The sequence below is a fragment of the Paenibacillus sp. FSL W8-0194 genome, assembly GCF_037969745.1.
Lineage (GTDB): Bacteria > Bacillota > Bacilli > Paenibacillales > Paenibacillaceae > Paenibacillus_AQ > Paenibacillus_AQ cookii.
Window position 1 is genome coordinate 5,122,501 of the sequence record NZ_CP150205.1, and the last position, 56,902, is coordinate 5,179,402.

56 protein-coding genes, 2 rRNA genes and 1 riboswitch (2 of these 59 running past the window's edge) are annotated in these 56,902 nt (G+C 54.9%); of the genes, 10 read left to right on the top strand and 48 right to left on the bottom strand.

The window, feature by feature from the left end; translation table 11 throughout:
• The 3 genes from MKY58_RS23640 to MKY58_RS23650 form a co-directional block, all read right to left on the bottom strand.
• Positions 1 to 294: ribosomal RNA gene (locus MKY58_RS23640) — 23S ribosomal RNA — on the bottom strand (it extends 2,635 nt beyond the left edge of the window).
• Between the two features lie 403 nt (positions 295 to 697).
• Positions 698 to 2,251, bottom strand: a 16S ribosomal RNA gene (locus tag MKY58_RS23645).
• Together the 16S and 23S rRNA genes form the textbook arrangement of a ribosomal RNA operon.
• A 467-nt stretch (positions 2,252 to 2,718) precedes the next feature.
• The gene (locus MKY58_RS23650) at positions 2,719 to 3,597 is read right to left on the bottom strand and encodes a nucleotidyltransferase-like protein (protein WP_339322353.1); all 879 of its coding nucleotides are present in this window, start codon (positions 3,595 to 3,597) and stop codon (positions 2,719 to 2,721) included.
• 122 nt (positions 3,598 to 3,719) lie between these two features.
• Here MKY58_RS23650 and MKY58_RS23655 point away from each other — a divergent pair, with 122 nt between their 5' ends.
• Positions 3,720 to 4,124 (top strand): DUF2614 family zinc ribbon-containing protein, encoded by a 405-nt coding sequence (locus tag MKY58_RS23655; protein WP_212951820.1) that lies wholly within the window; start codon positions 3,720 to 3,722, stop codon positions 4,122 to 4,124.
• Positions 4,125 to 4,302: 178 nt separating this feature from the next.
• On the opposite strand, the gene MKY58_RS23660 is transcribed toward MKY58_RS23655, so the two are convergent.
• From MKY58_RS23660 to MKY58_RS23735, 16 genes are all read right to left on the bottom strand, one after another.
• Complete coding sequence (locus tag MKY58_RS23660; protein ID WP_339322354.1) at positions 4,303 to 6,015, bottom strand: glycosyl hydrolase family 18 protein; 1,713 nt, start codon at positions 6,013 to 6,015, stop codon at positions 4,303 to 4,305.
• Positions 6,016 to 6,140: 125 nt separating this feature from the next.
• The gene (locus MKY58_RS23665; RefSeq protein WP_036712873.1) at positions 6,141 to 6,566 is read right to left on the bottom strand and encodes a Fur family transcriptional regulator; all 426 of its coding nucleotides are present in this window, start codon (positions 6,564 to 6,566) and stop codon (positions 6,141 to 6,143) included.
• Positions 6,567 to 6,741: 175 nt separating this feature from the next.
• Positions 6,742 to 8,010, bottom strand: coding sequence for a DUF4097 family beta strand repeat-containing protein (locus tag MKY58_RS23670; RefSeq protein WP_339322355.1), 1,269 nt, complete (start codon positions 8,008 to 8,010; stop codon positions 6,742 to 6,744).
• 25 nt (positions 8,011 to 8,035) lie between these two features.
• Complete coding sequence (locus MKY58_RS23675) at positions 8,036 to 8,683, bottom strand: hypothetical protein (protein WP_339322356.1); 648 nt, start codon at positions 8,681 to 8,683, stop codon at positions 8,036 to 8,038.
• 183 nt (positions 8,684 to 8,866) lie between these two features.
• Positions 8,867 to 9,580 carry an MgtC/SapB family protein gene (locus MKY58_RS23680; protein ID WP_339322357.1) on the bottom strand — a complete coding sequence of 238 codons (714 nt, stop codon included), beginning with the start codon at positions 9,578 to 9,580 and terminating at the stop codon, positions 8,867 to 8,869.
• Between the two features lie 59 nt (positions 9,581 to 9,639).
• Positions 9,640 to 10,110 (bottom strand): GNAT family N-acetyltransferase, encoded by a 471-nt coding sequence (locus MKY58_RS23685; RefSeq protein WP_339322358.1) that lies wholly within the window; start codon positions 10,108 to 10,110, stop codon positions 9,640 to 9,642.
• 121 nt (positions 10,111 to 10,231) lie between these two features.
• On the bottom strand, positions 10,232 to 11,671 hold the full coding sequence (gatB, locus tag MKY58_RS23690) for an Asp-tRNA(Asn)/Glu-tRNA(Gln) amidotransferase subunit GatB (protein WP_339322359.1): 1,440 nt from the start codon (positions 11,669 to 11,671) through the stop codon (positions 10,232 to 10,234).
• 30 nt (positions 11,672 to 11,701) lie between these two features.
• On the bottom strand, positions 11,702 to 13,159 hold the full coding sequence (gatA, locus tag MKY58_RS23695; protein ID WP_212951833.1) for an Asp-tRNA(Asn)/Glu-tRNA(Gln) amidotransferase subunit GatA: 1,458 nt from the start codon (positions 13,157 to 13,159) through the stop codon (positions 11,702 to 11,704).
• 32 nt (positions 13,160 to 13,191) lie between these two features.
• Complete coding sequence (gene gatC / locus MKY58_RS23700) at positions 13,192 to 13,479, bottom strand: Asp-tRNA(Asn)/Glu-tRNA(Gln) amidotransferase subunit GatC (RefSeq protein WP_036712868.1); 288 nt, start codon at positions 13,477 to 13,479, stop codon at positions 13,192 to 13,194.
• A gap of 195 nt (positions 13,480 to 13,674) precedes the next feature.
• Positions 13,675 to 14,103: a DUF5360 family protein gene (locus tag MKY58_RS23705; protein ID WP_339322360.1), complete on the bottom strand. Its 429-nt coding sequence runs from the start codon at positions 14,101 to 14,103 to the stop codon at positions 13,675 to 13,677.
• Between the two features lie 4 nt (positions 14,104 to 14,107).
• Positions 14,108 to 14,536, bottom strand: coding sequence for a multidrug efflux SMR transporter (locus MKY58_RS23710; protein ID WP_339322361.1), 429 nt, complete (start codon positions 14,534 to 14,536; stop codon positions 14,108 to 14,110).
• A gap of 7 nt (positions 14,537 to 14,543) precedes the next feature.
• Complete coding sequence (locus MKY58_RS23715; RefSeq protein WP_339322362.1) at positions 14,544 to 15,140, bottom strand: TetR/AcrR family transcriptional regulator; 597 nt, start codon at positions 15,138 to 15,140, stop codon at positions 14,544 to 14,546.
• Positions 15,141 to 15,408: 268 nt separating this feature from the next.
• Entirely contained in the window at positions 15,409 to 15,789 is a 381-nt protein-coding gene (locus tag MKY58_RS23720; RefSeq protein ID WP_036712867.1) for a hypothetical protein, read from the bottom strand.
• A 437-nt stretch (positions 15,790 to 16,226) separates the two neighbouring features.
• A complete protein-coding gene (locus MKY58_RS23725) occupies positions 16,227 to 16,853 on the bottom strand; it encodes an MBL fold metallo-hydrolase (protein ID WP_036712865.1) in 627 nt (208 codons plus the stop codon).
• 8 nt (positions 16,854 to 16,861) lie between these two features.
• Entirely contained in the window at positions 16,862 to 17,428 is a 567-nt protein-coding gene (locus MKY58_RS23730; RefSeq protein ID WP_339322363.1) for a thioredoxin family protein, read from the bottom strand.
• Positions 17,429 to 18,043, bottom strand: coding sequence for a DedA family protein (locus MKY58_RS23735; RefSeq protein WP_339322364.1), 615 nt, complete (start codon positions 18,041 to 18,043; stop codon positions 17,429 to 17,431).
• Positions 18,044 to 18,197: 154 nt separating this feature from the next.
• Between MKY58_RS23735 and MKY58_RS23740 the strand changes: the two genes are divergently transcribed.
• A complete protein-coding gene (locus MKY58_RS23740; RefSeq protein ID WP_036712861.1) occupies positions 18,198 to 18,509 on the top strand; it encodes a hypothetical protein in 312 nt (103 codons plus the stop codon).
• 81 nt (positions 18,510 to 18,590) lie between these two features.
• Here the strand turns inward: MKY58_RS23740 and MKY58_RS23745 are convergent, their stop codons facing one another.
• From MKY58_RS23745 to yyaC, 5 genes are all read right to left on the bottom strand, one after another.
• Entirely contained in the window at positions 18,591 to 20,753 is a 2,163-nt protein-coding gene (locus MKY58_RS23745; protein WP_339322365.1) for an O-antigen ligase family protein, read from the bottom strand.
• 48 nt (positions 20,754 to 20,801) lie between these two features.
• Positions 20,802 to 21,980 carry an SAM-dependent methyltransferase gene (locus tag MKY58_RS23750; RefSeq protein ID WP_339322366.1) on the bottom strand — a complete coding sequence of 393 codons (1,179 nt, stop codon included), beginning with the start codon at positions 21,978 to 21,980 and terminating at the stop codon, positions 20,802 to 20,804.
• 11 nt (positions 21,981 to 21,991) lie between these two features.
• Positions 21,992 to 22,669 carry a DUF6483 family protein gene (locus tag MKY58_RS23755; protein WP_339322367.1) on the bottom strand — a complete coding sequence of 226 codons (678 nt, stop codon included), beginning with the start codon at positions 22,667 to 22,669 and terminating at the stop codon, positions 21,992 to 21,994.
• A gap of 327 nt (positions 22,670 to 22,996) precedes the next feature.
• Complete coding sequence (locus MKY58_RS23760) at positions 22,997 to 23,782, bottom strand: alpha/beta hydrolase (protein ID WP_339322368.1); 786 nt, start codon at positions 23,780 to 23,782, stop codon at positions 22,997 to 22,999.
• Positions 23,783 to 23,875: 93 nt separating this feature from the next.
• A complete protein-coding gene (gene yyaC / locus MKY58_RS23765; protein ID WP_339322369.1) occupies positions 23,876 to 24,457 on the bottom strand; it encodes a spore protease YyaC in 582 nt (193 codons plus the stop codon).
• A 238-nt stretch (positions 24,458 to 24,695) separates the two neighbouring features.
• On the opposite strand from yyaC, the gene MKY58_RS23770 reads away from it, so the two are divergent.
• The gene (locus MKY58_RS23770) at positions 24,696 to 24,920 is read left to right on the top strand and encodes a DUF1128 domain-containing protein (protein WP_339322370.1); all 225 of its coding nucleotides are present in this window, start codon (positions 24,696 to 24,698) and stop codon (positions 24,918 to 24,920) included.
• A 95-nt stretch (positions 24,921 to 25,015) separates the two neighbouring features.
• Here MKY58_RS23770 and MKY58_RS23775 read toward each other — a convergent pair whose 3' ends face one another.
• Both MKY58_RS23775 and MKY58_RS23780 read right to left on the bottom strand, forming a co-directional pair.
• On the bottom strand, positions 25,016 to 25,738 hold the full coding sequence (locus MKY58_RS23775) for a pirin family protein (protein ID WP_339322371.1): 723 nt from the start codon (positions 25,736 to 25,738) through the stop codon (positions 25,016 to 25,018).
• A 218-nt stretch (positions 25,739 to 25,956) separates the two neighbouring features.
• Positions 25,957 to 26,961, bottom strand: coding sequence for an asparaginase (locus MKY58_RS23780; RefSeq protein WP_339322372.1), 1,005 nt, complete (start codon positions 26,959 to 26,961; stop codon positions 25,957 to 25,959).
• A 214-nt stretch (positions 26,962 to 27,175) separates the two neighbouring features.
• Here MKY58_RS23780 and MKY58_RS23785 point away from each other — a divergent pair, with 214 nt between their 5' ends.
• Entirely contained in the window at positions 27,176 to 27,577 is a 402-nt protein-coding gene (locus MKY58_RS23785; RefSeq protein WP_339322373.1) for a YtxH domain-containing protein, read from the top strand.
• Positions 27,578 to 27,687: 110 nt separating this feature from the next.
• The gene (locus MKY58_RS23790; RefSeq protein ID WP_339325237.1) at positions 27,688 to 28,017 is read left to right on the top strand and encodes a DUF5665 domain-containing protein; all 330 of its coding nucleotides are present in this window, start codon (positions 27,688 to 27,690) and stop codon (positions 28,015 to 28,017) included.
• A 107-nt stretch (positions 28,018 to 28,124) separates the two neighbouring features.
• Here MKY58_RS23790 and MKY58_RS23795 read toward each other — a convergent pair whose 3' ends face one another.
• From MKY58_RS23795 to MKY58_RS23850, 12 genes are all read right to left on the bottom strand, one after another.
• The gene (locus MKY58_RS23795) at positions 28,125 to 29,105 is read right to left on the bottom strand and encodes a magnesium transporter CorA family protein (protein WP_339322374.1); all 981 of its coding nucleotides are present in this window, start codon (positions 29,103 to 29,105) and stop codon (positions 28,125 to 28,127) included.
• Positions 29,106 to 29,259: 154 nt separating this feature from the next.
• Positions 29,260 to 30,030, bottom strand: a complete 771-nt coding sequence (locus MKY58_RS23800; RefSeq protein ID WP_339322375.1) for a sigma-70 family RNA polymerase sigma factor — start codon at positions 30,028 to 30,030, stop codon at positions 29,260 to 29,262.
• The gene (gene rsbW, locus MKY58_RS23805; RefSeq protein WP_036712833.1) at positions 30,027 to 30,476 is read right to left on the bottom strand and encodes an anti-sigma B factor RsbW; all 450 of its coding nucleotides are present in this window, start codon (positions 30,474 to 30,476) and stop codon (positions 30,027 to 30,029) included. The genes MKY58_RS23800 and rsbW overlap by 4 nt, the downstream gene beginning before the upstream one ends.
• Positions 30,477 to 30,495: 19 nt before the next feature.
• Entirely contained in the window at positions 30,496 to 30,834 is a 339-nt protein-coding gene (locus MKY58_RS23810; protein ID WP_339322376.1) for an STAS domain-containing protein, read from the bottom strand.
• Between the two features lie 118 nt (positions 30,835 to 30,952).
• Positions 30,953 to 32,596: a response regulator gene (locus tag MKY58_RS23815; protein WP_339322377.1), complete on the bottom strand. Its 1,644-nt coding sequence runs from the start codon at positions 32,594 to 32,596 to the stop codon at positions 30,953 to 30,955.
• A gap of 18 nt (positions 32,597 to 32,614) precedes the next feature.
• Complete coding sequence (locus MKY58_RS23820; protein WP_339322378.1) at positions 32,615 to 33,484, bottom strand: protein-glutamate O-methyltransferase CheR; 870 nt, start codon at positions 33,482 to 33,484, stop codon at positions 32,615 to 32,617.
• A gap of 53 nt (positions 33,485 to 33,537) precedes the next feature.
• Positions 33,538 to 37,203, bottom strand: coding sequence for a response regulator (locus MKY58_RS23825; RefSeq protein WP_339322379.1), 3,666 nt, complete (start codon positions 37,201 to 37,203; stop codon positions 33,538 to 33,540).
• A complete protein-coding gene (locus MKY58_RS23830; protein ID WP_339322380.1) occupies positions 37,200 to 38,384 on the bottom strand; it encodes a fused response regulator/phosphatase in 1,185 nt (394 codons plus the stop codon). Before MKY58_RS23830 ends, MKY58_RS23825 begins: the two co-directional genes overlap by 4 nt.
• Before the next feature lie 215 nt (positions 38,385 to 38,599).
• The gene (locus tag MKY58_RS23835; RefSeq protein WP_339322381.1) at positions 38,600 to 38,944 is read right to left on the bottom strand and encodes a general stress protein; all 345 of its coding nucleotides are present in this window, start codon (positions 38,942 to 38,944) and stop codon (positions 38,600 to 38,602) included.
• A 122-nt stretch (positions 38,945 to 39,066) separates the two neighbouring features.
• Positions 39,067 to 39,576: a DUF948 domain-containing protein gene (locus MKY58_RS23840; RefSeq protein ID WP_339322382.1), complete on the bottom strand. Its 510-nt coding sequence runs from the start codon at positions 39,574 to 39,576 to the stop codon at positions 39,067 to 39,069.
• Between the two features lie 223 nt (positions 39,577 to 39,799).
• Positions 39,800 to 40,372 carry a hypothetical protein gene (locus MKY58_RS23845; protein ID WP_339322383.1) on the bottom strand — a complete coding sequence of 191 codons (573 nt, stop codon included), beginning with the start codon at positions 40,370 to 40,372 and terminating at the stop codon, positions 39,800 to 39,802.
• Positions 40,373 to 40,485: 113 nt separating this feature from the next.
• Positions 40,486 to 41,139: an SGNH/GDSL hydrolase family protein gene (locus MKY58_RS23850; RefSeq protein WP_339325238.1), complete on the bottom strand. Its 654-nt coding sequence runs from the start codon at positions 41,137 to 41,139 to the stop codon at positions 40,486 to 40,488.
• 172 nt (positions 41,140 to 41,311) lie between these two features.
• On the opposite strand from MKY58_RS23850, the gene MKY58_RS23855 reads away from it, so the two are divergent.
• Positions 41,312 to 41,698 carry a hypothetical protein gene (locus MKY58_RS23855; RefSeq protein WP_339322384.1) on the top strand — a complete coding sequence of 129 codons (387 nt, stop codon included), beginning with the start codon at positions 41,312 to 41,314 and terminating at the stop codon, positions 41,696 to 41,698.
• A 97-nt stretch (positions 41,699 to 41,795) separates the two neighbouring features.
• On the opposite strand, the gene MKY58_RS23860 is transcribed toward MKY58_RS23855, so the two are convergent.
• Both MKY58_RS23860 and MKY58_RS23865 read right to left on the bottom strand, forming a co-directional pair.
• Positions 41,796 to 42,650, bottom strand: a complete 855-nt coding sequence (locus MKY58_RS23860) for an SH3 domain-containing C40 family peptidase (RefSeq protein ID WP_339322385.1) — start codon at positions 42,648 to 42,650, stop codon at positions 41,796 to 41,798.
• Between the two features lie 189 nt (positions 42,651 to 42,839).
• Positions 42,840 to 43,751, bottom strand: a complete 912-nt coding sequence (locus MKY58_RS23865; RefSeq protein WP_339322386.1) for a cation diffusion facilitator family transporter — start codon at positions 43,749 to 43,751, stop codon at positions 42,840 to 42,842.
• Positions 43,752 to 43,931: 180 nt separating this feature from the next.
• Between MKY58_RS23865 and MKY58_RS23870 the strand changes: the two genes are divergently transcribed.
• Positions 43,932 to 44,117, top strand: coding sequence for a hypothetical protein (locus tag MKY58_RS23870; protein WP_036712824.1), 186 nt, complete (start codon positions 43,932 to 43,934; stop codon positions 44,115 to 44,117).
• Between the two features lie 193 nt (positions 44,118 to 44,310).
• On the opposite strand, the gene MKY58_RS23875 is transcribed toward MKY58_RS23870, so the two are convergent.
• Entirely contained in the window at positions 44,311 to 45,936 is a 1,626-nt protein-coding gene (locus MKY58_RS23875) for an ATP-binding cassette domain-containing protein (protein ID WP_339322387.1), read from the bottom strand.
• Positions 45,937 to 46,023: 87 nt separating this feature from the next.
• Positions 46,024 to 46,986: an MBL fold metallo-hydrolase gene (locus MKY58_RS23880; protein WP_339322388.1), complete on the bottom strand. Its 963-nt coding sequence runs from the start codon at positions 46,984 to 46,986 to the stop codon at positions 46,024 to 46,026.
• A gap of 217 nt (positions 46,987 to 47,203) precedes the next feature.
• On the opposite strand from MKY58_RS23880, the gene MKY58_RS23885 reads away from it, so the two are divergent.
• Both MKY58_RS23885 and MKY58_RS23890 read left to right on the top strand, forming a co-directional pair.
• Positions 47,204 to 48,340, top strand: coding sequence for a virulence factor (locus tag MKY58_RS23885; protein ID WP_339322389.1), 1,137 nt, complete (start codon positions 47,204 to 47,206; stop codon positions 48,338 to 48,340).
• 110 nt (positions 48,341 to 48,450) lie between these two features.
• A riboswitch (Lysine riboswitch) is annotated at positions 48,451 to 48,660 on the top strand.
• 132 nt (positions 48,661 to 48,792) lie between these two features.
• The gene (locus MKY58_RS23890; RefSeq protein WP_339322390.1) at positions 48,793 to 50,256 is read left to right on the top strand and encodes an amino acid permease; all 1,464 of its coding nucleotides are present in this window, start codon (positions 48,793 to 48,795) and stop codon (positions 50,254 to 50,256) included.
• 67 nt (positions 50,257 to 50,323) lie between these two features.
• Here MKY58_RS23890 and MKY58_RS23895 read toward each other — a convergent pair whose 3' ends face one another.
• A complete protein-coding gene (locus MKY58_RS23895) occupies positions 50,324 to 51,469 on the bottom strand; it encodes a transglutaminase domain-containing protein (RefSeq protein ID WP_339322391.1) in 1,146 nt (381 codons plus the stop codon).
• 148 nt (positions 51,470 to 51,617) lie between these two features.
• Positions 51,618 to 52,253, bottom strand: a complete 636-nt coding sequence (locus MKY58_RS23900) for a bifunctional 4-hydroxy-2-oxoglutarate aldolase/2-dehydro-3-deoxy-phosphogluconate aldolase (protein ID WP_339322392.1) — start codon at positions 52,251 to 52,253, stop codon at positions 51,618 to 51,620.
• Positions 52,254 to 52,493: 240 nt separating this feature from the next.
• Here MKY58_RS23900 and MKY58_RS23905 point away from each other — a divergent pair, with 240 nt between their 5' ends.
• Positions 52,494 to 52,691, top strand: coding sequence for a membrane protein (locus MKY58_RS23905; protein WP_036712877.1), 198 nt, complete (start codon positions 52,494 to 52,496; stop codon positions 52,689 to 52,691).
• A 206-nt stretch (positions 52,692 to 52,897) separates the two neighbouring features.
• On the opposite strand, the gene MKY58_RS23910 is transcribed toward MKY58_RS23905, so the two are convergent.
• The 4 genes from MKY58_RS23910 to MKY58_RS23925 all read right to left on the bottom strand — a co-directional run.
• Positions 52,898 to 53,134, bottom strand: coding sequence for a glutaredoxin family protein (locus MKY58_RS23910; RefSeq protein WP_339322393.1), 237 nt, complete (start codon positions 53,132 to 53,134; stop codon positions 52,898 to 52,900).
• Between the two features lie 65 nt (positions 53,135 to 53,199).
• On the bottom strand, positions 53,200 to 54,141 hold the full coding sequence (trxB, locus tag MKY58_RS23915; protein WP_339322394.1) for a thioredoxin-disulfide reductase: 942 nt from the start codon (positions 54,139 to 54,141) through the stop codon (positions 53,200 to 53,202).
• 240 nt (positions 54,142 to 54,381) lie between these two features.
• Positions 54,382 to 56,349 (bottom strand): heavy metal translocating P-type ATPase, encoded by a 1,968-nt coding sequence (locus tag MKY58_RS23920; RefSeq protein WP_339322395.1) that lies wholly within the window; start codon positions 56,347 to 56,349, stop codon positions 54,382 to 54,384.
• A 305-nt stretch (positions 56,350 to 56,654) separates the two neighbouring features.
• Positions 56,655 to 56,902 carry the final stretch of a hypothetical protein gene (locus MKY58_RS23925; protein ID WP_339322396.1) on the bottom strand. The gene runs 955 nt beyond the window's last position, so only the last 248 of its 1,203 coding nucleotides appear in the window; the start codon falls outside the window, past its right edge; the stop codon is at positions 56,655 to 56,657.

The window sequence follows — 56,902 nt, forward strand, 5'->3', positions numbered from 1 at the left end:
GGCCAGCAAGCTGACCGGTTTAGGCTAATCCGCGTTCGCTCGCCGCTACTGACGGAATCACTATTGTTTTCTCTTCCTCAGGGTACTTAGATGTTTCAGTTCCCCTGGTATGCCTCTTCATAACCTATGTATTCAGTTATGAGTGACTGACTATTACATCAGCCGGGTTTCCCCATTCGGACATCCCCGGATCAAAGCTTGCTTACAGCTCCCCGAGGCAGTATCGTTGTTCGCCACGTCCTTCATCGGCTCCTAGCGCCTAGGCATCCTCCGTGTGCTCTTAGTAGCTTAACCATTCGACTCCTGTTTTCCTCGCCTCGCTCCGTTGTTTTGTGCTTCGCACAAAGCCAAAGTCGCTCTTCGATTCAAACACTCGTCTGCTACTCTTTTACTAACTTGTTTTGACACAAGTTCAGCTAAAAGGATATTTCTAAAACGCAAATTCGTTTCGTTATCTAGTTTTCAAGGATCAATAATCAATTTTTCGGTTCATCACGGATGTGTGAATGAAAATTTGATTCAAAACCCGGTTTTTTCAACCAGACTTATATCATACCATCCTCAGCACTTCTTGTCACCAAGCAAGTTCTGGAAATCGTATGTGAGAGTTTGAACTCTCAAAACTGACCAACGAGTGAGATTGTTTTGCCTTACGGCATATTTGAATGTTTCCGTTGCAGGAAACGATTCTCCATAGAAAGGAGGTGATCCAGCCGCACCTTCCGATACGGCTACCTTGTTACGACTTCACCCCAATCATCTACCCCACCTTCGGCGGCTGGCTCCTTGCGGTTACCCCACCGACTTCGGGTGTTGTAAACTCTCGTGGTGTGACGGGCGGTGTGTACAAGACCCGGGAACGTATTCACCGCGGCATGCTGATCCGCGATTACTAGCAATTCCGACTTCATGCAGGCGGGTTGCAGCCTGCAATCCGAACTGAGACCAGCTTTGATAGGATTGGCTCCATCTCGCGACTTCGCTTCCCGTTGTACTGGCCATTGTAGTACGTGTGTAGCCCAGGTCATAAGGGGCATGATGATTTGACGTCATCCCCGCCTTCCTCCGGTTTGTCACCGGCAGTCATTCTAGAGTGCCCACCTTAAAGTGCTGGCAACTAAAATCAAGGGTTGCGCTCGTTGCGGGACTTAACCCAACATCTCACGACACGAGCTGACGACAACCATGCACCACCTGTCTCCTCTGTCCCGAAGGCCGCCTCTATCTCTAGAGGATTCAGAGGGATGTCAAGACCTGGTAAGGTTCTTCGCGTTGCTTCGAATTAAACCACATACTCCACTGCTTGTGCGGGTCCCCGTCAATTCCTTTGAGTTTCAGTCTTGCGACCGTACTCCCCAGGCGGAATGCTTAATGTGTTAACTTCGGCACCAAGGGTATCGAAACCCCTAACACCTAGCATTCATCGTTTACGGCGTGGACTACCAGGGTATCTAATCCTGTTTGCTCCCCACGCTTTCGCGCCTCAGCGTCAGTTACAGCCCAGAAAGTCGCCTTCGCCACTGGTGTTCCTCCACATCTCTACGCATTTCACCGCTACACGTGGAATTCCACTTTCCTCTTCTGCACTCAAGTCACCCAGTTTCCAGTGCGAACTAGAGTTGAGCCCTAGCCTTAAACACCAGACTTAAGTGACCGCCTGCGCGCGCTTTACGCCCAATAATTCCGGACAACGCTTGCCCCCTACGTATTACCGCGGCTGCTGGCACGTAGTTAGCCGGGGCTTTCTTCTCAGGTACCGTCACTCGGATAGCAGTTACTCTACCCGACGTTCTTCCCTGGCAACAGAGCTTTACGATCCGAAAACCTTCATCACTCACGCGGCGTTGCTCCGTCAGGCTTTCGCCCATTGCGGAAGATTCCCTACTGCTGCCTCCCGTAGGAGTCTGGGCCGTGTCTCAGTCCCAGTGTGGCCGTTCACCCTCTCAGGTCGGCTACGCATCGTCGCCTTGGTGAGCCGTTACCTCACCAACTAGCTAATGCGCCGCAGGCCCATCCGTAAGTGACAGATTGCTCCGTCTTTCATTATCGCTCCATGCGAAGCGATAAATTATCCGGTATTAGCTACCGTTTCCGGTAGTTATCCCGGTCTTACGGGCAGGTTGCCTACGTGTTACTCACCCGTCCGCCGCTAACCATCAGAGGAGCAAGCTCCTCATCAAGTCCGCTCGACTTGCATGTATTAGGCACGCCGCCAGCGTTCGTCCTGAGCCAGGATCAAACTCTCCAAGAAAGTTTGTGACTCATTTTGAATCTGACGAGAATTTAATTCTCATTTGTGCTCCGCAAACCATCCAGCCATAGGCTTGGACCGATTTGCTTCGCGATCGGCTTTGCAAGCAAAGCCTGTATCTCACTCGTTGTTCAGTTTTCAAAGATCAAACATTTCGTTTTCGTTCACCACCGCATCTCAGCGGCGACTTTTATAATATATCATGTTGCCCATCATTTCGTCAAGCACTTTTTTCGATCTTTTTTTCAGCTCGTTTTTGAGCTTGTCGAATCCTCGTTTGTTGTAAACCCGAGGTTTCATGGGGCGAGTTATAATTTAACACATAAAACATTGAGGAGTCAACCTCTAAATATAAAAAAAAGCTAAGCAGCTAAGTTCCCTTTATAAGTCCCCCCAAAACGGAACGCTCCATGCATAAATAAAGAGGGAGCATTTACCCCCTCGAACCTTGCGCAATACAGATGACGCTATTCCGCGGAATAGCGGATTGCCGGGCTGCTGTATCCCGAGGCGTCGGACCACACGACCGATTCCTTTGCCAGCGAACGGTTGACCAGCTTGCGCATGACAAGCGGCAGTTCGTTTTTGACGATGTCCAAATCCGGGTGATGAATCAGTTCCTCGATGCTCCAGGGCTTGCACCGGCTTTTCAAAATCTGCAGCAGAAGCACGGTGCACTCCGCCATTTTCGACATGACGGAAAACTCGCAGGCAAGCAGCACCAGCTCCACGCGCTGCCGGATCGTTTCCTTGCTCTGGGTCAATTCCTCGTACAGCTTGTGGATCGCCGTATTCAGTTCCTTCACTTGCTCCCAAACGGCCCGATCAGGCAGCACCCCGCGTTCGATCAGTTCGATCCTTGCCCAATGCCTTAACGAATCCAACACGGATTGATAGGCGTCGACCTCATATCCGGCTTGCAAATACCGCTTGGCTTCAACGTATATGCTTAGGAAGCGGGAGAATTCATACAGCATTTTGCGATCCCGCAGCGGCTGTTCAAACTCCGTATATTCCCTGCGGAGCCGGGCCAGTTTCCCGTCCACGTCCCTCACCAGCTCCCCTTCCATAAAGCAGCGGATCAAGTCCCCTTTTTCGCCCGCAATAAGCCAGCGCTGAAGGGACTCGGACGAAACATGCAGCGTCTGGCACGGCAGTTCCCCTACAAGCGTATGCTCTACGGCCAATTCCGCCTCCTGTCCTTCATGGACGACGAGGACGATATAGTCGAAGTCATGAAGCAAAGACCCGTCGAATTTTTGCGCTTCCTGACGATATATGATAGTACCGATGGCATCGGCATCAAAAGACTCTCCATAAAAAAAAGACAAATTGGACAAATCCATGTCTCCCTCCATGCATTCCTTGGCGAAAACCAGCCAATTCAGTTATAATATACTTCTACATGATCCACGTCAGTTCCTTCTTTTTTGCATACAACTAAAATGATGATAGGAGCCAATGATCCATGATCTTCAAAACCGCAAAAATCGTTGCTTTCCGTACCTGGGGACTGCTGCTGACGATCATCGGCATGATGCTGATGGTGCTGGGCACGGCAGGGATCGTCTTCTGGGGGCAAGCCGGAAAAATCGTGGCGGCGATTGGTCTCGTCATCGGCCTGATCGCCATGATGGGCAGCCTGGGGATTTATTTTTGGGCCGGGATGCTCTCCACGAGCGTAAAGACGATCGAATGCCCGGAATGTCACAAACCGACGAAAATGCTCGGAAAAACGGACCGCTGCATGTTCTGCCGAACCATCATGACGACCGACATCAATCTGGCAGACATTACGGACGACGAGCTGGAAGAAATGCAAAAGCGCCAGGAAACGCAAGCCGGCCCCTCATCGGCCGTCCATCACCACTAGACGCCGTCTTTGGGCAAAATTTATGAGCGGCAAACAAAAAACCGGCCATCCTTCATGGATGACCGGTTTTTTTACGTTCGGACTACGCCATTTCGTATTTTAAAAAAAGTAATCATTCATAAGATGCCTGCGTTAAACCATCAGTCGATATCTATAACAAATATGAGTGCGATTCGCATTAGGATGAAATATCCTTCAACGTATTCCATGCTTCTTCGGTGCCGAAGCTTCGGGTCCACGCGGCGACTCCGGCAAGCTTCAGTTCCTTGGCCAGCTTCACTCTTGCGCCGAGCGACGTTTTATCTTCAATCCATATCTTTTTCAAAACGCCGTCTTCCGTATATTCGACATAGTTCTGCTGCACGTCCTCAAGGTATTTGGGTTTCAGCTTCTTTTCCGCAAGGATTTCCTTTACGGTTTTCATGCCTACCGCCTTCGACGAGACTTTGGTTTTGCCGTCTTTGGCTTCTTCCGACCAAATCCGGGTATACAGCGGCACGGCCAAAACCAATTTTTCGGGCGGCACCTCATCCTCCTCAAGGATTTTGCGTACGGCCGATTCGGTCCACGGCAAGGACGACACCGAACCCGCTTTCGGGCTTGAAGCCCAATGTTCGTCATAGGCCATCAAAATGATAAAATCTGCGGATTCCCCCAGCGAACGCCTGTCCAAAAAGCGGGACCACATTTCGCTTCCCGATTTCGGGGTGACGTCCACCGATAAAATCAATCCCTCCGCACGAGCCAAAGGTTTCAGCTCGCGGACGAACTGGGATACGTTTTCCCCGTCTTCGGTTTTGACGTTTTCGAAGTCCAAATTGATCCCGTCCAAATGATACGTCTTGGCAAACTCGAGGATTTGACTGATAGCGTTCAACCTTGTTTCATAGGTTGCCATCGCGCTCGCAGTGATCTCGGGATCGAAGCTGTTGCTCAGAAGCCCCCACACTTCCATCCCGCGGGCATGGGCTTTTTGTACGTAGGCAATGTCCGCGTTGCTGCGGACGTTCCCTTCCCCGTCGATGATGCTGAACCACGTCGGGCTGACGACGTTGACGCCGGTCATCTGATCGATGACGGCCGGGTCCGGCTTTTTCTGATAAACGGCCTCCCAGGCCAGATTGACCTTTTTGCCCGCCCAGTTGCGTTCGGCTTGCGTAGGCTGCTCCTGAACGGCTTCCACCGTTTTCTTTTCGCCGAGCGTCACCTTGGATTTCGGCACGTAACCGGCATACCCGTTATCCATCTGCACGAAATACCACGATTCCTCGCTCCCCCAAACCCGCAGAGTCGTTCCCCCTGCCATGTCCGCCAGGATCGGCTCATGTTTGGACGGCCCCTTGCGAAGCGCCGTTTTGGAACCGGCATCGCCGGCGATTTTGCCCATTTGCACCGTATCCCCGGCTCTCATCAGCAGCACGGCGCCCGTATTCGGATCCTCGTGAACGGTAATTCCGTACAGCTCTTTCAGCGGATGGATCGGCGCATACAACAGGCCATTCTCTTCCTCCGGCGCGAACCGGAGCTGGACCTGCTTGTTATTCAGCCGCGCTTCCTTCTCCCCTGCCTGCAAATGCATCACCTTGGCCGGGGTCGTCAAAATCAGCGACTGCGTTCCTTTTTCGTAACGAATGTTAGGGTCTATGCTCTCCTGCAGCACCGAAAGCGGCAGCTTCAGCTGCTCCCCGGCACCTTCGGCAGGCTGATCGAGCAGCTTGCCTTCAACGAATATGGGCTTGTCCATCCCTCTCCAGTCCGGCTTTTCATGCAGCGGATTCGGGAGAACCTCCGTCACCGTCAAATAGGCTCCTGCCGCAATCAGGCACAGTCCGAGAAAAACGGCAAGCCGCCTCTTAGCCGTGGGACGGCGTTTGCGTCTACTTCTACTCAAAGGCTGATCCTCCATCATCGTATAAGTATCGTTATGCCAAAAAGGCTTGAAAGCTAAAAAAACGTGAGGACCCATGGCAGGAATCCGCACGTTTTGTCGAAAGCAGAAAGCTTGAAACGGATGCTTTACTTATTTTTGCAGCTGCTGCAAATACCGTACAGCTCCATGCGCAACCCTTGAATCTGGAAGCCTGTGCTTTTCTCAGCAGTCTGCTCCACGTCCTCGAGGGACGGGTAGCTGAAGTCTTCGATTTTCCCGCATTTCTGGCAAATCACGTGAAAGTGATCCGAAACGTTCGCATCAAAACGGCTTGAATTATCTCCATAAGTCAGCTCATGAACCATACCGGCTTCGATCAGCATCTTCAAATTATTATAAACGGTAGCTACGCTCATGCTCGGAAATTTAGGCTCCAGGGCACGATAAATTTCATCCGCCGTTGGATGGCTCATGGACTCCATGAGGTAAGCCAATATCGCATGACGCTGGGGCGTAATCCGAACACCATTCGTTTTCAATTGTTCCAATGCATGCTCGACTCGCGTTGACATTCTTACCCACCGCCTTAAGATTAAACAAAATTCTGATATTCTCGAATGCAATGAAAAAGGTTGTTCACCCAACATTCTAAAATATGCCCTATAACATTATTGTACGTTCATCGTTTCAACTTTGTCAACGAAAGGGCCCGCCCTGAAAGAACTTGGAATAAATGTATGCTCCGGCTCAATATTTATTCACGTTCAAATCGCTGTTGCCTTCGATACGAACCTGATGTTCCCCCAGACCTATTGTGCCCGTAATGTTCTTTTTATCCACCGTAAACGCCGGAAACTGATTGTAGATATCGCCATAACTGATGCTCCCGTCGATTTCGTAGCTTCCCGATTCGGGCAGGGTGACGGTAAGTTCCCCTACCGCGCTGTAAATGTCCCAGTCGCCTTCAACGACGCTGGAACGGGCCTTAATGCCACCGTTAAGCGACTCCGCCTTCAGATCGGAGCGGACTTCGTCCACGTCGATGTTCCCGTTTTTCGTCTGAACGTCGATCGGGCCCAGCGATTTTCGGACGGACAAATTGCCTACCTGGGTCGAAAGCGTTACGGCATCGGAAACGTCCACCGCCTGCATGCTGCCCTGATTCGTGCTCAAGTCGACGGAACCCATGACGTGATACGCGATGCCTTTTCCGTTCAGCGTGCTTCCCTTGACGTTCCCGGTGACGCGGTTTAACCGGAGATCTCCGTTTGCCGTCTCCATCGATATTTGCTTGATCGCGTCCACGTGCTGCACAAGGATGCTGCCGTTCATCGTCCGGAGCGACAGATCAAAACGCCGGTCCTGCGGCAGCGTAATCGTCAGATTCATCCGCGGCTGTCTTTTTCCGGACTGGCCATAGCCTTTCCCTTTGGTCTGGATGGTAATGGTGTTGCCGCCGCCGACCTCAAGCGCCGATTCCCTAGCGATGGCTTCTGCCTCCGGTCCCGTAATCTGGTCGACCCAAATCTCCGCCTGCACCCCGATGTCCGTCACCGGTCCGCGCTGCACGACGATATCGCCGTTGATGTTTTCCACCTTGATGTTTTGCGTCGTTAACGTCACGGGGACGGCAAGCAGGTCTTTTCCGACGCTGCTCCCCTCCTGTTCGCTGTAATCCACGCCGGCCGCGGCCAGATTCAGGCTCACCTTGTTCCAGAGGTGCAAATAGTGTTTTTGTTCCGTCACGATAAACACCGAGGCTGACAGCACGACGGCGATCAGCACCCCGCGCAGGTCCAGCTGAAACCGCCGGCCCGTTCCTTGGGAACGGCGCGATATCAGCAGCAATGCGATATATTCCAGCCCCCACAGCACCAGCGTGAGCGGCCACCATTTCAAAAGCAGCAGCAAACGCTCGGTGCCTTGGAGCGCATCGCCAAGAAGCAGCACGCCGGTTGCGATCAGCAGCAGGACGGCCGTGAATCTTCCCACGCGCATTCGCCGTATCCGGTTCATGTTTTCTTCCCCCGTTCGCTGGCGCCTAAACGTCGCCCTTTTCCCTCTCCCGGCTTTTTGAGCCGCGTTGTTTCCGCAAAAGCCAAATTTCCCGGCCTCCTGCCCACAAGCCAGCGATGATCAGCACCGCCGCCACCGTGATTTTGCCGTAATCCTCCATATAATACCGGAGCCACCGCGGCTTTTGATAAAAAAGAAACATCAGCGCGCCGCCCGCGACGAGCATGATGCCGAAAAGCGAGCTTCGCTCCACGGCGAACGGATTCCGGTAAGGCGAAACCTGGCGTTCTTCCTGCCCATGCGTCCCCACCCTGTAATAGATGACGTAATCGGCCGATTGCAGGACGTCGTACACATTGTAAAAATAAGTCACCGGGATCACGAGCGCCAGCAAAATGAGCAGCGGGACGTTGATCTGCATGCCGATGGACGAAAAATATAACAACGCCGAAGCGTCCAACAGGAGCGTAAAAATAAAGGCGATGCCTTTGCGGTACAATCCAAGGTAAATATGGCCGAGCCCCGGACAAACGGCCGCGAGGAATCCTGCCGTAAACTTGCGTTTTCGGGAAAACAGGCGGCGGGTCCGGACTGCAGCCTTCTTTTCGCCGCGCATGCGGTTTCTTTTTGCCGTTTCTTCCTTCGATCCGCCGGAATGTTCGACGCTGTGCATCCTCCCGCTCCTTTCACCGTAAAATTCATCGCTGACACGCCGGTTCAGGCCAAAAAAAGCCCACCCTCTATACTATATAGATGATACTACCCTATATAACCGGGACAATAACAGGTAAATAATTGGATGAAGTCCCTGAAAAACCAAAAAAACTCCCTGGTTAAGGGAGTTTTTCGGTGCAGTTCAATCGATGGAAACCATGGATACCCCTTCAAGCCTGCGAATGCGGGAAGCGAGCTCCAAAGGATCGAATACCCTTTTGCTGAGCACGTTCAAAGCGATTTCGACCGTGGTCGAAGGCGGCTGAAGCTCGCCGTACGGCACGGTGCTCCGCTCGTTGACGACCGCTTTTTTGACGGTGATTTCCTCTTCCTCCAGCAGGCCGGATATCGCTTCGAGCAGCCCCGGCGCCGAAATCGCGCACACCGATATCAAATGAAGTTTGCTGCTGCGGATGTAACGCTGCTCCAATTTGTTGAAAACCACCAACGTCAGCAAAATGAGTAGCGTAGCCGCAATAGAGGCAAAATAAAAACCTGCGCCCACGGCGAGCCCGACGGCGGCGATCACCCATACCGACGCGGCTGTGGTTAGGCCCGTAATCGATTTGCCGGTAAACAAAATGGTCCCGGCGCCCAAAAACCCGATCCCCGTAATGACGGCCGAAGCCAATCTCGCGGGGTCGATCCGGATGTTGACCTCATGCACGAATTCGGAAAAACCATAAATGGACAACATTATGATCAGCGTCGAACCCATACATACGAGGATGTGGGTCCGGAGGCCAGCCGCATGGTTGGAGCGTTCCCTCTCCAAGCCGACAAGCCCGCCTAACAGCATAGACAGAAGCAACCGCAGCAATATATGAACGTTATCTATATACCATGGATCCGCCAAGAGCCTATCTCTCCCTATCTCACTCTAATAATGCAAATCCGCGGCCATAAGGCCTTGAATTAAACCGATACGTCTGCCCGCTTGTGAAAGGTCGTCAGTTCCACGCCCGGGGCTACCTCGAACGTCTCGAAAGGAATAAAGCCGTATTTGAGGTATAACGCCACCGCGGGTTCATTTTTGGCGCCGGTGGAGACGATAAACAGCGGAACGTCCGGATGAAGGTCAAAAACATGCCGGATCAGGCTGCCCGCGATGCCTTTGCGGAAATGAGCGGGATGAACCATCATCCGCATCAAGGTCAGCGACCCCGGGGTTTCCTGTTTCGTCGCCACCGCCCCGAGCAGCTCCCCGTCCTCGTCCAAGCAACCGTAAAACGTTTCGCCGCAGGTACGCAGCGTTTCATGCGTGTCGAGCAGCGGAGGAATGTCGTAGAAGCCGATTTTTTCGGCCTCCAGCCGGTAGGCAATATGCTGCAGCCTCCAAATTTGGTCCAGCATGTCGGCATCCTGCAAGGAAAGCTTCGTTATCACGGGAATCCCCCTTTTTTCAGGCTATACGCCGCAAGTCAAAAAAAGACCAACTTATCAGGCAAAAACATCCACCTAATAAAAAAGGGCCTGTCCGGCGGACAAGCCCCAAGACCCGTTCCTCTTACTGATTAAGCACTTCTTCCAGCAACTTGTTGACGATCGCCGGATTGGCTTTGCCGCGGCTCTCCTTCATGACCTGGCCGACGAGGAAGCCGATCGCTTTTTGCTTGCCCGCCTTGTAATCCTCGACGGATTGCGGGTTCGCGGCCACGACCTGCTCGACGATGGACTTGATCGCGCCTTCGTCGCTGATCTGTACGAGCCCTTTTTCCTCGACGATTTGCTGCGGAAGCTTGCCGCTTTCGAGCATTTCCTTGAAGACAGTTTTGGCGATTTTCGTGCTGATCGTCCCTTTTTCGATTAAGCCGATCATCTCGCCCAACCCTTGGCCCGTGATTTTCACCTCGGAGAATTCCAGGTTGTTGCTGTTGAGATAGCCGAGCAATTCGCCCATAATCCAGTTGGAAACCGATTTGGCATCTTTCGTATATTTCAAGCTGTCTTCGAACAGATCCGCGATCGGCTTCGAGGAGGTGATGACCTCGGCATCGTAGCTAGGCAGACCGTATTCGGAGGTGTAGCGCGCTTTGCGGGCGTCCGGAAGCTCCGGAATCGACGCGCGGATGCGGTTTTTCCATTCTTCGTCGATGTATACCTTCACCAGATCAGGGTCCGGGAAATAACGGTAATCATGCGCTTCTTCCTTGCCGCGCATCGTGAAGGTTTTGCCCTGCGCTTCGTCCCAGCGGCGGGTTTCCTGCACGACGGTTCCGCCTTCGTCCAAAATTTCGGCCTGGCGGTATTCCTCGTACTCCAGCCCTCTTTGCACGCCGCGGAAGGAGTTCATGTTTTTCAGCTCGGCACGGGTGCCGAATTCCTTCTGCCCATGGGGGCGGATACTGATGTTGGCGTCGCAGCGCATCGAGCCCTCTTCCATTTTGACGTCGGACACTTCGCAGTACTGCATGATGGCGCGCAGTTTTTCCAAATAAGCGCGTGCTTCTTCCGGCGAAGAAATTTCCGGTTCCGACACAATTTCCACAAGCGGCGTGCCGACACGGTTAAAGTCCACCAGCGATGCATACCCTCCGTCGATATGTGTCAGCTTGCCCGCGTCTTCCTCCAAATGAAGGCGGGTGATGCCGATCCGCTTCGTTTGTCCGTTCACTTCGATGTCGATCCAGCCGTTTTGCCCGATCGGCTGATCGTATTGGGAAATTTGGTAGGCCTTCGGCGAATCCGGGTAAAAATAGTTTTTCCGGTCGAATTTGCTGACATCGGCAATTTCGCAGTTGAGCGCCATCGCCGCTTTCATCGCGTATTCCACGGCCTGCTTGTTGAGCACCGGCAGCACGCCGGGATGGCCCAGGCAGATCGGGCATGTGTGCGTGTTGGGCGGTGCGCCGAATTCAGTCGAACAGCCGCAAAAGATTTTGGATTCGGTCTTCAGCTCCACGTGGACCTCAAGGCCGATGACGGTTTCGTATTTCGAAGATGACATGGTTTAGATTCCCTCCTTTTGAGCCGATTTCTACAGGTTAGGCCGCTGTTTATGATGTTCGGTGTTTTGCTCGAAGGCTCCCGCCACGCGCAGCACCGTGCTTTCGTCAAACGGTTTGCCGATGATTTGCAGGCCGACCGGCAGCCCTTCGGAGAAACCGCAAGGAACGCTGATCGCCGGCACGCCGGCAAGGCTCACCGGAATGGTCAAAATATCGTTCAAATACATCGTCAGCGGATCGCCCACCTGAGCGCCGAGCTTAAACGCCGGCGTCGGAGCCGTCGGCCCGATGATGACGTCATATTGTTCGAACACCTGATCGAAATCGCGTTTGATCAGCGTGCGCGCCTTTTGCGCCTTCAGGTAAAACGCATCGTAATAACCGGAGCTCAGCGCATAGGTGCCCAGCATGATCCGGCGTTTGACTTCGGGACCGAAACCTTGGCTGCGGGATTCGAGGTACAAATCCAGCAGGTTACCGGATTGTCCGGCACGGACGCCGTAACGAACGCCGTCGAAGCGGGCCAGGTTGGAAGAAGCTTCGGAAGATGCAAGCAAATAATAAGCGGCGACCGCATATTCGGTATGCGGAAGGGAAACCTCCTCGATGACCGCGCCCATGCCTTCAAGCACTTTCAAGGCGGCTTCGACGCGTTCCTTCACGCCGGCGTCGATGCCTTCGCCCATATATTCCTTCGGAACGGCAACGCGCAAACCTTTCACGTCCCCCGTCAGGGCGCTCAAGTAATCCGGAATGTCGACGTTGGCCGAAGTCGAATCCATGTTGTCGTAGCCGGCAATCGCCTGCAGGACGTAGGCCGCATCTTCGACGTTTTTCGTGACCGGGCCGATCTGATCGAGCGAAGAAGCAAAAGCGACCAGGCCGAAACGGGACACGAGCCCGTATGTCGGCTTCAGGCCGACGACGCCGCAATAGGACGCCGGCTGGCGGATCGAGCCGCCCGTATCCGAACCAAGCGTAAAATACGCCTCGCCCGCCGCGACCGATGCCGCGGAGCCGCCGCTGGAACCGCCCGGAACGCGCTCGAGGTCCCACGGGTTGCGCACCGGATGGAAACTCGAGTTTTCGTTGGAGCCGCCCATCGCGAACTCGTCCATGTTCAATTTCCCGATCGTAACCGCATCGGCGTCCTTCAGCTTGCGCACGACCGTCGCGTCGTACACCGGATTGAAGTTCGACAGGAATTGGCTTGCGCAGGTGGTGCGGATGCCTTCCGTCACGATGTTGTCCTTGATGCCGGCCGGCAGGCCGAACAGAAGTCCGCGTTCCTCTCCGGACGCCAATTTGTCGTCGAGGCGGCGGGCCGTATTTTTCGCGCCCTCTTCGTTTAGGGTCAAATACGCTCCGATCCGTTCATCGCGTTCGGAAATGGCACGGAACGTCTCTTCCACCAGTTCCAGCACAGAAAGCTCCTTGTTGTGAAGCTTGCTATGTATATCCTTCAAATTTTGATTTAACAGGCTCAAGTTGCCTCTTCCTCCTTTCGTAATGAAACGTTCTATTCAAGCACGGCCGGAACTTTGAACTGTCCGTCTTCCTCTTCCGGCGCGTTCAGCATGACCTTTTCGATCGGCAGGCTTTCGCGTTTCACGTCCTCGCGCATCACGTTGCTGACAGGCAGCACGTGGGTCGTCGGTTCGACGCCGTCCGTATCCAGCTCGTTCAATTTTTCGGCATATTGTAAAATAGCGTTCAGCTGTTCCGTGAACTTTTGCTCTTCGTCCGCGCTCAAATTGAGGCGGGCAAGCTTGGCCACGTGCTGAACGTCCTGATTGGTGATGCTCATAAATCGGATTCCTCCTTATTCCTTCTTATATTAAAGGATTAAAGCCTCGGGATAACGTTTCTAATTATATTGTAGAACCTGCGACAATTCAATGCGGAGCTTGGCCCTGCCGGAAAAACCGGGCGCTCCCGCCGGATTCCCCGGCAGGCCTCCGCTCCGGTCCGCGCAGCCTTTGCAGGCTCTCTGCCAAGCTCTTCAAACCCGTATAGCAAACGTGCTTTTCCAATACTTAGGGATAAAAAACATGGGGTATATCATAAGGAACAGATTCGGAATCCACCATGCGGGATCGAATTCGCAGCGGATCGCCCAATAGGAAATGGCCATCATCCCGGAGCAAAACGTCAATACGAGCGAAATCAAGGCCGCCGATTTCCAGGCCGGCGACGGCTTGCGGTACAAATACAGCGCCGTCAATCCGGTTGCCGATACCAGCATGTCAAGCGGAAAAAACGACCAGTTCCAAGCGATCAAAATCGGGTTCCTGTAATCGGAATATGCCCATTCGGGAGGGATGAGGCCCAGTGCCGTCGCGCCGAAATATAGAATGAACGAAATATCCGTCAACAGAAAAAACCATTTCAAAATGCGCATGGAGGGCTCTTTTTGATGGAAAACGTTCAATGGATCAGATCCCCTTTCCCCGTTCGTCCGCCAGCCCGGAAATGCCCGCCGCAAGCTCCGTTTGGATTTTTTTCTCCGAAATGTCCGCAGGCTCTCCCGACGAGCGGGCCCCATGGGCTCGATCTCCCAAATTCAACCCGATGACGCCCAGGATGATTAAGGCAATCGAAACGGCTTTGACCAGCGTCATCGATTCTTGAAAATACATGTACCCGATAACGGCAATCGCTGCGGTGCCGACTCCGGACCATATGGCATAGGCGACGCTGACAGGCACCTGCTTTAGGGCCAGGTTCAAGCTGGAAAAGGCTAATATGTACAGCACGATCATCAGTATGGACGGCACGATTTTGGTAAAACCGTTGGACATCTTCATCGAGACGGTTCCCCCGACCTCCAGCGCAATCGCAAAAATCAAATAAACCCATGACATGCCTTGATCACATCCCTTCCGAAAATTGAGCTATATCGCTTTTTCCGTCCCCTTGCGAAACAATGCCGAATAACAGCATATCGACCATCGCATCAACGGCGCCGACGAGGGACACCTTTGCGTTCACGAGGAAATCCGGGTCAAAAACGGCAAATGACGCTCCGCGCATGCACTGAACGACCGACGGAATGTCCACGGGACGCAGTTCCCCTGACGCGATGCCTTCCTCAAGCAGCGTTTCCACGGTGCCCCATTCCTCCTCCAACAAGCGATCGACCTTGACCCATTCCTGCGGGGCGTGGCGGCGCATCTCTTCAAGCACCCGCGCATCCGCAAGCCGCAGTCCGCTGGGTATGATCGACAATATGGCTTTTAATTTCCGCACGGCGCTCCAATCCGGACGCCCGTAGATGTCGCGCTGGGTTTGCAGCACTTCGTGGATCGCTTCGTCCACGATCGCGCCGATCAGCTCTTCCTTGGATGCGAAATGCTCATAAATGGTTCGTTTGCTGATGCCAAGCTCGGATGCGAGATCCCCCATCGTAAATTTGAAGCCTTTGCGATTCAGCAGCGTAAGCGCGGCCTGCTGCAATTTCTCTTTCATGAACATCCTCCCACATTCATTTTCGGTAACGATAAAACTATTTTATTATTTTTAGTACCAAAAAAAGTATACCGCGTTTAGTAATAAAAAACAAAGACCGGCAACGTTATTTCAATAGCGAAACGTTATTTCCATTATCGATATGTTATTCGTAACCGCTATCCGGACATTTTCAACCTATAGTTCAGGTGCCCGCCGGACCGCCAGCTTGGCGGCGGCTTCTACGCCCCCATATACACAAAAAAGAGCCGGCATGTAGCCGACTCTTCTAAATCCAGGCCCGCAAATTCACTTGCTTGATGAATTCCGCCTGCGAAAGCACCTCTGGCGCCGATTCCTCTTCTTCTTCCTGTTCGAGTTCGCCGTTCATGATTTGATGGAACAGCTTCTCGTTATATGTCGCAAGGGCGTAATCGATCAGCGCTTCCCGCGTGGTCATCTCCACTTCATGCTGAATGAGCAGCTCTTCCGGCTGCACATCACCCGATGGCACGAAAAAGTTCCGGTTAATCTTAGGTACCCGGATGACGTAATCGAACGCATTGTCCGGATTCCGGTCATAAGCGATCAGATAACCGTATTCCCCAATAGGAAGGTTCTGCTCAAAGGCGTCCGCGACGATCACAATCTTTTCCCCAAGTTGCAGCATCGTCTACCTCCTAGATGTCTATCATTGTTTGTATAGTCTACTAAAAAAAAGTAGGTCTGTCTACACGTAAGCCTGTCGGAAAACGAGGCAAAAGGCTTAATTTTGAAAAAAGCAGGTCCGTGAATGCGAATCCGTCCGAAAATAACCATGGCGGGACGCTTCGCAACCCCAAAAAAGACAACGCGGCCATGCTTCATGCTTCTTAAGCCCGGGTTACCGGAAGTCCCCCTCTTGAACAAGCGCATGAAAATATGAACCTCCGATAGAATAGATTATATAGAATGCAAAAAAAGAACGCAAACCGGGATATATTCCACAGCTTGCGTGCTTCGCGAATGTAAAGGTAACATTAAATTAACATCATTGTATCAGGGGCGTTACCGTTTGTCCAGCCATTTTTTCCCGATTTCTGTCGAGAAAACGCCTTTCGGATCCATTCAGGACACGTAAGGATTGTGGGCGCGTTCATATCCGATCGTCGTTTTGGGACCGTGGCCAGGATAAACCTTCACTTCATCCTTAAAAGCAAAAAGCTTGTTTTGGATGGAGTCGAGCAGATCGCGTTCGCGTCCCCCGTACAGATCCGTTCTTCCGACGCCAAGCTTGAAAAGCACGTCCCCCGAAAACAGGTCGTCCCCGCACAAAAAGCTGACGCTTCCCGGCGAATGCCCAGGCGTATGGTACACCGTGAAAGTGTGGCCGATCAACTCCAGCTTCTGCCCTTCGTCCAAGCCATACTCGGCAGGGCCGGTCGAAAGCGGCGGCGACACCTGCGGCCAGTTCAGCGATCCGTTCAGCTTCGGATTTTCGAGCCAATCCGCCTCCAGATCATGCAGGTATACCGGACAGTTTTTTAATTTCCGGATTTCATCCACGCCTCCCATGTGGTCGAAATGCGCGTGGGTCAGCAAAATCGCTTCGATCGTAAGCGGCTCGATTTTTTTGATGAGGGCGCCGGGATTCATCCCCGGATCAATGATGACCGCGCGCCCGGGATCTTCGCCGGTCAGCAAATAGGCATTGGTTTGCAGCGGGCCGAGGCAAAAGGTTTGAATGTTCAGCATATCCGTCTTTAGAACCCCGAAATCAGTTCACGCAGTTCTTTGATGACGGACGCATGATGATCGGTTCCTTCCCCGTAAGCTGCAATGAGCTCTTTCCGGCACTCGGCCATTTTTTCCTGGTAATCCGGCGCTTCCCGGTCCGGATTCTGCTGCTTGAACCGAACCATGATTTGCTGCACGTGCGCGGGGCGCGGCCCCCATTTGCCAAGGACATGCCCTTCCGCATTCGTAAAGATGACGACCGGAACGCTCCGACCGCCCATCGTCAGAAACTGGTCCATCACGTCGAAGTTTTCTTCGAGAATAAGCACTTCGGTCGGAATGCCGGCCGTTTCAAGGGCACGGAACACGACAGGCACGTTGCGCACCACGTCTCCGCACCAGTCCGCCGCCAAAATAAGGACGCGAAGGTCGTCGCGCGATTTCAGGTTTTCAAAAAACTCGCGGTCGCCGTCGTTGTCCCAGGCAAACGCGTCGTACCCCCGTTTGAATTCCTCCTGGTTTTTCTGCATGCCGTCGATAAACTGCTGCGGGGAGAGCCCCGTATTCAGCTTGTCCGCCAAATGGACTGCCATTTATTTCGTCCCCTTTCTGGATTTGGATTTGACCATTTTGATAACAAAATACACGATCAGCAGCGCCAGCGCAACGAGCAAGATCGGCGTCACGTACGGGCCCGCCTTCTCGTCCACATGCTCCCACTGATCCCCGAGGATATACCCGAGGTAAACGAACAGCACCGACCACGGAATGATCGCAAGCGTCGTCAGCAAAATGAAACGCCATACGTTCATCTTGGAGATCCCCGCCGGGATGGAGATGGCATGACGGACCACCGGAATGAAGCGCGCCGTAAAAATGACGCCCGTTCCGTATTTGTTGAACCACTGCTCCGCAGCATCGATATGCTTTTTATGAATAAAAATATATTTCCCGTATTTCTCGAGCACGGGCCTGCCGCCGTAACGTCCGATCCAGTACACGAACAGCTGCGCGATGACGCCGCCGACGATGCCGAACAGCACGGCTCCGATAAAGCTGATGTGGCCCGAGGATACCAAAAAGCCGCCGTAAGCAAGCACGATCTCGCTTGGAATGACTTCAATCATTAAGCCCAGCATGATGCCGAAATAACCCAGACTTTGAATCCAATGAAACAATTGACTGACGATATCCGATATAAAATGCACCCTGGCCCCTCTTTCTATATGTACTTTTAAGTCCCTATCCCAAATCTATTCTAGCATAGGAGCGGACATGACTTCTACATGAGCCCATTTGCTGCGGGAAGGTGTCTTCCCAGCCGTCCGCGGCATATGGTGGGGAATAAAGGAGGTAGGTCAAATGCCGCCGATTTCCCAGAAAAAAGACGCTCCGCTGCCTTCGGCCCGCGGCATCCGCAGAGCCTGCAGCAAGGAGCTGTACCGCACGGTCAAGCGGCTGAAGGTGTACGTCCCGGATGACGCCCTCCGCGAAGGCGAAACGCTTTATTACCGCAAGGTCATCGGCAACCTGATCTGGATTCACGAAAACCGCAGCAACCGGAAGCTGCTGTGCGATTGGTGGGACGAAGCGGTCCGCGCCGAGCTTGCCGCCCTATGGAAGGTAGACGAAGAGCATCTCGGAAAAGCTTTCCGCGAAGCTTTTGGCGGCTGAAGGAAATGGCACACGTCGTCCTAGAAAAGGGCCCTGGGGGCGTAAGTTCGGTAGCCCGAGGGCCTCTTCCCGCGGACGGGTTCATTCCGGGTCAGGAAGGGAATGCTCCAGGCTCGCCAGCTCGCGGCCCCACCGCTCGGCTTCGCGGGTGAGGCGGAACTCCCGGTCGTTCCGGACCCGAACCTGGTCCGGGTCCGCGGCGCGGCGCGCGTAATCGCCGTAAAGCTCGAGCCCCGCGTCCAGGACCCGCCGGGCTTCCGCCACGCTGCCGGACATCCATTTGCGCCGCGCCAGCTTGAACAGCCCCTCAAGGCTTTTCGTCTGCTCCGCCGCATTGTATTTGTCGCGGCGGAACCCCGCCTCAGCCCACGAGGCGGCGGCGTAGGCATCTCCCCGCTGGACGGCGTTGTCCGCCAGCGCAAACAGCAGGCCGGGATGCCCCGGGGAATAGGACAGGCTCCGCTTGAGCACCGCCTCGGCTTCCCGGGGCGGCAGCCTGCGCCCCAGCTCGATCGCCGTCCCGGCATCGGCCGGATTCCACTGCAGCGAGGAGCGCAATAGCGCGGCGGACTTGGCCGGAGCCGCTGCCGCCAGCGCCTGCCGATGCAGCCGGTGGGCCATTTCTCCGCGGAAAGCAAGCCACATGCCGGCGCCGGTGACGCCAAGCCAAAGCAGCAGGAGCACCGCCGGTCCGTATGCCCGGTGCCTATAACCGGATGCGATCGGATCGGCCCGGCGCACCAAACGGCCTGCCGCCGCTACGGGCCTGGCCAAAACCGCATAACCCTGATCCTCCCCGAGCTCAGCACCAGCTTGGATTTCCTCCGCTTTACAGGAAAGCCCCCATGCCGCAAGCAGAAATATCAGCAGCCAAACGAGGCCGAAGCTGAAATCGAGGTCGACGGCCCCGTGCAGGACAAACACGCCGTAAACCGGCAGCAGCTCGCGGCGGCGGCGGATAAGCAGCAGGCCGATGGCGCCAAGCAGCAACAATAAGACGGACGTGCCGAGAACGCCGGTGTTCAGCAGCATGTCGAGGTAACCGCTGTGCACCTGGCTGCCGACGTACGGATTGGACTGGACGGCGCGGTACGACAGCCGCCACGTCTCCCCGCCCTGCCCGAACCAGGGGGCTTGCATGAACAGCCCCCACGCATCGCGGTAGATCGCGCCGCGCGCTGTGGCCGTCCCGAAGTTTCGGACGATGCGCTCCTGCGCCGTCAGAAACACCGCGGCCATCCCCGCGGCCGCGACAAGGCCGCCTGCCGCCCAGGCCAGGCGGCGCCGGGAAGCCGCCCCGCTGCGCGCGAGGCGGCAAAGCCCCAGGCGGCAAGCAAGCAGGCTGCCGGCTTCACGCCCCGGCCAGCGCGAGCAGGCCGGGGGCGGGCTGTACCGCCAGCGCGGCGGCTGCCAGCTGGCGGTACAGCAGGGCCGCGCCGGCATGAAGGGCGCGGCCGCAAGCAGCAGCGGCGCGAAGCTGCGCCGCCGCTGCAGGGCGAGGCCGGCGGCTGCGGCAACGCCGGCCGTGAGCCACGCGCCGCGCGACTCGCTGAGGAGCAGCGCGGCGGCGTACGGCAGCAGCGGGAGCGCAGCCCGCAGCAGCCGGATCTCCCCTGCTCCGGGTTCCCGCCGGAGCAGGGCGGCGAGCGCAAAGAGCCGCTCCAGCAGGAAAGCGGCCATCAACAGGCCGAACGTGTTCGGGTATTCGACCAGGCCGGCAAGCCTGGCCCCGCTGGCGCTGATCCCGGCGTTCGAGGTGAACACGACCGCATGCGGCAGCGGAAGGATGCCGTAAACCGCCAGCAGCGCCGAACCGCACAGCAGCGCCCCAGCCGCGTGCCAGGCCGAAGCGAGCACCTTTTCCCCTCCCTCGGAGCGGGCGATCCGAACCGCCGAAACGGCAAAAAGACCGTAAAACCCCCATCGCAGCAGCTGGTTTGCCGTTCCGTGAACGGACAAGGGCCCCAGCAGCCAGTGAAGGGCATATACGGTCATCAATATAAACGGACTCAGGATCAGCAGCCTTTCCGCAGCGGAAACAGCTGCAGGCGCGATCCGCTTTTCGTTTTCGGATACCGCCAAACGGCGCAATAAAGCCGCAACGCTGCCAAAAAACGGCAGCAGGCCGTACAGCATCCAGGCCGGATACAGATCGGACGTAAAATAAAAGCCGGATTTCAGACAAGACATGAGCAGCACCGCGATCAGCGCGGCCCCCATGATTCCCAGCACAGAGCGTCTCACGCTCCCGCCCCCCATCGCCTTTTCTTCCTGCCCGAAACGTTCAAATCCTTACTTCCCGTCGGTTTTTCCCGGCAGCAAATCCGCGCACGCTTTTTCCAAATAAGGTTCGGCGTGAAGGAAATCGCGGAAAGCCGTGTACTCGCGCCAAAGCTGCTCCCGGTTGCCGCCTTGGCTTTTTACCGCCCGGATCAAAATGTTTTTCGGCGTATGCTCCAAATCGATGAATTCGAGCAGTTGCGTTTTGTAGCCGAGAATATCAAGCAGCTTGGCCCGGATTCCGTCCGTTGCCAGCGCGGAAAAACGTTCCTTCAGAATGCCGTGCGAAAGCAGCGGCTCCATGACCGGGCTTTCGATCTGATTGAACAGCTCGTGCTGGCAGCACGGAACCGAAAGGATCACCGAAGCGTTCCAGCGGACCGCCTTCTCCAATGCCGCATCGGTAGCGGTATCGCAGGCATGCAGCGTCACCACCATGTCGACCTGTTCCAGTTCGTCGTAGTCGGCGATGTCCCCGACCAAAAACCGCAGATTGCTGTAATTCAGCCTGTCCGCCAGTCGGTTGCAATGTTCGATGACGTCGGCTTTGAGATCCAGCCCGACGACGTTCAGCGGCCGCCGTTCCTGGATGGACAGGTAATGGTAGAGCGCAAAGGTCAAGTAGGACTTGCCGCAGCCAAAGTCGACGATCGTCAGCGGGCGTCCCTCGGGCAGCGCCGGGAGCACGTCCTCCACCATCTCCAGGAAACGGTTGATCTGTTTGAACTTATCGTATTTTCGGGCCAAAACCTTCCCTTGTTCATTCATTATACCCAGTTCGACCAGGAACGAAATCGGATGCCCTTCCTCCAGCACATATTTTTTCTTGCGGTTATGCGCCAAATCGGCGGAGGTTTTGGTCGGGGATTTGGTAAGGATCGATACTTTGTATTTTTTGCTGATCAAGATTTGGTAGTCCGCATCCGGCGTGCAGATCATTCCTTGCCGGAACGTCTGCTCGAACAGGCGCATGATCGCCTCCTCCGCTTCTTCCGCGGGGACGTTCTGGTGAACGACCTTGTTCGCATACACGTAAGCGAATTGATAATGTATTTTTTTCTTCAGCTCCACCGGCTTGATCTGCACCTTGGTAAAGGTTGCGCCTTCCCGCTTGCGCAGCTGGCTCAGCGTTGCCGTGATCAATGTCGTTTCTTCCGTGATGTCATGGATGAGTTTGCGTAAAGATTCCAAGAGGGTACATCTCACTTTCTCGTATTTTCCAAACGCGGCTTGTTTGCTTTGCGCTGCAGTTCTTCCGAGCCTTCCTGCACTTCCTCCCGCGGAAGCCCGCCCGCTTCAAGCTCTTCGTCGCTTTTCGTTAACAGTCTTTGATAGAAGGCAAGGCCTTCCTCTTCGGTGATTTCCTGCTGATCGAGCAGCCTGTACAGGGTGTTCTCCGCCTCGTCGTACCGCCCCCGCTCTTCTTCATAGCGGAGCAGCAGCCGATCCGTTTTGGCCGGAATCCTGTAGCCTTTGATCCCTTCCTTCAGCTCGGCCACGCGCTCGGGCAGCTTCAGCATCGTATGGTCCGCTCCGTGCAGGTCGGCATAGAGATACAGATGCAGCGATTTCATAAGGCGGATCAGCCCCTCGTCCTTTTGCTCCATATCCAAGTATACCCCGCCTTCTTCCTGAAGCAGCCTGGCGATCGTTTGCAGCTTGTCGGCTTCGATCCCGCCCCCCAGGCGAAACATCTCTATGATATCCTCAACGGACAGGGAATTCAAAAGCTTCGAGTTCAGGCGGAAATTTTTGCTCAGCAGGTCGTCGATTTCCCATAGAGCCTCGGTGTATTTTTTCTGTTGTTTGAGCCCGAATACTTTGCCGACCATTTCAACCATATCCTCTACCATTTGCAGCAAATAGTCTTTCCTGAACATGACGCTCCTCAACCCTTTCCAAAATGATTAAGCGATAGGCAAGATCACGAAGCCTCCCTTTTCTTGCCTTCTGGTACAAGTTGAACCTTGATGCCCGGGAAGACCGCGTTTTATGCCACGAGGATCTTTCTTTTTAATGATTGTATGCTATTCGGCATGCCAAAGCCAGCGGCCCGCCCGAAAAACGCCCGGATAAACCGGATTCAAGCCGCTGCCTTCATGGCGCAAAAAGCCGGAGCCCTTTGTTCTTAGGGCTCCGGCTTTGATTTATGGCATGAAGCTGTAACGGGATGAAATTTTCAGCGCATGAACGAGGGCCGCGGGCACTCAGCTTTCCTTCAAGAAGCTCCGGACGATGCCGGCCAGCTCCTCCGGCGTTTCCATCATGCTCATATGGCCTGCGCCCTTGATCGTTGCTTTCGTGATGTTCGGGCGGTCCGAGGAGAACACTTTTTCCGGAGGGGCAATGCCGTCATGTTCTCCCGCCACCAGCAGGACCGGCAGCGCCGAAGCGGAAATGACGTCGCGGCGGTCCGGCCGCTCGCGCATGGCCAATGCCGCGCCTGCGGCGCCTTGCGGCGGCGTGAGATAGCCGATTTCCTTCGCCTTTTGGATCAGCTCGGGCCGGGACTTCGCGGTGCCTGGCGCAAACAATCCCGGAATCAGGCCGTCGATAAACGCGGTCATTCCTTCCGTCTGGATGGTGCTTACGGCTTTCAGCCGCTTTTCCTTGCCCGCTTCGTCATCCGCGTATCCCGTGGAATGGATGAGGCCGAAGCCGTTTAACCGCGAGGTATACCGCTGGGCGAAGGAAAGCGTAACGTATCCGCCCATAGAATGCCCCAGCATCGTCGCCTTCTCCACGTTCAGCTCGTCGAGAAGCTTCAGGACGTCGTCCGCCATTTGCTCGATCGAATACGCTCCCAGCGGGGCATCCGACGAGCCGTGTCCGCGCAAATCGGGCACGATGCAGCGGAGGCTGCCGGATAAGAGCGGCACGAGCGGCTCCCAGTAAGCGGAGCTGCCGCAGAAGCCGTGGAGCAGCACGACAGCCTCTCCCTCTCCCCGATCGGCATAACAAAGCGTATATCCGTCGCAAACTACTTTATCCATCGTGAAACCCTTCTTTCGTGAGGATTTTTTGTATTCGCTTTTTCGGTTCCAATCCCATCATGCAGCCATATTCCGGACCGCATTCCCATACATTTAAATGAATGGCCAACCATAGGCCTGGTTGGCGCCCGCCTCGGCCGCCAGTCCGAACGCTTCCGCCGCGGCGGAGGCAATCTGGCCGGCCATCGCCATCACGTGATGCAGCGAGGTCATCTGCAGCGTGGCATAAGGCTTGGGGCCGACCGCATTCACGACCGCGGCGACGCTGTAATTTCCGACGGGCGGAAGCGAGAGTCCCACCGATCTGGCGGGAAACAGCGGCTCGTCCGCAACCACGAAGCTTCCGACGGACTGCGGCTGTCCCAAGCATGCATCGATCGCGACCACGACATGGCTTTCCGGGATTTCCGCCAAACGGGCTTCCAGGCTGGAGGCATCGCACGGGGACGCCAACGTTCCGATGACATGGGGGAAACCGCAGGCGGAAAGCGCGCTTCCCGTCAGCGGGCCGAGCGCATCGCCGGTGGACCGGTCCGTGCCGATGCACAAAAAGGTTACGGCGGAGGGCTCATGGCGGCTGCGGATGTCGGCCAAAAAAGCGCGAAGCCCGTCCGCATCCGTTTTGCGACCGTTCCCGCCCTTATCTCGGCCGGGGCGGAAGTCTTGATTCGACAAGGCCTAGTGCCTCCCTTGCAGGTTGATCAACATATTCCTTTTGATTTTACTGCAAAATAGCCGGCAAGAAAAATCATTTTCCTGTGCCGGGCGGCAAGACATGCTACAATGGGTACAGCCCGCCGATTCCCCGAAGGAAGGGATTTGGCTTCCAGCCTGTTCTCGTACTTCGAAGGGGCAAGGGAAATGATAAACGGCTGCATATGAAGAAAAGAAACTGGAAAGGATGAACCTCCCCATGGATTTATCGCAAAAAACGGCTGAAAATATCGAATACATGATCGAACAGATCAAAAGCAAGCTTCGAATGGCCAGCGGCGCCGCCATGAGCTCCACCGCCTTTTCGGTGGATCAATACGAAGACATCCGCGATGTCTACGAGCTTGTCATGACCAAATCGAACCTCAGCATTTCCGAAGTGGAAGCCTTGGTGTCGGAGCTTGGCCGCTTACGCAGCAAATAAGTTTTCCGCGGAATACGAAAGCCCCCTGTCGATCCTTATCGTTCCAACGTGTACGAAGGAAGGCCGCAGGGGGCTTTTCTACGAGCCGGCTCATTTCAGGGAAGATCCACGAGCACGAATTCCGCGTCCCCGTCGCTGCTCGTCCCTTTGATGTGAAGGTCGCAGTTGTTGCGGATCCGGGCGGCATCCCCCGGTTCAAGCTGGAAAGTGCCGTCATTGCAGCCGATTTCCAGGTGGCCGGAAATAAGGAACAAATAAGTCCGTCTTTCCTCCTGCTGATCGAACACGATCTCTTGGCCCGTTTCCAAGATCGGAATGTAAAGGGAAATATCCGAATGTATCCGGATCCCCTCTTGCCCTTGCGTCCTTCCGGTCACCGCCGGCGCCAGCTTGTTCAAACGCTCCTCCCTGGTGAGCAGGCGGGACGTCCATGACGGCCTGTGCCCCGGTTCCGACGGCAAAAACCACATTTGCATAAACCTGACAGGTTCGTCTTCGGACGGATTCGTCTCCGCATGTTCGATCCCGGTGCCTGCGCTCATCACCTGGACCGTGCCGGCCGGAAGGCGCTGCGCGTTGCCCAGGCTGTCGTTATGCTCAAGCGTGCCGGAGATGACGTAACTGACGATTTCCAAATCATGATGAGGATGTTTCTTAAAGCCTTGCAACGGACTTAAACAATTATCGTTATGCGCCAGCAGGCAGCCGAAATGCGAATTGCTCGGATCATCGTAGTCGGCAAAAGAAAAGCTGAATTCGCTGTGGATCCACCCTTTCTCCGAAGTATGACGCTCCGCCGAAGTCACTACTTTAATCATTTTACATCCACCTCCATGAATGTCTTTCTCAAAAAAGGTTGGTCTTGATTACGTAATTCTTACCCCTAACCTTCACCGCTCAATCACATTCAAAAACAAAAAAATCCCTCCTGCAATCCGGAAGGGATTTCATGCGGATTCCTATTCTCTTTGGGATGCCAGGCGCGAAAAAAACGAATCCGGTGCCGGGTGGCACCTTGCGCAGGCATCCTTAGGCGTTATACCGATTGCAGCCGGAATACGGCATCGGCATGCCCAACCTTTTTGCCTTCGTCATTATAGATGTCATGCGTAAAAGACTCGCGCAATTCCCGGATGAGCGAGTGGTTGCCGTAGCCGATTTGTTCCAGGATGGACTCGACGATCCAGCCCCATTCTTCTTCCGACCCGTCCAATACCTTAAAGGCGATGCCGAGGCGTTCCTTCTTCAGGCCGAAGCAGTACACGCCCTTGAAGCCGCCCTTGGCGACGATATTTCCGTCCTGCAAGACGAGGGAATCGACGCGGCCGCGGCCGCCCACCATCTCCGGATGTTGGTTCATCGCCCGGACAATGGTTTTGACCGCTTCCCTGACGGCTTCATCCGCAATGAGGTCCGGGCAAGCAAGCTTCACGTAGGCCGCAGCCATCGCTGAAAGCGGCAAAGCAAAAACGGGAAAACCGCAGCCGTCCGTACCGAGTTCGATGCGATCCGCGGGAATGCCGCACATCATCGCCACGGTCCCGATGATTTCCTGCTGTACGGGATGCCCCGGATCCGCATACCCTTCCAGCGGGTATCCTTTCATTTTGCAGTAGGCAAGCACGCCGAGATGTTTGCCGGAACAATTATGGTACAAGCGGCGTTTGCCGCCCTGCCGGCGCAGCACCTCTTCCTTGCTTTCTTCGTTCCAGGGATAACTTGCCGCGCAAACGAGCTCCGACTCCGTCAGTCCCGTTTTCTTCATGATGCTTTCGAGCACGTCCACATGCTCAGGCTGCGCCATGTGCGATGCGGTCATGATGGCGATCTCCTTGTCGTCCAGCCCGTAATGGGCCGCAATGCCTCCGCGGATCGCAACGATCGCCTGAAGGGGTTTCGCGGCCGAACGCGTGAAGGTTACGAAATCCGGATCTCCCGCGTAAGCCGAGGTTTTCCCGCGATCGTCGACGACGCATATATGTCCATGATGCGAGCATTCCATGATGCCCGCGCGATATTCCTTGATCAATACCGGTTCCATCAAACCATCTCTCCTTTAGCTAATCGCTTATCCATCATACAACTTATTCCGAAGAGTTTGAAGACTGCCGCAATATAGTTCATTATTTTCTTTCGCTGCGCATTTCATGATTTTTGTTTCAGGCCCCATAAGACCGTTTAAATACGAAATAAGCAAGGACAAACCCTATCATGGCCAATCTCAAGCCATCATCATAAAACAAGGAGTGATTTCGATGAATAAGACGGAAACGGATTGCCAAGTACAAAGCGGCGGCACCTCTACCTTCCTCAAAGGGGCGCTGGTCGGCGGGTTGCTCGGCGCGGCCGCGGCATTGCTGTTCGCCCCTAAATCGGGCCGCGAGCTGCGGGGCGATTTGTCCGGAACGATCAGCACCGTGACGGATAAATCGAAGGAACTCGCGTCCACCCTGGGCGAAAAAGCGTCCGATGTCGCCAAATCGGTCTCTTCCAAAACGACGGAGCTGGCCAAATCGGTGAACGAAGGCAAAAACAGCATCATGGAAAGCGTGAAACAGGCTTCCGCCGATCTGGCGGAGGACGCCAAAAACGCTTCCGATAAAGTCAAAGCGGCGGCGGAGGATGCCTCCCAAACAGCCGCGGGCAAAATGGAATAACAGCCTCCTGCTGCCGAATGAACGATTCGTCCGCAAGCCAGCCGAAGCGGCTGGCTTTTTCCGCGACCCAAGCGACATTGAAGGCGCCCGCGCGCCGGAAGAAAGCAGGGATGAACATGAGCAAAATAAGCCCGTATCGCGTCGATGAACATCCTTTCGAGCTGAGGCATGAGGTCAAAAGGCTCAACCGGCGGCTGGACCAAATCGCCGATTCGCTCGAAAAGGCCGAAATCAAGGACATTCTTGAAAATTATACGAATCCGAAAAAAAGAATCATCACCAATTTCACTTCGGGCATCGCCCGCGGGCTCGGGCTCTCCATCGGCACGTTCGTCATTTTGGGGGTTCTCGGGTACATTCTCAGCCTGTTCGTCAAAATGCCCGTCATCGGCGAATATATCGCCAACCTGCTGCACTATATCAACCAATATAAACGCTGAACCGGCGCAGGTTCAGCGTTTTTTAACCGGAAAGCGGCGCCCGGAATTCCTTCCGGGGCCGCTTTTTCGTGACGCGACCGGTGTCCGAAGTTCCGTGTCGGATGCCGTCATATTTTGGATTTTCGCCCTTTGACCCTCAGCAAATCCCCGGTCCAGCCCTTGCTGTGCATCCACCAGTACATGCCCAGCGTAAACAGAAGCGTGCCGAACATGACGGACACAAACCCCCAGGGGGTTTTGATCGCCGGCAGGTTATCGAAGTTCATGCCCCATATCGCCCCGACCACGGTGGCCGGCGTGAAGATCGAGGTGACGATCGTGAGGGTCTTCATGATCTCATTGCCGCGAAACGCCGACACGGCGTCGTCGATGGCAATGAGGGTATCGATTTCGTCCTCGTAATGCCGGAAGGCCCTATCCATCCGTTCCATCCGATGGAGCAGCCGCAGGAAGGGTTTGCTTGACTCCAGCCTATCCAGATACCCTTCCCTGGCAGCCGCGATCAACTCGTCAAAGGGGGTGAACAAATTGCTCCAGAACAACAGCTCGAACCGGGAGTTCAAAATTTTATCCATCAGATGGCGCTGATTGTCCATCTCCATCGCGCGTTCGATGGCGCGCAAATTCATCTCGAAGCGGTCGAGCCCTTGATGGAAATAATGAAGCAGCGTCCTTGCCAACACGAACATACCGTCGACGGCGTTCGGGCACTGCTGCAGCATCGACGTTCTTTCTTTGGCCGCCATCATCTCCCTGGTGTTCGGATCCAGGTTGATCGTGACCAGCATCTGATCGTTTACGAAAAAATGAAGCCTGTCCACCGGGCCGGCGCCCGTGACCTCGCTTTTGACGGAGTATGGCAGCGTACCGAAAATAACGGCTTCCGCGCCATCGGGAAACCGGACCGAAATATAATTTTCGCTCACCTTCGGAATGACGCGCAGCCACTCGTCGATCGCCGGGGATTCCTCCCGAAGCCTCTGAAGCCATTCATGGGACGAGTCTTCCATGGCCACATCGTACCATCGCCATCCGCCGGCAAAGTGGAGCAAGCGGTGCTGTGCCGCATTGGAACCGTTGTTCTTCATAGGCTAAGCGCCCCTTTCGTTAAACTGCGAATAGCAAGGCATCATCCGCCTTTCGGATATGCAAAAGGACACGCAAGTTCTCGATGGAGAAATCCATTGCGTGTCCTATCTATAACCTTCCCGCCATGAGCGCAACCGCAAAAAAGCTTGTCCGTCATAACGAAGAATTCGACATGATTTCTTTCAGTTTTTCGGTGGCCCGCTTCTGGATGCGCGAAACGCTCATCTGCGAAACGCCCAGCTTCTGGGCGATCGAGCGCTGGGATTCTCCGTCCTGGAAAGCCATCAGCAGCACCCGCTGCTCTTGTTCCTTCAGCTGGCTCAACGCTTGCTGCAAATCCATCCGCTTTTCGACCGTATCGTAGTCGTCCGCTTCGGAGCTGATCAATTCCCCGAGCGTCGCCCCCGTTTCTTCCTGGGACAAAGGGGAATCCAAGGACACATAATGATAGCATTCCCGTCCGGCTAGGACTTCGACGGTTTCTTCCACCGACAGATCCAGGAACTCCGCGATTTCATCCACGCTTGGCGAACGTTCGAGCTTTACCGTCAGCTCATCGATGGCCTGCTGGACCAGCGCGCCCTTCTCCTTGATCCGCCGCGGCACCTGTATGTACCAAGATTTGTCGCGAAGGAAATTTTTCATGTGGCCGATCATGCTTTTCATCGCGTACGGCTCAAACGGAACTCCAAGTTCGATGTCGTATTGCTGCAGCAGGCGAATGAGCGACATTTGGCCGACCTGGTACAAATCTTCGTACAAATCGGGGCGGTTTCGGGCAATTTTGCCTGCTGCGATTTTTACCATAGGCTCGTATTTTCGGATTAGAACGGTAGCGATTTCGTTGTCTTTGGTCTGCTGGTACTGCCAAATCAAACCGACGGCCTCGCTCATGGACTCAGGGGGAGTCACTTTATCGTTCATACCTTTTCCTCGCTTCTCGTCAGACGTTTGGTCATCACGACCTTGGTTCCGCGCCCGGCCGCATTTTCGATGCTGACCTCGTCCATGAGCGCTTCCATCAGGTAGAAACCAAGCCCGCCGATTTCTACGTCCAGCAGCTCCTTGTCGTGAAGCGTCGCACTGCCGCTCGTAGAAGTCCGTTCAAAGCTTTCCCCTTCGTCCCGTACCGTAATGGACAACATGTCCTCAAAAACCTCAAACGCCACTTCCACGATGCCGTCCTGCTTGCCGTAGGCATAAAGCACCGAGTTGTTGCACGCCTCCGACACCGCTACCTTCATGTCCTCGATATCCTCGTAAGTGAAACCCATCTTCGAGGCGATCCCGTATAAATTCAGTCTGACGATATCGACGTATTCCGCTCTGGCCGGCAGACTGATCACGACTCTTTGAACTTCAGCATTCATTCTTTTCTTCGATCCTTTCCTATTGGGAATTCTCATTAGGGGCGAAAAACTTGGCGATGCCCGTCATGTCGAACAGCTTCTGGATTTGCGGAGGAACCTGCTCTACCTGGAAGCGGGCTTCCATGCCGTGTCTGGCTTTCAAAATGGAGAGCAGAATTCCGATCCCGGTGCTGTCGATATACTTCAAATCCTTCAGGTTGACGATCAGATCGATCCCCGCGTCCGATACCAACGGCTCCATGACGAGCCTGAAATCAGGGGCTACCGACAAATCCAGCTCTCCGGCCAAATATACGGTGCAAGAATTTCCGTTTTTTTCTGTCGTTGCTTTGAATTTATCGTTTTTATTTGCATTCATAGACATTCTCTCCCGAAAATTGATTTCATTTCGTCATATCCATCGCATGTGCATCCCAGGTCCATACGACCCGATATTTACAAATAACCCGAACCCGCCTACTTGAATCACTTCCGGTTCATGAAGGCAGCGAAAGCGGGTAACGATTTAATATTTCCTTCAGCCTGCTCATCTGCACAGGTTTGCTGATGTAGTCGTCCATTCCCGCTTCCAGGCAGCGCTCGCGGATGCCCTCCATCACGTTGGCCGTCATCGCGACGATCACCGGCGTCCGGTTTGCAGGTTTCTGCCGCTGGCGGATTCGTTTGGCCGCCTCGAGCCCGTCCATCACCGGCATTTGCAGATCCATGAAAATGTAATGGTAACCGGGGCTTGCCAGCGACTTGTCCACGGCCTGCCGCCCGTCCTCGGCTACTTCGGCTTTCAGCCCAAATTTGCCGAGCATGCTGACCATCAGCTTCCGGTTGACCGGATGATCGTCCACGACCAGAATGTCCGGCGGCGCGCTACCGTCCCGTTTCACCTGCAGCCGAAGTTCGTCGCAGCATCCGTCCAAGCATTCGTCATACTCCGGCTCCTTGACGACGATGTTGAAAATAAAGGTCGTTCCCTGAACCTCGGACGGCTCGACCCGGATGTCGCCGCCCATCATCTCGACGAGCGATTTGCAGATGGCCAGCCCAAGGCCGGTGCCGCCGTATTTGCGCGTCATGGAGGAATCGAGCTGGGAAAACGGCTTGAACAACCGGTCGATTTTGTCCTCCGAGATGCCGATGCCCGTATCCCTGACGGCAAATTCGATATCGAGGCTCCCGGCCGTCCGCTCCTTCAAAGACACGATTAAATACACGCCGCCCTCGTGGGTGAATTTCACCGCATTGGCGATCAAATTGATGAGCACCTGGCGCAACCGGGCCATGTCGCCGTAAATCGCCGGGGGAATCCGGTCGTCAAGAAAATAGACGAGCTCGAGCCCCTTTTTGCCCGCTTCGACGGAAAACAGGCTGAACACCTCTTGAATGCAGACGCCCAGGTCAAAGGGATGCTCCTCAAGCTCCATTTTGCCGGACTCCATCTTCGTGAAATCCAGGATGTCGTTGATGACCGTCACGAGGGCATCCGCGCTGCTGCGGATAATCTCGGCATATTCCTGCTGCTCTTCGTTCAGTTCGGTTTCCATCAGCAGATCGACCATGCCGATCACCCCGTTCATCGGAGTGCGGATTTCATGGCTCATCATCGCCAAAAATTCGGTTTTCGCCTTGGCCGCGATTTCCGCGGCTTCTTTGGCCTTCACCAGTTCCTGGTTGATTTTCTCCAGCTCCTGGGTTTTCTGCTGCAGCAGCATCGACTGGGTTTTATGTTTTTTTCCCGTTAAATACATTTCGACGAAACCTTCGATTTTCGATTTCAGGATCTGCGGAATGAAAGGTTTGACCATATAATCAATGGCTCCGGCGGAATACCCCGCGAATAAATGCTCCGCTTCCTTGCTGTTCGCCGAAATGAAGATGATGGGAATGTCTTTCGTCTTATCCCTTTTTTTGATCAGCTTCGCCGTTTCGATCCCGTCCAGCCCCGGCATTTGCACATCGAGCACGATGACGGCAAACTCGTCTTTCAGCAGGCAGCGCAGCGCCTCTTCTCCGGACGTCGCCTTGACGAGGTTGTACCGTTCGCTCTCCAGCACGGCCTCCAGGGCCAGCAAATTTTCGGGATGGTCGTCCACGAGCAATATATGAATCGGTTCTTGAACCCCCATAGAATCCTCCCCAATAACCTATTTCATCTTCCGGTATATTTTCTCCACGCGGTCCATCGGTTCGTAATACTGGCTGTATTCCGTAAATTGGATCGACTCCTTCGAGCCGAGGACCAAAATGCCGGAGCGTATCAAACTTTCGTAAAACAGCCCGTGTACCCGGTCCCGGAGCGTATCGTTAAAATAAATCATGACATTCCGGCAAAAAATGACGTTAAATTCGTTAAAGGAACGGTCCGTGGCCAGGTTATGCTCGGCGAAAATGATGTTTTTTTGCAAAAACGGCTTAAAGATGACCGAGTTGTATTTCGCCGTGTAATATTCCGAAAACGAGCGGGTTCCCCCGGCCTCGATGTAGTTCTTCGTGTACTGTTTCATTTTTTCGATGCCGAATATCCCCTGCTTGGCAATCGCCAGCGAGCGGTCGTTCATGTCCGTCGCATAAATCCTCGATTTGTCGTACAGCCCTTCCTCATGCAGCAATATCGCCATGGAGTAAACTTCTTCGCCCGTCGAGCAGCCCGCGTGCCAGATGCGGATATACGGATAGGTGCGGAGCAGCGGCACGATTTTCTCGCGGAAAAGCCTGAACACCTCCGGATCCCTGAACATCTCCGTCACCGGGATCGACAACGTCTGAACCATCCGCTCAAAACACGTACGGTCATGAAGCACCCGTTCCTGAAGCGCGGAAATGCTTTTCAGGCCTTCCGAATGGATAAAATGCCATATTCGCCGTCGCAGGGATGGCAGCGCGTAGTTGCGGAAGTCGTAACCGTAAAGCCGGTGAACCCCTTCAAGCAAAAGCTCAAGTTCGATATCCTCGCGCTCCCTGTTGCCGCCTGCCGTCAAACGTTCTTCAAAATCATCCGAAATGCAAATATCCATTCAAGTTCCTCCTGATTTCCCGTATAACACTTTCCATTACCCGCATATCCGGCCTACGAATACAGCCATACCCGCATGAGCGAAAGAAGCTGTTCGGTTTGGATCGGTTTCTTGACGTAATCCGAGGCTCCGGCTTCGATGCATTTCGAGCGGTCCTCCTTCATGGCTTTCGCCGTCAAAGCGATGATCGGCAGCTTTTGGAATTCCGGCTGCTGGCGGATCTGGCGCATCGCCTCGTAGCCGTCCATTTCCGGCATCATCATGTCCATTAGCACCAAATCAAAATGCTCGCCGCTGTTTAATATTTCGATCGCATCCCGCCCGTTTTCGGCAAAGGTGACGTCCATATCATAGCTTTCCAGCACGCTGGACAGCGCAAATACGTTCCGGATGTCGTCGTCGACGAGCAGAATCCGCTTGCCTTCGAACAAAACTTCCTTATTGTGCAGCCTTTGCAAAATTTTGCGTTTGTCTTCCGGCAAATTCGCTTCGACCCGGTGCAGGAACAACGTCGTTTCGTCCAGCAGCCGCTCGGGCGATTTCACGTCCTTGATAATGATGGACTCGGCGTATTTCCGGAGCCTCATTTCCTCCTTGCTGTCCAGGTCCTTGCCTGTGTAAATGATGATCGGCAGGTCCTCCAGCTCCTCGTCCTGCTGGATTTGATCCAGCAGTTCGAAGCCTGTCATATCGCTTAACATCAAATCCAGCACCATGCTGTCGTAACGTTTGTTCCGCAGCTCCCTCAGCGCCTCTTCGCCCGTCGACACCGCCGTAATGACGACATCGTCGTGGTCGATCAGCTCGATGATCGAATTCCGCTGCGTTTCGTCGTCCTCTACGATCAGCAAATGTTTGACCGAATTTTCGGTATACGATTCGATATGCGAAAATGCCCTTTCGAGCGCCGCCTTGGAAGACGGCTTTTTCAGATAGGCGATGGCCCCCATCTTTAGTCCCTGCTTCACTTCGTCCACGACCGAAACGATATGCACCGGGATGTGCCGCGTAGCCGAATGGCTCTTCAGCTCGCCGAGAATGGACCAGCCGTCCATGACCGGGAGCTGGATATCGAGGATGATGGCGTCCGGTAAATAAGACTGGGCCATCTGCAGGCCGATATCGCCCTGCGCCGCGACAAGGCCCTTAAAGCCGCGGCCCCGGGCCATTTCCAGCAAGATGCCGGCAAATTTCGGATCGTCCTCGATGATCAGCAGCACCTTGTCGTTGTCCTCGATCCGGTCTCGGTCGTCGGCAATCGCCGCCAAAGGAGGAATTTGGTCCTTGGCTTTGCGGTCCGGCTCTCCGGCCGGCACGGTTTCATCGGAAATGAGCAGCTCGCCGGCAGCCGCAGCCTCGCTGCGTGCCGACTGGAGCGCCGCTTCGTCCGCTTCGATCGGCAGATACAAAGTAAAGCAGCTTCCCTTGCCTTCCGTAGACTGCACCTCTATGCCGCCTCCGAGCAGCTTGGCCAGTTCGCGGCTGATCGAAAGCCCGAGGCCCGTTCCCCCGTATTTGCGGCTTGTCGTGCCGTCCACTTGCTGGAACGCTTCAAAGATAAGCTCCGTCTTGTCTTTAGGAATGCCGATGCCCGTATCCTTGACCGACAGAGCGATGTAGCTGCGGCGCCCGTCCAGATAGGTCGGCAGCTCCGCTTCCTCCGCCTGCTGGACGCTGAAAGTGACGGAACCGCGGTTCGTGAATTTAAACGCATTGGACATCAGGTTGCGAATGATTTGCTTGACCCGGTAACCATCCGTCACGATCGCTTCTGGCAAATCCGGGTCCACGTCGAACCTGAGCGCCACCTGCTTTTGCGTCGCGACCGGCATGAAGTTCTGATGCACGAAGCCTTTCCATTCCTGAACCGCCACTTTTTCCCGATTGATCTCCATCTTGCCGGCATCCACTTTGGACAGATCCAAAATCTCGTCGATCATCTTCAGGAGATCGGCCCCCGACATATAAATCGTGCGGGCATATTCGGTCTGCTTATCGCTCAAGTTGCCTTCCTTGTTTTCGGCCAGAAGCTGCGACAAGATCAGCAGGCTGTTCAGCGGCGTGCGCAGCTCATGCGACATATTGGCCAAAAATTCCGATTTGTACTTGCTCGTTACCGCCAGCTGCATCGCCTGCCGTTCCAGTTTCTCCTTCGCTTCCTCGACCTCGATGTTTTTTTCCTCAAGCTGCTGCATCTGCTCTTCGAGCGCCCGCGTCTTTGCGATGAGCTCCGTATTGAAGTGCTCCAGTTCCTCCTGCTGCCGCTGCAGCAGATCCTCGGACTTTTTGAGCGCTTCGGTTTGCTCTTCCAGGTTCTCGTTCGTGCGTCTCAGCTCTTCCTGCTGCGTTTGCAGCTCCTCGGATTGGCACTGCAGCTCCTCGGTAAGCGCCTGCGATTCCCGCAGCAGCTCCTCGACGCGCAATCTCCGGTTGATATTGTTGATCACGATGCCCAAATGGTCGGCGAGCTGGGAAAAAAGCTTGCTTTGCAGCTCGGAAAACGGCTCGAACGAAGCCACTTCGATCGCTCCCAGCAGCTCGTCCTCGAACAGGATCGGCTGGATCATCAAATGTGCCGGCTTGCCCTGGCCCAAGGCCGACGTCACGGATAAATAGTTGTCCGGAACCGTGGTCGTGATCGGCTTGCGGTCCAGCGCGCTTTGTCCGATCAGGCCTTCGCCTACCCCGACCTTCCCCTTCGTGGCCAATTCGCCTTCGCGGGCATACGTGCCGTTCAGAACAAGCCAGTCCGGCTCTTTTTCTTCATCATGGATATAGATGGCCCCGTACATCGCTCCCAGGACGGGCGTAAATTCGCTGATGAAGGCCTGGGACACCTGCTCCCTGGAATTGATGCCCCGCAAGAGCTCCGTAATCCGGCTCACGTTGGAATTCAGCCAGTTTAAATCTTTTTGGGCTTGCAGGTAGCTCTTTTCAAGCTGCTGTTTTTCCTCAAGATCCTCCGCCATCTCTTTGAACACGCGGGCTACCTGCCCGATTTCATCCTTGGAGGTCACTTTGATCCGGCGGATGGTTCGGATCCGTCCCTTGCCGAAGCTGTCGATCATCATGGAGACCACGTGAAGCCCTCTGGTAATGCTTGGAATCACCCATAAAATGACGGCAAATCCAATCAGCAAACCGGCCGTCATCAAAACGGACGTGATTTGAATCGATCGGTTGTAGTTCGCTTTCGCTTCCATTATGTCGCGGTCCACCTGCATGTCCTGGAAGGCCACGAGCTCGTTGACGCCCTTCAGCGCCTCCTCCTGCAAGGCAAGTCCGCTCGTGTTGCGGTACGCGTTGGCTGCCTCCCACAATCCTTGCGAAACAAGCGACATTTGTTTCTCCTCGTATCGCTTGAAGCCTTCCCAAGCGCTTCTCACCCGGGTCAGCATTTGCTGCTCTTCCGGGGATTTGCTGCTCGCGATAAGCTTTTGCAGATTTTCGTTTCCGCTGTCTATCATGGCGTTGATCTCGTTTTTGTTATCTTCGGGCGAGGCGTTCCGGTTCAACATCACGTTGACGAGCACCCGCGAAATATTGTTCACTTCGCTCCGCACGCTGCTGGAATATCTGACCTTCAAATACCGCTGCTCATAGATCTCGTCCAGCTGCTTGTTCATATCATTCAAACGGTTGTAACCGATCGTGGTCATTACGGCCATAAGGACCATCATGACGCCGAAACCGATAATCAGCTTGGTTTTCAGCTTCATTCAGCGTTTTCCCCCTCTTTTAACGATATCCACACGAGGCACTTGTCGTCTTCCCGCTCCTGCGTGCCGTGGTCTTCAAAAAAAGCCTCGAACATCCGGGACTCGTCCCACCGATGCGAATGGCTCAGGCGGTCGATCAGGAAATCCATCTTCTCTTCATGTTCCCCGTCCACCACCTCCAGCAGCCCGTCGGTATACAGGGCGATATGCCCGTCGCCTTCGTAATGAAGCGTTTGCGGTTCAATCTCCATCTTCTCGAACAGCCCTACCGGACAGCATGCCTTGTCAAGCTGAACGACTCCCCCTTCATTCGGGAAAAACAGCGCCGGCGGATGCCCGGCATTGACGTAGTCGATCCTTTTCACGACCGTGTCCACGACGAGATAGATCGCCGTAAAATAGTACTGCACGAGCTGATTTTCGATATGGAGCTGGTTGAACCGGCGGTTCAGCTCCTGGATGACCTTTTCCGGCTCCACATATGTCGTTACGGTATCCTTCAGCACCGACGCGATAAACATCGTAAACAGCGACGAGGAGATGCCGTGGCCCATCATGTCCAGCAAAAGGACGCCGTACCGTCCCCCGCCAAGCGGATACCACGCGTACAAATCCCCGGCAAGCTCGGCCGAAGGCTGGTAGATCGCGTGCACCTCGAAGGCGCTGTCCTCGATCGGGGGGCTCAGCACGGCATTTTGCACCAGCGCGGCCAACCGCAATTCGTCCTTGATCCGCTGATCCCGCTCCTTGTGCCAATCGTTTTCCTTTTTAAGCCGCAAGGCCAGCCGGATTCTGGCCATCAGCTCCACCTTGTTGATCGGCTTCGTCACATAGTCCACCGCTCCGGCATCCAGCGCTTCAGCCAATTTTTTCGAGTCGCCCACGGCTGTGACCATAATGATCGGAATGTCCTTAAGATGCTCATGCCGCTGAATGATCCGGCAGGCTTCGATCCCGTCGATTTCCGGCATCATCATGTCCAGCAGGATGAGGTCGATGTTGGCCCGATGGCCTGGGGACTGTCCGCCCGAGCCGCTTTCTCCGCTGCCCTCGATGCCCAGTATTTCGAACATGCCGTGGGCCGAGGAGGCCGCTGCCGTTTCGCGGTAATTCTCTTTTTTCAAAATTTCACGGATAATAATGATATTTGTCGGATTATCGTCAACGATTAATATTCTCATAACATTCTCCTTAACACGCCCGAATAGGTTTGGGTTATGAAGTCTCCTGCTACCATACTAACATAATCTAAAAGATAACTTTTTGGCCAACACCCGGAAAATTCAAAATTTTCCATATAGCGGGCCCGGCTCCAAAAACACAGATAAGGAATGGGACAAAAGACCCCATTCCTTATCTATATTCTGGATACCCTATCCGAAACTTGTGTCAAACGTTATACGGTTTTGGCAATGACCAAGACCTTTCCGAGGTCCAGCTCCTTCTCGTAAAACTGGGCCTCCGCCTCCGTGAAACCAAGCGACGTGATCTTGGCGCGGAGCTCGTCTCCCCTGAGCCGGAACAGATTGGCAAGAGCATCAAACATGCCTTCTTCCTTAATGCCGATCTCGTTCGCATTTGCCGCATCGGCAATCCGTTCCGTCCGGTCGCCGTCATGGGCCAAAACGAAGATGTCGTCGCTCATGTAGCCGCTGTTTCGAAGGCGGCGCACTTCCTCCACGGCTTGAACGCCGTTTTCCACGACTTTTGCATACGATCTTGCATGGGTTGATGAATTCATGTTCCTCACTCTCCTTAAGCGTTTTTTTCGTCCGCTCATGTTCCTATTAACCATGAAGGGCGGCGGTGAAACCTTTTATTTTTCGAAAATTGGGTTGGCCGGTGTCGCAGTCCTTCCATTGGTCATTCATGGCGGAATTTCTGCCAGACGGAAACCGCAAGATCTCCCCATTTCATCCAGCCCGCATCCTTTTTCTTTTTCCCGCGGGTTCCATAAGCCGACGCATAGGCCTCGATCATGCGTTCCTCCGAGTCGGCCGGAGCGGCTCTCAGGGGAGAAGGCCGTTTGATGCGGACTCTTTCGGTTCCGAGCTTGAATTTGTGCATGAAGGCGGCCGACGCCTGTTTGGCGGCAAGCGTAATTTCGCTGAGCGCCTCGCCCAAATGCTTGACCGATTCCATGACGGGGTCGATCTGCTGCATTTTGTGCCGAACGTCCCTCGTAATATCGTTGGCTTCCCTTACGACCTGTTTCACTTCGTACCCCAGTTCGTCCACCGTTTTTTGGATTTCCTGCAGCGTTTGCGTCGTTTTCTCCAACGATTCCTTGGCGGCGAGAAGGGTTTTGATCAAATAAACGACCAGCGCCACAAACGCGGCGGCAATGACGGCAACGCTTACTCCGACGAGCATAGCAAAACCTCGCTTTCCCAGTAGATTGCACCGCTATCCCGTTAGCTCCGGCATAAACCGCCAACGAGACAACATGCGCTAAGGCGGCTCACCACGCGGCCGAATGTGCTGATATGCGTTAGTTACCCTGCCGGAGGATGCCCGAAACAAAGCCTTTTGCTGCACAAAAAAACGCCAAGCATCGTCTTCGGACGCCCGGCGTTTCTTCTATATTCGCATCATGTTATTTGAGCAGGAGCGACGGCAAAGAAAGCCAGTCCAGCTTAAACGTCAGCTTGGCGCCGTCCTGCAGGAATTCGATGTGGTCCACCGTCAGCATGTCCGGCAAATGGTCCTTCAAATGGACTGTGATCGTCCCCAAATTAAGCCATGAAGCGGGAATCCGCACGGATTTGACGCTCGTGGATTCATGCTGCAGATCCAGGCTGCTGCCGCTGGCTTCCATATGGAATTTCAGCTCAGCCCCGAACGGAATCAGATTCTCGTATTTGCCGTTAATATCCGCCGTCACTTCCTGGCCGCTGAAATGAAACTTCGCACCGGTAACGGTGATCTGCTGCGGGATATCCCCCAAATGTTTCAGCAGCTCTTTTTTGGCCAGCTCGTTCAGCTCGCTGCCGTTAAGCGTTATTTCAGGCTTGCGCGTTTTCAGCATTTCCACGGCCTTGGCTTTGACGTCTATGTCTTGATAGCTCAGGTCCAGTTTCTGATCGGGAGAAATATACCAGATGATGAGGCCGCACGCGATGACGGCAAGCAAAAGCAACGTAACGATCATCCGAAGCAGTACTTTCATGTTCCGACTCCTTTCCGGTTCAAGGCGGTCCTTCCCGCCTCTCTATTCTCCCATTATACTGAATTCGCCTATCAATCTCGAATCGGGGGGCTGAAGCGCCGCCGTCCCTGCGATCAGGCCAGACCTGTCCGGCCGGCCACTTCAAGCCAGCGTCTAGCGATGAGATCATGGCCTGCCGCCGACGGGTGGACGCCGTCATAGAGCCAGTATGCCGGTTCGGCCCTTTTCGCCGCTTCGTCGAAAGCGTCCTGCAGCGGCACAAAAACCGCTCCGAATTCCTCCGCGAGCTCACGGACGACCGTTTGGTATTTGCCGACGAGCTTCTGCCACTCCTCCCATTTGGCTTCCGTTGCGACTCCCTTGAGAACAAACGGCTCGCATAAAATGAGACGGGTATCCGGCAGCACTTCCTTCGTTTCTTCCAGCAGATGCCTGTATGCCCTTTCAAAACGGTCCGTCACGCCGCTCGGCTCCTCCGACATCGTCCGCCATGCATCGTTAACCCCGATCAAAATGCTGATTACGTCGGGATTCAGGCTGAAGGCATCTTCGTTCCAGCGCGCATACAGATCGGAGACCCGGTTGCCGCTGATGCCCCGGTTGACGAATACCGGATGTTTATCCGCATGGTCGCTTGCCAGTTTGGAGGCGATCAGAAAAACGTAGCTTTGCCCGATAAAATGCTTTTGATAAAGTCCTCTGTCCCGGTTTGCGTCCGTGATCGAATCCCCTTGGAATAAAATAACCGCGTTTTCCTTCGAAATCATTGGCACCATTCCACGCTTTCCTGGTTGATTTTTCAAGATTACTCTAGATTAATATACCTGAACTTTTGATGTTTTTGATAGATGACCTCCAATTTTGTTGGTTCAATTTGCCAAGCGCGGGTTATTTCTACGATAGGAAGCGAATCCACATCATTTAAGGAGGAATACAAGGATGAAAAAAATGATTACGTTTGCAGCAGCTTTCGGCCTGATGGCCTCCATGGGCACGGCGGCGTTTGCCGATGCGGACAATTCCGCGGCGGAACAGGCGGCGTCCCCGGTTACCGGCACGTCGACGACGGTCGTTCAGCCTACCAAGCTGTTCGATGAGCCCCTGATCCAGCCGGGCGATCTTTCGAAGGAAAACAACGAACCGATCGTCATTTCCAAAATCACTCCTTTTTTTGCAGATCCTAACGGCCGCATTTTGAACTTCCTGTCTCCTCAGGTCGTGTACAGCACCGGAAAGCATGTCACCGACGTCAACGGCGACGGCCAGTGGGTCGAAATTTATACCTGGCTCGGCACAGCCTGGCTGCATATTCCCGAAGCGGTATAATTTCTGATACATAATAGGAACATGCAGCGCAAAAAGACCGGAGGCGAACCTCCGGTCTTTTTGCATGGCCATGATGATTGACATGACGCCAAAGAAGTTATCTGATGATGCTGCCTCCGTAAAGGAAGCGCTGCTTCCATGAATTGCTGAAATCCGTTACGACGACGCCGCCCGCTTTTTGGGAATAGGTGTGCAGAAGCTTGCCCTCCCCCAGATACACCGCCACGTGCGTAATCCGCTCATGGTCTTTGTCGGCGCCGACGCCCTCCAAAGCCGCAGACCCGATATCATTCACAAAAAAGACCAGGTCCCCGCGTTTGAGACCGTCAATATCGTATACCGCTTGGCTGTTTTGTTTCACCCAGGCTCCCTGCTGGCGGGAGTCCACCGGCAGGACGATGCCGGCGCCTTCCTTGAAAATTTGGCGGGTAAACGCCGAACAGTCGAAGGTATTCGTTTGGTTGCGGTCCGAGCCGAATTCGTAAGGGGTCCCCAAATATTTCATTCCCGTTTGGATCACCCGTTCAATGGCCTCGCCGGCCTCCGAGGCGATCGGCGGCGTTGCCTGCGGAGCGCCGGATCCGCTGCCGGAAGGGGCCACTGATCCCGAACCCGAACCCGGGGAGGCTTTGCCAGGTACCGTTATGTATCGTTCGTCAGAGCTGGTATAGCCCACTTTGCCTGACAGTGTTTTTACTTTATAGAAATAAGCGGTGCTGCTTTCGAGAATGGTGACCTTATCCCCGTTTTTCAAATATCCGATGACCTGGCCCGACGAGGAAGGTTTGTCCCGCAACCGGACGCTCGCCTGAATGACGCCGGTTTGCGTGACCGCGCTCTTTTGCGCCGAAACCGAAGCGGCATCGGCTTTGGAGCCCGGCAGCAGCGCCGCACCGGGAATCACCGCGGAAACCAGCAGGCAGCCGATCAGGCATTTCTTGATGTTGAACATGTCAATCCTCCTTATGCTGACTGAAAATGGGCGTTCTTGTCCCCATTATAGTCATGCGGAAGGATGTGCTACATGCTTCTTTTCTCACAAATTTTCCATTCGCGTTTTAGACATTCACAGGACTAAAGACCCAAAATTCTATTCCGGTTGAATAACAAAACGCCGGCAACCCGGCGCCCGCATAACCTTCTATTTTTTGACGGCACCATGCCGCCCCGGTTCCAACACATCCAAATCCTTCGGCTCCACGTGGACATGGACGTTCATGATATTATGCATATCCGTCAGCCGGTCCTCGATTTCGTCGCTGATCCGGTGCCCTTCGATGATGCTCAAATGAGGGTCCACTTCAATCACCACATCCACCAGCACATGGTTGCCGTGTACCCTGGCTTTGACGTCCTTGATGCCTTCCACGCCCGGCGTGCGGCTGATGGCGCTGCGCAGATCCTTCAGCTCCGCCTGGTCGAAGCCGTCGGTCAGCCGGTAGGTTGAATCCCTGAAAATATCCCAAGCGGTTTTGCAGATCAACAAGCCGACCGCGATCGCCGCAACCATGTCGAGCCAAGGCAGCCCGAATTGGGCCCCGACGATGCCGACCGCCGCTCCGATGCTGACGAGGGCATCCGACAAATTGTCCTTGGCCGCTGCCATAAGCGCCTGGTTGTTAATCTGCCTCGCCAATCTCCGGTTGTACAGATACACGCCGTACATGCATACCGCGCACACCACGGCAATTCCGGCGGCCCATAGATCGGGCTGCGTCCCCTTGCCGGCAAACAAGGATCGTACGGCATCGACCAACACCTGGATCCCGACCGTCGCCATAATGAAGGAAGCGATCAGCGCCGCGACCGTTTCGGCCCGAAAATGCCCGTAAGCATGGTCGGAATCGGGCGGCTTCCGGGATATCCGCAGTCCGATCAGCACGGCCAGGGAGGCCACGATATCCGTCACGTTGTTAAAACCGTCGGCAAGCAGGGCGCTGGACGCAAACCAATAACCGCTCGCGAGTTTGAAGGAGGACAGGAGCAAGTAAGCCGCGATGCTGATCCAGGCTCCCCGCTCCCCTTTCCGTATATCGTCATAGATATTCACCAATTTCGAAGCCACCTTTACATGGGGTCCAAAAAGTCTTTTCCTATCCTATCAAATACCACCCGAGTGGGTCTAGAGAAACATAGTTGCAGCCGGTAAAGAGGTTTTATGCGCTACATCTCTTGTGGGGATCCGCAAAAACGGATAGAATTAGGTACGATAAACCTTAGGGAGGGCCTGCCCATGTCCGAAAGCAAAGAGCAGAAGAAGGTCAGCCTGGCTGACGCCATCCGCGCCAAGCTGGAACAGAAAAAACAGCAGAACCAATCGTTTAAGCCCGGCGGATTTCAAGGAAATTCCCCGCAGGCGATGAAAAGCCAAAACAATAAAAAGCCGAACAACCAACGCCGCCGCACCGGAGGCTCTTGAGCCATGGCGGAAAACTCCCCCACAAAGCGAACCCGTTGCAATTGTTTTTTTTCGAAGGGCTTTGCGGGGACCCCGAAGTATAGAATTTCTATGAACGAAAAAAAAGCTGCTCCCCGCCGGACAGCCCCTGTTTGAAAACAGAGGACCGCCCGGGCGGGTTAGCAGCTTTTTTCGATATGTCATCGCCGCCGGCCTACAGGCCGTTCGGATACATTTTTTCGCGGAGCGCCTTGATCTCTTCGCTTTCCAGATATTCGTCATAGGTCATGACCTTATCGATGATACCGGTCGGCGTAATCTCGATAATTCGGTTGGCGATCGTCTGAATGAACTGATGGTCATGCGACGTGAACAGGATCGTTCCGTCGAAATCGATCAGCCCGTTATTCAGCGCAGTGATCGATTCGAGATCCAAGTGGTTGGTCGGTTCGTCCAGCAGCAGGACGTTGGCGCCGTTCAGCATCATTTTGGCAAGCATGCAGCGCACCTTCTCGCCCCCGGAAAGCACGCTCGCTTTCTTCAGGGCTTCTTCCCCGGAGAACAGCATCCGGCCCAGGAAGCCGCGCAGGAAGGTTTCGTCCTGGTCTTTGGAATACTGGCGCAGCCATTCGACCAGGTTCAGATCGACCCCGTCGAAATATTCGGAGTTGTCTTTCGGGAAATACGCCTGGGAAGTCGTAACCCCCCAAGAGAATTCGCCGGAATCCGGTTCCGTGCGGCCCATCAACACCTCAAACAGCATCGATTTCGGCAGCCCGTTCGGACCGACGAACGCGATCTTGTCGCCTTTGTTGACGACGAAGCTCAGATCGTCCAGCACCTTCTCGCCTTCCACCGTTTTGGTCAGGCGGTCGACCGTCAGCAGCTGCTTGCCGGCTTCGCGCTCCGGTTTGAAGTTGATGAAAGGATATTTGCGGTTGGACGGACGAATGTCGTCCAGCGTAATTTTCTCCAGCTGCTTCTTCCGGGAAGTCGCCTGCTTCGACTTGGAGGCGTTGGCGGAGAAGCGTTGGATGAACGCCTGCAGTTCCTTGATCTTTTCTTCCTTTTTCTTGTTGGATTCGCGCTGCATTTGGAGCGCCAGCTGGCTGGATTCGTACCAGAAGTCGTAGTTGCCGACATACAGCTGGATTTTGCCGAAATCGATATCCGCAATATGCGTACATACCTTGTTCAGGAAGTGACGGTCGTGGGATACGACGATGACGGTGCCTTCATAATCCATCAGGAAGTTCTCAAGCCACTGGATGGATTCGAGGTCCAAGTGGTTCGTTGGTTCGTCCAGCAGCAGGTTGTTCGGGCGGCCGAACAAAGCCTGGGCCAAGAGCACGCGCACCTTCTCGTTGCCGCTCAGCTCTTCCATTTTTTTGTCGTGCAGCTCGCGCGTAATGCCGAGACCGATCAGCAACGCGGCCGCGTCGGCTTCCGCATCCCAACCGTTCAGTTCGGCGAATTCGCCTTCAAGCTCGCCCGCGCGCAGGCCGTCTTCTTCGGAGAAGTCCGGCTTGGCGTACAAGGCATCCTTTTCCTTCATGATCTCATAGAGGCGGCTATGGCCCATAATGACCGTTTCAAGAACCGGATATTCGTCATATTCAAAGTGGTTCTGCTTCAGCACGGCCAACCGTTCGCCCGGTGTCATATGAACTTCGCCGGAATTCGGCTCGATCTCGCCGGACAAAATTTTGAGGAAGGTCGATTTGCCGGCGCCGTTTGCGCCGATCAAGCCGTAGCAGTTGCCCGCTGTAAATTTTATATTCACATCTTCAAAAAGTGCGCGCTTTCCGTAACGGAGCGTCACGCCGCTTGTACTGATCATTAAGCATTACCATCCCTTTCACTAATAGGCTTCAGCACATTATAGCATAAAATGCCCCCGCAAAGGGGAGTTTTTGCCGCTTAGGCTTTACTCGACCCGCATCGTCTCCCCGCATTTCAGCACCCGGATGCGTTCCTCGGCGATGCCTAGCCGTTTCCGCTCGGCCTCCATCCGCTCCAGCGCCTCCTGCGCCGTATCGTCCGCAAGCCGGAACGTGCCGTAATGCATCGGTATCATCGTTTTCGCCCCGACATCGAGAAAAGCTTGCACCGCCTGCTCCGGATTGACGTGCTGCGTCGCCATGAACCACTCGGGTTCGTACGCCCCGATCGGGATCATCGCCGCATCGATCTTGAAGCGGCTTCCGATCTCTCGGAATCCGGGAAAATATCCGCTGTCGCCGGCAAAGTACAGGGTCCGCTTCGGCGGGTCCGGATCGCGGTCGGCTGCAGACCGTGCTTCCGCGGCAGGCTCGAGCACGTATCCGCCCCAATGCGAGGTATTCGTGTCGAAAGGCGTCCGCCGCGTCCAGTGCTGGGCGGGCACGAATGTGATCTTCGCGCCGCCGACGGCCGTCTGCTCCCACCAGCCCAGCTCCATGGCGTTCCGGAAGCCTTTGCGGACCATTTTGGCGCGCAGCCCGGCCGGAACGATCAAGGTCGTACCCTCACGATACAGCTTCCGTATGGAAGCCAGGTGCAAATGGTCATAATGGGAATGCGAGATCAGGATAACGTCCACCGGAGGCATGTCGCCGATGGCGATTCCCGGATCCAGGGTCCTGCGGTCCAGTCCCATCCGGTTGGCCCAGACCGGATCCGTCAGCAGATTCAAGCCCTCGTATTGAATGAGGAACGTCGAATGCCCGATCCACGTGATCGTAGGTTCGCGGCGGTTTCCCTGAAGATACTCGATGTCGGGAGGCACGCTGGGTACCCGGAAGGCGAGATCCTTTTTCTTCCCTCTCCGTTCCTTTCGCCACTGTCTGAACTCCTGCACGGAATGGTCCGTACGGACATCATCCATATTTTTATAGCGAATTTTTGGCAAATATTCTCCCTCCTTCTCCTCCAGGCTCATCCCTTCCATTTTACCCTGAACATGGCGCCATTTTCCAGCCAAGGCGGTTGACCGAAGCTGCCGCTCTCCTGAAAATTTTGGGTCGTAACCTGCGGCAAAAGGTTTTTGTTTATCGCGAAGTAAGGTACACTTATTTATGAGGCGAAATATTTGATATGGCCGTTACCTTGAAGGAGGTTTGTATCCCATGAAAATAAAATTCATCGAACCGACGCCGAGTCCGAACTCCATGAAACTTCACCTGGATGAAAGCCTGGAGCCCGGAATCCGCAAAACATATACGCTCGAAAACGAAAGATCGGCCCCGGCTTGGATCCGGGAAATGCTGCATATCGAAGGCGTAAAAAGCGTGTTCCACACCTTGGATTTCGTGGCGCTTGAACGCAAAGGCAATGCCGACTGGTCTGCCATTCTCGGGGAGGTGCAGGAACGCTTCGGGCAGGAAGGCGTGCAAAACGCCGCGCTCGAGGACGAAGCGGGAGCCGGCGAGCATTTTGGCGAAGCCGAGGTGCTGGTCCAGTTCTTCCGCGGCATTCCGATGCAGATTCGCGTCAAATCCGGCATGGAGGAAGAACGTCTGGCGCTTTCCCAGCGATTCACCGATGCGGTGATGGAGGTCGCCGCGACGACCATGATCAAGGAGCGCAAGCTGAAGGATTACGGCGTCCGTTACGGGGAGCTGAAGGACATCGCCAAAGAGGTTGAGCAGGAGCTGGAAGCGGCATTCCCCGAAGAGCGCCTGAAGCAGGTCGTCGCCCAAGCCATCGCCCATGGGGCCAGCAGCGAGGAATTCGAAGAGCAGCGGCGCGAATTGACCGACGAAGAGCTCGAGGAAGCGATGAACAGCTCGGACTGGCGCGTCCGTTATGCGGCGCTGGACGGCATGACGCCGACGGAAAAGCATCTTCCGTTGCTCCGTCAGGCTCTCCACGACGAGAAAATGCAGACGCGGCGCCTTGCGGTCGTTTATCTTGGCGACATCCGCACGCCCGAAGCGATGGAGCTGCTGTACGAAGCGCTGAAGGACAGCTCGCCTACCGTGCGCCGCACGGCCGGGGATACGCTCTCCGATATCGGCGATCCGGCGGCGACGCCAGCCATGCAGGCTCTGCTTAAGGACACGAGCAAAATCGTCCGCTGGCGGGCCGCCCGTTTCCTGTACGAGGTCGGAACGGAGGACGCCAGAGACGCGCTGAAGGAGGCCGTCGACGATCCCGAGTTCGAGGTCAGCCTGCAGGCGCGGATGGCGCTGGAGCGGATCGAATCCGGCGAACAGGCCGCCGGCACCGTGTGGCAGCAAATGGCCAAACGCAACCGTTCCTGACCGGCCCGCCGATTTATTGCTGCATTACCATATATATCTATTGTCATACGTTTCGCATTGCTTTACTATAGAAAAGCAATTGAAAACGTAAAGATAACCTCATCCTGCAAAGGTGAGGTAGAGGTTGCGAAAGCGATGAGTAGCTGCAGGGAGGCGCAAGGAACCGCCGACGATCTGCCGTGAAGGGCGCTTTCGCCGAAGTGTGGCGGTCCGTTCCGATCGACGGCCATGCTGGGGCTGTACCCGAAAGGGACAGAACTGTCGCGGCTGAATCGGCATCGCTTAAGAATGCCGTTTGGCCGTGTTGAGCTATCTTTCATGGATGCACGGATGCGGAAGCCAGAGGACAAGCATACAGCCCGCAGGTCATTCCATGCCCTGCGGGCTTTTTGGGCTGGTTTATCCCCTTCCATGATCATAACGAAATCATACAGAAGGGAAGTTTTACACTCATGAGCAGCAAACAACCTGCGAATTCCCTAAGGCAAAGCTTGAAAGCCCGCCACATGACGATGATCGCCCTCGGCGGTTCGATCGGCACCGGACTTTTTCTTGCCAGCGGGAGCGCGATATCTTCGGCCGGTCCCGGCGGAGCCATCCTGGCTTACGCCGCGATCGGACTTATGGTTTATTTTTTGATGACAAGCCTTGGGGAGCTGGCGACCTACATGCCCGACTCCGGCTCGTTCAGCACGTACGGCAGCCGTTTCGTCAGTCCCGCTTTCGGTTTTGCGGTCGGCTGGAACTTTTGGTATAACTGGGCGGTCACGATTGCGGCCGAACTTTCCGCAGCCACCGTCATTATTAAATACTGGTTCCCGAATTCCCCGTCGCTTCTTTGGAGCTTTTTGTTCCTGGCGCTTATGTTCGCCCTCAACGCGTTATCCGCGAAAGGTTACGGCGAATCGGAATATTGGTTTGCGATTATCAAGGTTGCCACGGTCATCCTGTTCCTGGTGCTCGGCGTCATGATGATCTTCGGCATTTTCGGCGGCAAACCCGTCGGCTTCAGCAATTTCAATCTGGGCGGCAGCCCGTTCCATGGCGGATTTTTCGCCTTTATCGGCGTGTTCATGGCCGCAGGCTTCTCGTTCCAGGGCACCGAACTGATCGGGGTCGCGGCGGGAGAAAGCGAAGACCCGCGGCGCAACGTGCCGCGGGCCATCCGCCAAGTCTTTTGGCGCATTCTGCTGTTTTATATTTTGGCGATTGTGGTCATCGGATTTTTGATCCCTTACACGAACCCGAACCTGCTGAAAACCGACTTGAACAACATCGGCGTCAGTCCGTTCACGCTGGTATTCGAAAAAGCCGGGCTCGCCTTCGCCGCTTCCGTCATGAACGCGGTCATCCTGAGCTCCGTGCTTTCCGCAGGCAACTCCGGCATGTACTCTTCGACCCGCGTGTTGTACGCGATGGCCAAAGACGGGCTCGCGCCGAAAATATTCGGCAAGCTGAGCAGCCGCGGCGTTCCGATCAACGCGCTGATCATGACCGGACTGATCGGCATGCTGGCTTTCCTGGCCTCCCTGTTCGGGGACGGCGTCGTGTACAACTGGCTGCTGAACGCCTCGGGCATGTGCGGCTTCATTAACTGGCTCGGCATCGCCGTATGCCATTACCGGTTCCGCCGCGCCTTCATCGCGCAGGGGCATTCGCTCGACGAGCTGCCTTACCGCGCCAAATGGTTCCCGTTCGGCCCGATATTTGCCTTTTTCCTGTGCATCGTCGCCATTGCCGGCCAAAATACGGGCGCCTTCACCGGTTCGAAAATCGACTGGTACGGTTTGTTGGTATCCTACGTCAGCGTCCCTTTGTTTATCGTTATTTGGCTCGGATACAAATGGGTCAAAGGCAGCAAATTGATTCCGCTGAAGGAATGCGATTTGACGATGCACGAACGGGCGAACCGATAATGAAACAAGAAAGATCCCTTCCGCTTCTGCTGCATGCAGTCCGGGAGGGATCTTTTTTTAACGTATGCTATTTCCAGGTCACGTATACCCGCAAGTCCTCCGTTTCATCCAGCTCGCTTTCCACGTATGAGATGGAATTGACGCCAAGCCGGTACAGATCCTGCAGATCATCCACCAAAGCTTCCTTGCTTCCGTGATAACGGAACAACAACGAGCGTCCCCCCTGCTTGATCACGGCCTGCGCTTTGGACCTCAGTTGGGCGCTGGAGCTGACGATCTGCGACGGATCGTAAAGCTGGTATTCCAGGTCCCGCTCCAGCTTCTTGTAGAAGCCTTTGCGGCTGTCGTTCTGCCTGATCAGCTGCTTGAGCGTATCCCGGTACGGCGTATTCGCGGCCGGATAACTTTTCGTCCAGGCGTGGTCCTTTTTCATCTGCGCGTCGGTGCGAAGATAATATCCGAATCCGATCTCTCCCTTCCTGTCCGGCGCCGGGTCGTCCCAAGTCGTGTCGAGATGGTACCATTTCCCGTCCAGCAAGACGAGGTTCCACGCATGAAGCTGGCTCATCCCCGTATTCCGCGGCGTGGCCGTCCCCTCTACGATCCGGTTCGTGATGCCCGCATCCTTCAGCATCTTATAAGCTAGTAGGGAGTATCCCTGGCAAACCGTGCTGCCGGAGCTCAGTCCGTCGTAAGCCGTATATTTCTGCAGCGTTTCGTCGTATTTCAAATGAAGCACGATCCAGTCATGGATCGCCTTGATTTTCTCGTGGTCGTTCATCCCCGGCTTGATAATATCGCCCAAAATGCTCCGGACCTGCCGGGAGACATATGCCGTTTGGGCCGCCGTTTCCCGGTAGCTCAATTGAACGCTCACGTTCGCCGACTTCGAGCTGCCGCTGTAAGAATAACCGTAACTTTCGATGGTGTAGTTCATGTACGGATCGCTTTCAAGCGCCTCTTCGAGCGCCTGTTTCAGCTGCCCCTTGAGCTGATTCGTTTTCCCTTGATAAACAAATTGAATTTGCCCGAGCCGTTGATTCATCGCGCGCAGCAGCGTGTTTTGTAGCTCCTGGTCGGTTTTGACCACGCTGGCGCCTGATGTCGTCGAGGATGCATAAACCATCTCCCAATCGATACAAAGGGGTATTACCGCTGCGATGAGCGTGCCGGTCAGCAGCATTTTGGCCGCCGATCCCCGCTTCCATCTCATACAGTCCCCTCCCTTCTCTACAATAGGCATATTTGTCCGGGTAACAACGAGCCGCTTTTTAGCCCTCCGAATTGACTCTATTCCTATGATGGAACATATATGACTGCGTATTGGGCTGTTCTTTTGCCCGCATCAGGTTATCCGTCATTCACGGATTCGGCTTAAACGCTGCCTGCACGAAGGCCCTTGCGCTTTCGGCGATCCGGTTCGCGTCTCCCGCCGCCAAGGCGTCTTTCGGCAGCAACGAGCTTCCGATGCCGACCGCGCTGGCGCCTGCCTCATAATATTCCGCGATATTTTGAAGCGACACCCCGCCGGTCACGATCAACGGAATATGGTTCAACGGAGCGCGGATTTCGCGCAAATATCCGAGACCCAGGCTGGCCATCGGAAATAGCTTTACGGCCTCGGCCCCCGCGTAAAAGGCGGAAACGATCTCGGTCGGGGTCATCGCTCCCGGCCAAATGTCGATCCCCTGCTCGAGCGCATACCGGATGACGTTCAAATCCACGTTGGGAGAGATCAAAAATTCCGCTCCGGCCGATACCGCTTCCTTGGCCATCTTCACGTTCAGCACCGTCCCCGCCCCAATACGAGCTTGGCCGTTATATAACGAGCGCCAATCGTGGATGATATCCAGCGCCCCTTCCGTATTCATCGTCACTTCCATCAGCTTTACCCCGCCGGCGGCGAGGCCGGCCCCCGCCACCCTGGCCTCGTCCCGCGTAATTCCCCTGACGATGGCCACCAGCCGGGAAGATAAAAGCTCGTTAAGTAATTTCATGTCGTGCTTGCCCCCTATCCTCTTCTCTATTAAACATAATTCGCAGACTTGAGGCGGTTTCCCTTCTGTAGGCGAGAAAATCCAAAAGACGTCAACGGTCGGAAAATCGCAACATTTTTCGGCCGTTTGTAGCGGAAATCTCCGGCAAATTCCGGTATAATAGAAATGTTGAGGATTTTGCAAAAATCCGGGTTGTATGTTGTTCAGCTTGATCCATATCGATGAATGGAGCGAATGTCCGTGACTTACGTGGATACTTCCAATATATCGGCCGAAGTGTTCGTGACCGTGTTGCTGTTTCTGATCATCATTGCGCCTCTTTTCAGCTTGGCGATTCTCCGGTTTTTCCAGGGCAAGAAAAAAGCCGGGCTGCTGCTGATCGCGGCCGGCGTGGCAGTTTACCTTGTTTTTCAGATCGTCATGAAATTTTTATTTTGAATGCGCTCGCTTTTTGAACGTTTGGCCGCGGACGTTATTCCGGTCCGGTCGAACGAAATATGGCCTTAAGAAAAAAGGGACTCACGCTGGTTTTCGAACCAAACGCGACTCCCTTTTTTTATTGCGGGATCCTTTGTGCCGTTCATCTAAAAAGACCTTTCACCCATAGACTGCTCTACGGATGAAAGGTCTGATGTTGCCGAACGTTACGCCTGCTCGTTCAAAGCCTTTTCGAACTGCAGTTTGTTCATGCCGAGAATGCGGTGCTCGCCGATGACGGTAACCGGAACGGCACGCATGCCCATATCCCATACCTGCTGGGCGAATTCATCGCTTTGCTCGATGTTGCGTTCTTCGTATTCCACGCCTTTTTCCGCCAAATAGCTTTTCACCTGACGGCAGTGCGGGCAGTTAGTGCTGGTATATACGATTGCTTTTTCCATGGAAATGTCACCTCGTCGTCAAATCTGAATATAAAAATCCATCACGTACTGAATATTTCAAGCCATTAAAGAACGGCGGTATGATGCTCCAGGCTTTCGATGTATTTTTCGCAATCCATCGCTGCCATACATCCGCTGCCGGCTGCCGTGATCGCTTGTCTGTAGCGGGTATCCTGAACGTCGCCGCAGGCGAATACGCCCGGAATGTTTGTTTCGGAAGTACCCGGCTGCACCACGATATATCCGTTGGCATCGGTCGTGATTTGTCCGCCAAGGAAGCCCGTGTTCGGATGGTGGCCGATCGCGACGAATACGCCGCTTGCTTCGATCAATTCTTCTTCGCCGGTGTCGTTATTGCGCACTTTCAAGCCTTGCACGCCGCGCTCGTCGGCGACAACCTCGATCGGGGTGCGGTTGAGCGCCCATTCCACTTTCTCGTTGCTGCGCACGCGGTCCTGCATGATTTTCGAGCCGCGCAGCTCGTTGCGACGGTGAACCAGCGTCACTTTCGATGCGAAACGCGTCAAGAAACCTGCTTCCTCCAGCGCCGAATCGCCGCCGCCGACAACCACGATTTCTTTGCCGCGGAAGAAGAAGCCGTCGCAGGTTGCGCAAGTGCTGACGCCGCGTCCGACGTTTTCCTGCTCGCCCGGAATGCCCAAATATTTGGCCGTCGCGCCGGTCGAAATGATCAGCGTTTCGGTTTCGATTTGGCCGATGCCTTCCACGTCAAGTTTGAACGGGCGTCCGCCCAGCTCCACGCCGTTGACCCATCCCGTGCGGAATTCCGCGCCGAAACGTTCGGCTTGCTTGCGCATGTTATCCATCAATTCGGGTCCCATGATGCCCTCGGGAAAACCCGGGAAGTTCTCGACTTCGGTCGTCGTCGTGAGCTGGCCGCCAGGCTGCGGTCCTTCGATAATGAGCGGGTTCAGGTTGGCGCGCGCCAAATAGATGGCTGCGGTCAAACCTGCAGGTCCTGTACCGATAATTACGGATTTATACATAAAGATTCCCTCCAAGCTTGCAGTGCCCGGAAAGTAGTCCGCTTCAAAGCGGGACGTTACCAGGATCACTTGTAGTGTACTAATTAAAATGATTATTATTTGATAATTATTATCATATAAATGGACACGAATGTCAATAGAACTAGTATACATGGGTTCAAACCGATTGTTAACCTTTATTTAAAGGGAAAACTCCCGGCCAGACGGCCCGGGAGCTCATTATGCGGGAATTTCCGACATTTATCTCAACAAACGCAGCGCGTTCAAAATGACCAGAATCGTGCTCCCTTCATGCCCGACCACGCCGAGCGGAAGCGCAATGCCCGTTACGAAATTTCCGGCCATCAGCAGCACGATGACGGAGATGGCAAATACCAGGTTTTGCTTGACGATCCGGCGCGCGCGGCGGGCAAGCTTGATCGTCCCGGCAATTTCCTCGATGTTGTCGTTCATGAGGACGACGTCAGCCACCTCCAGCGCCGTGCCGCTGCCGCTCATGCCCATCCCCATGCCGACGGTCGCCGTGGCCAGCGCCGGCGCATCGTTGACGCCGTCGCCGACCATCACGACATGGCCGTGTTCCTCGCGCAGCTGTTTCACGTATTTCACCTTTTCTTCCGGAAGCAGGTCGGAATAAATCAGGTCGACGCCGATTTGCCGGCCGATCACCTGCGCCGTTTCGCCGCGGTCGCCGGTCAGCATCGCGACCTTCACGCCGATCGCCTGAAGCTTGCGGACCGCGGCGATGGCCTGAGGACGCACCACGTCCTGCAAAGCGACAAGTCCGGCTACCCGCTCTCCGTCCATAACGACCGACACGGTTTTGCCTTCGCCGCCCAGGATGCTCCGCTGCCGTTTCCAACGCTCCGCTTCCGCGCGGTCGTCCAAACGATCCAGCACGTCGGTTTTGCCGATCCGCCAGGTTTTGCCCGCCACGATGCCTTCCATCCCCCAGCCCGTCACCGAAGTGACCGACTCGGCCGGGAGCGTCTCGACGCCCTCGATTTCGGCTTGGCGAACGATCGCTTTGGCGAGCGGATGCTCGGACAGCTGTTCCACCGATGCGATGGCGGCCAGCAGGTCCAGGCGGTCATACCCTTCCGCTGCAATCAAGTCCGTAACCTGAGGCTCTCCGGCCGTCAGCGTGCCGGTTTTATCGAAGGCAACGACGGAGGTCAGCGCCATGTTTTCCATGTGCGCTCCGCCTTTGAACAGGATGCCGCGGCGGGCCCGGTTGGAGATCGCCGACAGCAGGGCCGGCATAATCGAAGCGACAAGCGCGCAAGGCGAGGCGACGACCAGGAAAACCATGGCTTTATAGAAAGACATCCCGAAACTCCAGCCAAGGACGAACGGCGCCCCAAAAATGATGACAAGCGTGGCCGCCACGACGATCCGTGCGTAAATGCCTTCAAAACGCTGCATGAACCGCTCCGATTGCGGAACCTCGTTTTCCGCTTCTTCCACCAGACGGATGATTTTTGCGAAGACGGTCGCATCCGAGGTTTGCGTCACTTCAATATACAGCACGCCCTCCCCGTTCAGCGTTCCGGCAAACACCTCGTCGCCTTCGGCTTTGTCGACGGGCACCGATTCGCCGGTGATGGAGGCCTGGTTGACGGCCGAGCTCCCTTTCTGAATGATGCCATCCGCAGGAATGAGCTCGCCGGGTTTCACCAAAATCAGGTCGCTCACCTTCAGCTCATCGATCGAAACCAGGGCCATCCTGCCGTCTTCGATCCGAAGCGCCATCTCGGGTTTGAGCGCCATCAAGGAAGAGATATCCTTCCGGCTCCGTTCCATCGTGTAACTTTCCAGCGCGCCGCTTAAGGCGAATATAAAGATCAGCATCGCGCCTTCGTTCCAGTAGCCGATGCTTGCGGCACCCATCGCCGCCGCGACCATCAGCAGGTTTACGTCAAGCTCCCGCTCCTTGATCAGCGTTTCGACGCCTTCCTTCGCTTTCAGCCACCCCCCGGCCGCATAGGACAGGATATATAAGAGCACCGAAATTCCGGCGGAAACATGGCCGAACGCCCATCCGCCAATCATAAGCAAGCCGCTGAGTATGGCCGCTTGCATTTCCTTGTTCAGCAGCATGCTCCGAAGATCGATGCGTCTTCTGCGGTGCGGGTTCGGCGCATTGGCGCTGCCGGATGAAGGAAGCTCTTTTATGGCTTTGGCCGCGATTTTTTGTACATTTTCCATCGTAATCACCTTCCTGTTTGAGAATGAAAAACATTATTACTGCCCTTAAAACAGCACATGCTGCTCCAGACCAGCCGGAGCAGCATGTTTTCATGAAGGACGGGGACCGTCCCATTGAGAATGATAATCATTTTTGCACTAATACAATTGTTTTTCCTACATACAACTTTATACTTGCATTATATGCCGGACCGGCAAAAAAGTAAACCCATATTCTGGCCCATTGTTCACGAAAAGACAAAAAAACTGCATACGGGAATGCCGTTTTAGGCAATCACCTTATGCAGTATCGAATTCATCATCCCTTAACCCGAATGGTGCTTCTGGGAGCTTGGGGATCTTCCCGCCCTCTGCTGTATTTCCCACTGCGCCGCAGCCAGACGGAAAGCGGGAACCCGCTCCGCCGGAACGCCGATCTCCGCGAACCCGGCGCGGTAAACCGCCGGCAAATCGGCCGTGTTTCGCAGCCCTGTCGCGCGCAGCAGGAGGCGCGGCCTTATTTTTCGAATCGTTCCCGAAAGCGCGGCGATGTGTTCGACGACATCATCAGGCC

Excerpts from the sequence above, each read along its gene's own strand:
- MKY58_RS23650 (WP_339322353.1), bottom strand. The coding sequence starts at position 3,597 with ATGGATTTGTCCAATTTGTCTTTTTTTTATGGAGAGTCTTTTGATGCC.
- MKY58_RS23655 (WP_212951820.1), top strand. The coding sequence starts at position 3,720 with ATGATCTTCAAAACCGCAAAAATCGTTGCTTTCCGTACCTGGGGACTG.
- MKY58_RS23665 (WP_036712873.1), bottom strand. The coding sequence starts at position 6,566 with ATGTCAACGCGAGTCGAGCATGCATTGGAACAATTGAAAACGAATGGT.
- MKY58_RS23670 (WP_339322355.1), bottom strand. The coding sequence starts at position 8,010 with ATGAACCGGATACGGCGAATGCGCGTGGGAAGATTCACGGCCGTCCTG.
- MKY58_RS23675 (WP_339322356.1), bottom strand. The coding sequence starts at position 8,683 with ATGCACAGCGTCGAACATTCCGGCGGATCGAAGGAAGAAACGGCAAAA.
- gatB (WP_339322359.1), bottom strand. The coding sequence starts at position 11,671 with ATGTCATCTTCGAAATACGAAACCGTCATCGGCCTTGAGGTCCACGTG.
- gatC (WP_036712868.1), bottom strand. The coding sequence starts at position 13,479 with ATGAGCATCACCAATCAGGACGTTCAGCACGTGGCCAAGCTTGCCCGC.
- MKY58_RS23710 (WP_339322361.1), bottom strand. The coding sequence starts at position 14,536 with ATGTCATGGGTTTATTTGATTTTTGCGATTGCGCTGGAGGTCGGGGGA.
- MKY58_RS23715 (WP_339322362.1), bottom strand. The coding sequence starts at position 15,140 with ATGAAAGAGAAATTGCAGCAGGCCGCGCTTACGCTGCTGAATCGCAAA.
- MKY58_RS23720 (WP_036712867.1), bottom strand. The coding sequence starts at position 15,789 with ATGCTGCAACTTGGGGAAAAGATTGTGATCGTCGCGGACGCCTTTGAG.
- MKY58_RS23725 (WP_036712865.1), bottom strand. The coding sequence starts at position 16,853 with ATGCTGAACATTCAAACCTTTTGCCTCGGCCCGCTGCAAACCAATGCC.
- MKY58_RS23730 (WP_339322363.1), bottom strand. The coding sequence starts at position 17,428 with ATGGCAGTCCATTTGGCGGACAAGCTGAATACGGGGCTCTCCCCGCAG.
- MKY58_RS23740 (WP_036712861.1), top strand. The coding sequence starts at position 18,198 with ATGCCGCCGATTTCCCAGAAAAAAGACGCTCCGCTGCCTTCGGCCCGC.
- MKY58_RS23755 (WP_339322367.1), bottom strand. The coding sequence starts at position 22,669 with ATGTTCAGGAAAGACTATTTGCTGCAAATGGTAGAGGATATGGTTGAA.
- MKY58_RS23760 (WP_339322368.1), bottom strand. The coding sequence starts at position 23,782 with ATGGATAAAGTAGTTTGCGACGGATATACGCTTTGTTATGCCGATCGG.
- MKY58_RS23770 (WP_339322370.1), top strand. The coding sequence starts at position 24,696 with ATGGATTTATCGCAAAAAACGGCTGAAAATATCGAATACATGATCGAA.
- MKY58_RS23775 (WP_339322371.1), bottom strand. The coding sequence starts at position 25,738 with ATGATTAAAGTAGTGACTTCGGCGGAGCGTCATACTTCGGAGAAAGGG.
- MKY58_RS23780 (WP_339322372.1), bottom strand. The coding sequence starts at position 26,961 with ATGGAACCGGTATTGATCAAGGAATATCGCGCGGGCATCATGGAATGC.
- MKY58_RS23785 (WP_339322373.1), top strand. The coding sequence starts at position 27,176 with ATGAATAAGACGGAAACGGATTGCCAAGTACAAAGCGGCGGCACCTCT.
- MKY58_RS23790 (WP_339325237.1), top strand. The coding sequence starts at position 27,688 with ATGAACATGAGCAAAATAAGCCCGTATCGCGTCGATGAACATCCTTTC.
- MKY58_RS23795 (WP_339322374.1), bottom strand. The coding sequence starts at position 29,105 with ATGAAGAACAACGGTTCCAATGCGGCACAGCACCGCTTGCTCCACTTT.
- MKY58_RS23800 (WP_339322375.1), bottom strand. The coding sequence starts at position 30,030 with ATGAACGATAAAGTGACTCCCCCTGAGTCCATGAGCGAGGCCGTCGGT.
- rsbW (WP_036712833.1), bottom strand. The coding sequence starts at position 30,476 with ATGAATGCTGAAGTTCAAAGAGTCGTGATCAGTCTGCCGGCCAGAGCG.
- MKY58_RS23810 (WP_339322376.1), bottom strand. The coding sequence starts at position 30,834 with ATGAATGCAAATAAAAACGATAAATTCAAAGCAACGACAGAAAAAAAC.
- MKY58_RS23815 (WP_339322377.1), bottom strand. The coding sequence starts at position 32,596 with ATGGGGGTTCAAGAACCGATTCATATATTGCTCGTGGACGACCATCCC.
- MKY58_RS23820 (WP_339322378.1), bottom strand. The coding sequence starts at position 33,484 with ATGGATATTTGCATTTCGGATGATTTTGAAGAACGTTTGACGGCAGGC.
- MKY58_RS23825 (WP_339322379.1), bottom strand. The coding sequence starts at position 37,203 with ATGAAGCTGAAAACCAAGCTGATTATCGGTTTCGGCGTCATGATGGTC.
- MKY58_RS23830 (WP_339322380.1), bottom strand. The coding sequence starts at position 38,384 with ATGAGAATATTAATCGTTGACGATAATCCGACAAATATCATTATTATC.
- MKY58_RS23835 (WP_339322381.1), bottom strand. The coding sequence starts at position 38,944 with ATGAATTCATCAACCCATGCAAGATCGTATGCAAAAGTCGTGGAAAAC.
- MKY58_RS23840 (WP_339322382.1), bottom strand. The coding sequence starts at position 39,576 with ATGCTCGTCGGAGTAAGCGTTGCCGTCATTGCCGCCGCGTTTGTGGCG.
- MKY58_RS23845 (WP_339322383.1), bottom strand. The coding sequence starts at position 40,372 with ATGAAAGTACTGCTTCGGATGATCGTTACGTTGCTTTTGCTTGCCGTC.
- MKY58_RS23850 (WP_339325238.1), bottom strand. The coding sequence starts at position 41,139 with ATGATTTCGAAGGAAAACGCGGTTATTTTATTCCAAGGGGATTCGATC.
- MKY58_RS23855 (WP_339322384.1), top strand. The coding sequence starts at position 41,312 with ATGAAAAAAATGATTACGTTTGCAGCAGCTTTCGGCCTGATGGCCTCC.
- MKY58_RS23860 (WP_339322385.1), bottom strand. The coding sequence starts at position 42,650 with ATGTTCAACATCAAGAAATGCCTGATCGGCTGCCTGCTGGTTTCCGCG.
- MKY58_RS23870 (WP_036712824.1), top strand. The coding sequence starts at position 43,932 with ATGTCCGAAAGCAAAGAGCAGAAGAAGGTCAGCCTGGCTGACGCCATC.
- MKY58_RS23875 (WP_339322387.1), bottom strand. The coding sequence starts at position 45,936 with ATGATCAGTACAAGCGGCGTGACGCTCCGTTACGGAAAGCGCGCACTT.
- MKY58_RS23885 (WP_339322389.1), top strand. The coding sequence starts at position 47,204 with ATGAAAATAAAATTCATCGAACCGACGCCGAGTCCGAACTCCATGAAA.
- MKY58_RS23890 (WP_339322390.1), top strand. The coding sequence starts at position 48,793 with ATGAGCAGCAAACAACCTGCGAATTCCCTAAGGCAAAGCTTGAAAGCC.
- MKY58_RS23895 (WP_339322391.1), bottom strand. The coding sequence starts at position 51,469 with ATGAGATGGAAGCGGGGATCGGCGGCCAAAATGCTGCTGACCGGCACG.
- MKY58_RS23900 (WP_339322392.1), bottom strand. The coding sequence starts at position 52,253 with ATGAAATTACTTAACGAGCTTTTATCTTCCCGGCTGGTGGCCATCGTC.
- MKY58_RS23910 (WP_339322393.1), bottom strand. The coding sequence starts at position 53,134 with ATGGAAAAAGCAATCGTATATACCAGCACTAACTGCCCGCACTGCCGT.
- trxB (WP_339322394.1), bottom strand. The coding sequence starts at position 54,141 with ATGTATAAATCCGTAATTATCGGTACAGGACCTGCAGGTTTGACCGCA.
- MKY58_RS23920 (WP_339322395.1), bottom strand. The coding sequence starts at position 56,349 with ATGGAAAATGTACAAAAAATCGCGGCCAAAGCCATAAAAGAGCTTCCT.